The organism is Pseudomonas citri (assembly GCF_025336485.1).
GTDB lineage: Bacteria > Pseudomonadota > Gammaproteobacteria > Pseudomonadales > Pseudomonadaceae > Aquipseudomonas > Aquipseudomonas citri.
Window position 1 is genome coordinate 115,344 of sequence record NZ_JAODAB010000003.1, and the last position, 57,671, is coordinate 173,014.

Here is a 57,671-nt window from a genome sequence, read left to right on the forward strand (position 1 = left end):
GCCAAACTGCAAGGCGTCGAAGTAGAACGCCTGCAACTCGCCATCCAGGCCTTGGGGATGATCGTTGAGGTAATCGCCGATGGCCGTGGTGCACAGGGCCAATGCCTGAAGCAGTTTTTCCGGCGGTTTTTCATAGGCCTGATAGGCCGCGACCTGGGATTCATGCAGGGCCTTCCATTGACGATTGACCCGCCGCAAAGACTTCTTCAGCGGCTCGGGAGCGCTTTTTTGCAGCATCGCCAGGGACGCCTGATCGAGCGTCGCGCTGTACATCTGCCGGCCGCGCTCCACCAGATTGTGGGCTTCGTCCACCAGGGTCGCGACCCGCCAACCGTTGAACTGGGCCAGGCCAAAGAGCAAGGCACTGAAATCAAAGTAATAGTTGTAGTCCGCCACGACCACATCGGCCCACCGGGCCATTTCCTGGCTGAGGTAATACGAGCAGACCCCATGGGCCAGGGCAATGGCGCGCAACGCCGCTTGATCGAGCAGCGTCACTTGGCTCGCCGCCGCGCGGGCCTGGGGCAGACGATCATAGAAACCACGGGCCAACGGACAGGCGTCGCCATGGCAGGCTTTGTCCGGATGCTCACAGGCCTTGTCCCGGGCCACCATCTCCAGCACCCGCAACGGCATCGTCGGCGCGCTGTCGCTGATCACCCGGGCGGCATCCAGCGCCAACTGGCGCCCCGGGGTTTTCGCCGTGAGGAAGAACACCTTGTCCAACTGTTGGGGTGCCAGGGCCTTGAGCATCGGAAACAGCGTACCGACGGTCTTGCCGATGCCCGTCGGCGCCTGGGCCATCAGGCAGCGTCCGGTGCTGATGGCCTTGAACACTGACTCGGCCAGGTGCCGCTGTCCCGGGCGGAATCCGGCATGGGGAAATGCCAGCGCCCGGGCGCCGAGGTTACGCGCCTGGCGGTGGGACATTTCCTGTTCGGCCCAGGCCAGGAACAACGCACACTGTTCTTCGAAGAACAGCCGCAATTGCGCCGCTTCGAAGCCTTGCGTCAGGCAGGTTTCCTTTTCGCTGACAATGTCGAAATACACCAGCGTCACGTCGATGCGGGGCAACTGCAACTGCTGGCACATCAGCCAGCCGTAGATTTTTGCCTGGGCCCAATGCAACTGGCGGTGGTTGGCCGGTTGCTTGGAAAGGTCGCCCCGGTAGGTCTTCACCTCTTCCAGGCAGTTGCGGACCGGATCGTAGCCATCGGCCCGGCCTTTGACCTTCAACTGCTGGTAGCGGCCCTCCAGGCTCACTTCGGCCTGATACCCCTCACTGCGCCTCGACGCCACGGTGCGATGGCCGACGATGCCTTCCAGGGCCGAGGGAGACGGCGTGAAGCGCAGGTCGAGATCGCCCGTCTTGGCGGTGAACTCACACAGCGCCCGCACCGCAATGCTGTAGCCGGCAGCCTCGGTCATGCGCCCTGCTCCGCGCTCGTCTCGGCCCACTGCACGTAGCAGACGGCAACCGGCATCTGGTGTTCCTGGCAGAACTCCAGCCAGCGCAGTTGATTGTCTTGCAGGCGATCACCTGGCCCCTTCACCTCGATCATGCGGTAGGTCTTGTCTTGCGGCCAGAACTGGATCAGGTCCGGCATCCCGGCGCGATTGGCCTTGATATCCAGCAGCAGGCGCTCGAACCAGTGCCGCAGGTGCCGGGCTGGCAGGCATTCGAGGGCTTGCTCCAGCAGTTCCTCGGACAACGCGCCCCAAAACACGAACGGCGACTGCACGCCCCACTTTTCCCCGTAGCGGCGGGTGATGGTGGCCCGATAGCCGCCATCTTCCAGTTCCGCCAGGCATGCCGCGAACAGGTCAGCGCGCCGGGCATGGAAGTCCTCATGGAGCAGGTCCACCGGCCCGCGCTGGAACGGGTGGAAAAACGCCCCGGGCAAGGGCGCGAAAATCGCCGGCCAGCACAACAGGCCGAACAGTGAATTGACCAGGCTGTTCTCGACGTAATGCACGGGCGCCCGTTCGTCGTGCAGATGAGCCTGGACGTGGTACTCAACCGACAGGCTCGGATCGACGCGGCGCAAGTGCAGGTCCAACCGTTCCACGTCCCGGGCCATGGCGCGCCGCACGGCTGGTCCACCCAGCTTGCGCCGCAGCCGGGGCACGATCCGGAGCAACGCCTGGGTCTCGGCGGCACTTTGTGGCGATTGTGCCGCCATTTCACCCAATTCGAGGGCCAAGGCGTACTCACCCATGCGCTCCAGCACACGAATCATCCGCAGCCGTGCCCCCGGGTACGTGCAATCGCGATAGATACCCAGCGCCAGGGCGAAATCACCGATGCGCTCGCCGTGCTGGCCGATCTGGAACAGCAGTTTGCCCCGGCGCCGCTCCAGCCAGGGGTTGTCCAGGACCTGCCCGTTGACGTCGGCCACGACCTGCGCCGCCGGTTCCCCGGCTTCGAAACGCTGCTGGCAGGCATGCAGGAACAGGTAGGCATCGACGTCCTCGCGGCTGCGCAGGCCGCGGGACTGGTCGCTGAACTCAACGGATTCATAGGTAAAGATGCCCAGGTCTGCGAGGACGAACTCAGACCAGTCCTGGTAGAGGTTGCCGAAAAACATCAACCGCAAGCGGTCGCACAAATCCATGATCGTCAGGCTGTACAGGCGATCCTCTAGCTGCGGGCACCACACCTTGAACGGCTGTGGTTGGCTGAAGCTTTTCGCCAGGGCCTCGAGCCATTGGCTCTTCTTCGCCCGAGGCTGTTCGATCAAGTGGCCCAGGCACAGGAGGATTTCCTCCTTGAGCAGGACCTGGAACAGTTCCTCCACCCCCAAAGGCGCGTGCTCTTCGACCCACCCCAGGGCCAGCAACGGTTCGACGGCACGGGCAATCTCGCCGATTTCGCCATAGCGCAGCTTGCTATGGCGAAACCGCAAGCCCTTGCGCATGACCATCCGCACCAGCAAGCCCTGGGATGGCAGAGGCAGCGCGGCGAAATGCTCGACGAAGCGCTGCTCTTCGACGCTCAGCACGTCGGCATAACGCTGGGTCAACCAGGCGAGCACCTGCTGGAAATTGTTGAGATAGTAGAGAGGATCGTCGAGAGGATTGGCTGTCACAGAAGAAGCGCCAAGGATGTCGAAATACTGGTTATGCGTACAGATAACAGCTAGGACGGGGTCAGGCAACAGCAAAAGATGAACGGTCCCCTATATTTAAAGTGAAATCCTGCGGGCGGCGCTGAACTTTCCTACGGCAAGCGAGACCAATGGCGATTAACTAAGTGATGGCGCGGTCGAATCAGTTGGCCGGTGCCCTTTTGATTGAGAGGTTATGGTTATGAACATCAGGTTTCTCAGCCTGCCCCTGGTCGCTGCGACATTCCTGGCCCTGGCCGGGTGCGCCTCGCCGACCGTAGTGACCTTGCAGAACGGCACCCAGTATTTGACCAAGGACATCCCCAACACCCGCACCTCCGATGGCTTCTACGAATTCGAAGACATTTCCGGCAAGAAAGTCCGCGTTCGTGCCGACGATGTGGCGACCATTCGCAAGGAAGACTGAAGCAAGCAACGTAAGCCGCTCTGGGAGCCAAGTTCCCTCACCCCAGGGGTCTGTTCAAGGCTTGGATGTGGGGTGGCGGCAAGATTCATCGCGAGCAAGCTTTGCTCCCACAGCGGTTTGGGAGCTCACAGATCTGGTATTCACCTTGGATCCTGTGGGAGCAAAGCTTGCTCGCGATTGCGTCGGCCCAGACACTCTGAGCTAAGGTAGCTCCTTACGCCCACACACTTCCCTCAGGCAACCGCGAAACCAGCGATGCGCCGGGTCGGCGTCCATCCGTGGGTGCCACAGCATGGCGATCGTGAATTCAGGCACCGGAAACGGCAGTGCGAAGCTGTACATGCCCGCTCGCAAGCTGGCGGTGTAGCGTGCGGGAACGGTGGCGATCAGGTCGCTGGACCGGGCAAGCCCGAGTGCGGAGGAAAAGCCCGGCACGGTGGTGATGACCTCCCGGGACAGGTTCATCGACTCCATGGCCAAGTCAAACGGCCCCTGATCGAGACCGCGCATGGAAATGCCGATATGCCGGCCCGCCGCGTACCGGACCGCGCTCATCTCGCCCTCGCACAGCAAGTGCCCTGCGCGCACCACGCCGACGAAGCGGTCGACGAACAACGCCTGGGTCCGCAGCTCGGGGCTGGTGTCCTGGTCCACTACGGCTGTTTCCAGATCCACGGTGCCCTCCCGCAGTGCCGTGCTGTCCTTGTTGGTTTTCTCCACGAAACGCAGCCGCACGCCGGGCGCCTGCTCGTTGATCCGGGCAATCAGATCAATGGCGAAGTTTTCCACGAACCCCTCGCGGGTGCGCAAGGTGAAGGTTCGCTTCAGTCGCCCCAGGTCCGGCGCCTGCACAGGGCGCAGCACGGCCTGGACATCCTGCACCAGTTGGCTGACCTGCTCGCGCAACGCCATCGCCCGCGGCGTCGGTACCAATCCACGCCCTGCCCGCACCAGCAGCGGATCGCCGGTGGTTTCGCGTAAGCGCGCCAAGGCACGGCTCATGGCCGAGGGGCTGAGTCGCAGCCGTCGCGCGGCACCGGCCACGCTGCCTTCAGCCAGCAGTACATCAAGGGTGATGAGTAGGTTGAGATCGGGTGAGGACATGAGCATGGGCCTTATAGATGGCGTTACGTGCAGCTATAACCTGCAAATGCTGCGTCTTCCGCCATGTTAGCCCCAGGCGTAACGTTCTGACAGTTGCATTTTTCAGCGCTGCCAGAGCGCGAGGACGCCATGAAACCCACTCCTACACCACAAAACGCACCGACAACCCTGAACGCCCCCTGCGGGGCATTGGCCAGCCTGGCACTCTCGACCCTGCTGGCTTCGCTGGGCGCCAGCATCACCTCGGTGGGCCTGCCCGCGCTGGCCCAGGCGTTCGATGCTTCGTTCCAGCAGGTGCAATGGGTGGTGCTCGCTTATCTGCTGGCCATCACCACACTGATCGTCAGTGTCGGTCGGCTGGGCGACCTGTGGGGACGTCGCAAGCTGTTGCTGGCCGGCATCGCCCTATTCACGCTCGCCTCGGCCTTATGCGCAGGGGCACCCACGCTGGGATGGCTGGCGGCGGGCCGCGCCGTGCAAGGCGTCGGGGCGGCCGTGATGATGACGCTGACCCTGGCGCTGGTGGGCGAGACGGTCGCGAAAGAAAAAACCGGTAACGCCATGGGCCTGCTGGGCACATTATCGGCGGTCGGCACTGCCTTGGGCCCGTCCCTGGGGGGCGCGTTGGTCACCGGGTTCGGTTGGCCTGCGTTGTTCTTGATCAACATTCCGCTCGGGCTGCTGACTTTACTGCTGGCCTGGCGCGCGCTGCCCAAGGGCCCCGCGCCGACGGTGGTCCAAGGCTCGCGCTTCGACATCACCGGCACGTTGCTGCTGGCCGGCACGCTGGCCGCTTATGCCCTGGCCATGACCCTGGGACACGGAGCATTCGGCTGGCCGCAAATCGCCTTGCTGCTGGGCGCGATCCTGGGAGCCGGGTTGTTCGTCCTCGCTCAGGGTCGGGTGGCGTCGCCGTTGATTGCGCTGGCGGTGTTCAATAATCGGTCGCTGGTGTCGGGCCTGATCACCAGCGCGATGGTGGCAACAGTGATGATGGCGACGTTACTGGTCGGTCCATTCTATTTGTCCATTACCCTCGGACTGCCCGCAGCACTCGTCGGCCTGACGCTGGCGACGGGCCCAGGCGTCGCGGCGCTGGCCGCAATGCCCGCCGGACGCCTGGCGGATCGGTTCGGCCAGGAGCGGATGCGCGTCGTCGGGCTGGCGATCATGGTTGCTGGCAGCCTGATGCTGTCGCTGCTGTCGCCGGCACTGGGCTTGGGCGGTTACATCACGGCGATCGTGACCACCACTCTGGGCTACGTGCTCTTCCAGACGGCCAATAACACCGCGGTCATGATCAACGTCGTGCCCCATCAGCGAGGCGTCATTGCCGGGCTGCTCAATCTGTCGCGCAATCTTGGCCTCTTTACCGGCGCCGCCCTGCTGGGTGCGGTGTTCGCTGCCGCCGTGGCGACGAAAGACATCTCCCGTGCCACGCCCGAGGCCGTTGCCAATGGCCTGCAAGTGACCTTCATCGTGGCCCTGGCGCTGCTGTTTCTCGCCCTGTTGGTGGCCTTCACATGCCGTGAACCGGCGTCACGGGTCGACCCGCAGGACACTGCCCTCGAAAGATGATGGCCCTTAACCAGCAGTGCCTAAGTCGTGATGCAGATCAAAAAAAGTGAACCAATCGCCAAACGGCCTGAAAAAAGCCATATGACTTTCATTTTCAGGTGCTATTTTTAGTTCTCACTGGTAGAGCCATGAAGGCTCTTCCTTCCTGATATGAGCAAATGGAAGCGCTTGATGATGAAGGCGGGCAACAGATGAATAGAGGATCTTTCAGCAAGGTTACGTTTCCCAACGCCTGCCAGTTGATGCGCTGGCATTTTCATCCCATGGGGTTTGAGGCGAGCATGGACGCGCCGGGCAGCATGGTCGCCCGACTGTTCGACCGTGCCAGCGGTGAAACCATGATCGCGATCGCCGGCATCCCCTGCGCGACCGTGATGAACGCCCCTGACGTTGAGCGAATCATCGAAGCAGTGGAAGCCGAGCTGGAAGCTTTTGTACCGCCGGTGGGTTTGCGACGATTTGCTTCCTGATGAAAAAGCCCACATCCGTGGGCTTTTTTGTGCGCGCTGGCTTTTACCCGCCCACAGTCTTGCCATGGCGGGACTGGCGGTGGTCGGCAAAGAACACCTGGCCCGTGCCGATACGGTCCGAGGCCTTGGGCCCATTGGCAGATTGGGCGTCCTGGCCGTCGACATACCAATAGCAATGTTGCACGGCGCGGGTGATGCCCACGTAGGCCAGGCGCAGGATCTCGTCCTTTTGGGCCGTATCGTAGGGATCCATGTCACGTTCCTGCCCCAACCCGGCCATTCGATAGACCTGGTTCTTGTAGGGTGACCGGGTCAGGTGCTGACAATCGCCCAGCAAGAACACCGCATCGGCCTGGAGTCCCTTGGCACTGTGATAGGTCATCTGTCGCAGGCGCCGCGCCTCGTACGGCAAGCTAGAATCTACATTAACTTTTGACTGAATAAGCTTTTCTATCAATAATTTATCAGAGCTTCTTCGATACAACATCAAGACTGAATCGCCCTGGCGATAATGCTCCTCCAACCGTCGCGCTAACCCTTCGTCGTCCCGATCCAGCACGTGGACCGGGCTGGGTTGGCGAGGCGCGCCCGCGGCCTTGGCTTTTTTCCCTGGAATAGCCGCAGCCGTACGGACCACGTGTTCAGCCGCGTCGATGATGTACTGGTGGCTGCGGTAGTTGTCCGTGAGCATCACCCGAGTCGTCGATGGCGATGGGAATTGTTGGTTGAACCCCATGAAAAAGCTAGGCGAACTGCCACGCCAGCCATAGATCGATTGCCAATCGTCTCCCACGCAGAGCAAGGACGAGCGCTGCGCGCCACGCCCCACATGCAACGCCGGCCCGCGCCGACGCACTTCCTGCAGGCTCGCGCGCAACCAGGAAACGATCTGCGGCGAAACGTCCTGGAATTCGTCGATCATCAAGTGCGACATGGGTCTGAGGAGCGCATCGCCCAGCAATTTGAAGTTTTCCGGCGAATGCTCGCTGAACAGCGCGAACATGCGGTTGTAGGTCATGATCGGTGGCGACTGATCGAGCAGATGGTCTTCGAATGCCCGCCAATAACGGCTAAGGGCTTCGAAGAAATACCGATCGGGGTCACTTTGGGCGAAGGACATCTGCCCGACGGCCTGCGGCACATCCAGGCCAAGGTTCTCGATAAAGCCGGCGGCCAGCACAAAGCAGTCGAGCAAAGGCGCCGACGCCAGTTCACCTTGAACCTTGTAGTCGAACCCGGGCCCGGCACTGGCGTCTCCGGCCAGGGAGGCCAAGACGCGCTTCGACGACTCATAACTATCCAGCCATATCAATGGCTTACGGCAGAAAGCTTGAAACAACGTGCGCTTTACCGCCCATTCCGCACGGATGCTCAGTTTGGCGCCGGAGCGACTGAGCCGGCCATCTTCCTCGGGATCGAAGCCCAGCATGACCCAGGCGTCCAACGCCGCAATATAACCATGGCAATGGAACGTCGAACCGTTGATTTCGAACCGCTGGCGCCTTGGCTCGATGCCTTTGATTGGCCAGGCGCCAGCGCGACGCCAGAGGCCTTCGATGCTGTCGCACAACTCCTCGTCGCGCTGGGCAGCCAGTTCGGTCACAGCCACGCGCTTTTGCACATCCGGATGATCGCGCTCCAGTTCCTTGAGTTGCAGTGCGTGGCGGGATAATAGCTGGATCAGCTCACAAAACCGCTCATCGCGCTGGTAAAGCACGCGATAGCAGGCATTGAGTTGCTGGCGCTGGGCATCGTTGATCCGCAAATCGAAAGGGCTGCTGTCGAGCTCCGCATCGCCAGGCCCTGTGCGATGGCTCAGGGTTTCAAATGCCTGGAGCCGCTCCAGGCCGGGCAGGCTGCGCACCATCGGCAAGAGGCGCGAATGAAAGGTTCGCACCAGGTCACGCGCTTGCTGGAGGCTGAGGGTGTGCCCCCACAGAGCAAACACCTCGATCAGCTTGAGGATGAAGTCTTTGCGTGACTCCCGGGTAAATGTCACCACGGTCATCGAGTCCAGCTCGAACCCCAGGTAATGAACCAGCAACACGATACGCAGCACCAGCGTGGTGGATTTGCCCGCTCCCGCACCGGCGACCACCGAGGTAGAAGGCGTGTCGCTGAGGATCATCTTCCATTGCGCAGCACTGGGCTGTGCAGACGGCGGCAGCAGGCGCGCGACATCAGTCTTCACACGCTTCTTCAACTCCGCCGTCAACGGCAGGCGCCAGTCATCGAACAACAAGTCGTCGACTTGGGGGGCCGGATGTTCGGTACTGCGCGAGTCACGAATCAACAGGACCTGACGCCCCTCTTCCAGCCCTTCGGCCTTGCCTTCCTTATAGCCGTAGTCGAAGCCTGCGGTATGCCCGCTGCGAAAACCATCGGCCTGACCGTGCAGCCAGGACGCCCGGTGCTGGGCGCGCAGGCGCGTCAGGCCATGGCCGAAGAATCGGGCAGCCAGGCGCTTGAGCAGCGACATATGGGCCAGGGGTAAAAGCTCGGGGGGTAGATCGGGAGTGGGTGACGACACGCTGGGACTCCGGGGCTTTGAATCATCCCGGCTATGGTGTCTAAATTTGCCTTCGGGTTCCACCCAAAAGCTTTTAAGTCATGGATTTAGGCGATGAAGTGAATGTGTTGTCGCAGAAATGCAACCTGGCCGCCAGCCATGGCGAGGGACCGGTCCCTCGCCATGGCGACAGTCATTTGCCGCTGATGGCCGCGTCCACCAGTGCCTGGGCCTCACCCACCAGTTGCTTGAGGTGGTCATCGCCGATGAAGCTCTCGGCGTAGATCTTGTAGATGTCCTCGGTGCCCGATGGACGCGCCGCGAACCAGCCGTTCTCGGTCATGACCTTCAAGCCGCCAATGGCCTGGTCGTTTCCAGGCGCATGGCTGAGGATGCCCTGGATCTTTTCCCCAGCCAGTTCGGTGGACGCAACCTGATCCGGCGACAATTTGCTCAACAGCGCCTTCTGCTGCGGGCTGGCCTTGGCATCGACGCGTACCGAGAACGGCTCGCCCAGTTCGTCGGTCAGGGCGCGGTAAGCCTGGCTTGGATCGCGACCGCTGCGAGCGGTCATTTCAGCCGCCAGCAATGCCGGGATCAGGCCATCCTTGTCGGTGCTCCAGACGCTGCCGTCCTTGCGCAGGAACGAAGCACCCGCACTCTCTTCGCCGCCAAAGCCCAGGGAGCCGTCGAACAGGCCGTCGGCAAACCACTTGAAGCCCACCGGTACCTCGTAGAGGCGACGGCCGAGGCGACGGGTCACTCGATCGATCAGGCCGCTACTGACCACGGTCTTGCCCACGGCAGCATCGGCGCGCCATTGCGGACGGTTCTGGAACAGGTAATCGATGGACACCGCCAGATAGTTGTTCGGCGCCAGCAAGCCGCCGGACGGCGTCACGATGCCATGACGATCATGGTCCGGGTCGCAGGCGAAGGCCACGTCGAAACGCTCCTTCAAGCCGATCAGCCCTTGCATGGCGTGGCTGGACGACGGGTCCATGCGGATCTGCCCGTCCCAGTCGACGGTCATGAAGCGAAAGGTCGAATCCACCTCGGTGTTGACCACGTCCAGGTCCAGGCGGTAATGCTCGGCAATGGCGGGCCAGTAGCGCACGCCCGCACCGCCCAACGGGTCGACGCCCAGGCGCAGGCCGGCATTGCGGATAGCGTCGAAGTCGATGACGTTGATCAGGTCCGCCACGTAGGTGTTGACGTAGTCATGGCGGTGGGTGGTGTCCGCCTTCAATGCCTGTTCGTAGCTGATGCGCTTGACGCCCGCCAACTGGTTGGCCAGCAGCTCGTTGGCCTTGGCTTCGATCCACTTGGTGATATGGGTGTCGGCCGGGCCACCGTTGGTGGGGTTGTATTTGTAGCCACCGCTTTGCGGCGGGTTGTGGGACGGGGTGATGACGATGCCGTCCGCCAGGCCGCTGGTACGACCCCGGTTGTAGCAGAGGATGGCATGGGAAACCGCTGGCGTCGGCGTGTATTCATCGCCTTCGGCGATCATCACGGTCACGCCATTGGCGGCGAAGACCTCCAGCGCGCTGGCACCGGCCGGCGTCGACAATGCATGGGTATCAATCCCCACGAACAGCGGTCCGGTAATGCCCTGGGCTTCGCGGTACAGGCAGATCGCCTGACTGATGGCCAGCACGTGCCACTCGTTGAACCCCAGGTCGAAGGAACTGCCCCGGTGGCCCGAGGTGCCGAATGCGACACGTTGAGTCGCCACCGAAGCATCGGGCCGGCCGGTGTAATAGGCCGTCACCAGTCGCGGGATATCGATCAACAACGCTGCCGGTGCCGGCTTGCCCGCAAATGGACTGACTGTCATGCAAAACCTCTGGATGGAGTGGCTCGGGAAATGGGATGCAGTTTACTGACAGTTCGACCGTGACGCGATGGGTTCGATCCATGAGCCCCATCACGACGGTTCGAGCCGCAAGGCATCACCCAGCGTGCAGAGTGCCGCCTCCAGGTCGTCGGCGCTCGCCGAGGCATGGGTTAGACGCAAGTGCTGCATGTACAACCCCTGGAGGCTGAACAATTCCCCCGGCGCGACGGCAATGCGCTGGGCCAGCAGGCGATGGAAGACCCGGCGCAGGTCGACCCGGCGCGATGAGCGCATCCAGATCGTCGCGCCGCCCTGGGGCTCGACCCATCGGAGGCTGTCTCCCAGCCGCTCCTGCAGCAATTGGGTGGTCGACACCGCGCTTTCCCGCAGCAAACGCCGCAACACCAGCAAGTGCTGGTCGATCCGCCCGTTGCCGTAAAGGCGAGCAATGGCTTTCTGGCGAATTGGCGAGAGACGGAACGCACGCAGCAGGAAATGTCGCTGCAGATGCAAGGTCAACTGGCGCGACAGGACGTAACCGTACGGCGCTTCAGGGCCGATGGTCTTGTCCAGCGAGGAATAGACGATCAACCGATCCGGATCGAGCAGGTCCCTGAACGGCGTAACCCCTGTCGCGAAGGCCAAGTCCGTGTAGCTGTCGTTCTCCAATACCCGGGTGCCGTATCGATCCAACAGTTGCGCGACGGCACGGCGGTTGTCTTCGGGGACGACAGTCCCCCTTGGCATGTTCAGCACCGAGGACAGCAGTACCAGGCGGACCGCTTCGCTCTGCAGCAGTCGTTCCAGTTGCCCGGTGTCGATCCCGCCATCCGCCAGCAGTGGCAACTCGATGACCCGGACATCGGCCACCTGCAACAGGCGCAAGACCGACCAGTCGCAGGGCGATTCGATCAGTACCACCGCGTCCTTGAGCCCCAGCACGGCGATCAGGATCTCCAGCACGCCGCGCAGGTCGGCCCCGACATAGACGTCATCGGCGTTCCAGCAGCGGGCCGGCGAACAGGTGTAACGCGCCGCCAGGGCCGCGCGCAGTTCCAGCTCCCCCCAGGGTTGCAAGGGCGTCTGCGCAGGGCGCGGATACTGGCGCAGCAGCTCACGCTCCAGCAGCAACAGCGGGCTGTCCAAGGGCTGGATCGACGCCGGCTCATCGGCACTGAGCACCCGCATGCCAGGGCGCCGCGCACTGACATACAAGGTTTCGAGCAAATCGTCGCCGCCATCCAGGGGCGCAACGCTGGGCACCGGCAGCGCGTAGTAGCCGGACTTGGCAACCGAGTACACCCGCCCTTCCTTTTCCAGCAACGAGTAGGCGTACTGGATGGTGGAAATCGACACACTCAACCGTTCGGCCAGTTGCCGCAACGATGGCAGGCGCACCCGGGCATCGGCCCCCAGCTCGTTGATCAGGGTTGTCAGGTAACGATAGACCGCCTGATAGGCGAAGGGAGTCCCGCGACCGTCTTTCATGGCGCCAGGCCACGGTGCACAACGGTCAGGTATGGGCTAGGCAAATCCGTCAAGCCACGCTCCTCAATGCCTGGCCGAACGTTCACGCAGGCTATCGGCGCCCTGCCCGGTTTCCACGGCTGACTCATCCTCGGCGGGCTGCGGATCGGCTCCCGCCGCGACCTCCTGTTCCGGACGCGCAGCACTGGCCTGGTACATGTTGCTCAGCGTCTCGACGGCTAGGCCACTGACCTCGACCATCCATTGCGCCACCTGATCGGCGACGGCGGCGCCTTGCAGGGCCTTGTGCAGGTCGGGCATCGCCACCAGCATGCCGGGATGACAGCAACGCAGGAAATGCTCCAGGCGCGCGCCTTGCTCGACGAAGGGAGAGAACAACATGCAGACCAATTGCGTTTCGTTGAGGCCCAAGGTCTTCTGCGCCTCGATGGCCGCCCGGGCGCGGTGCTCGGGGATCGAGGACTGTGAGCCATACAAAGCCCGGGCCTGCTGGCAGGCATGTTCCGACAATTGCTTGCGATGGATGACCATGATGGCCCGCTGCACGTAGTCCCCATACCCTGCCTCATAACTGCGCCCTTGCAGGTACCAGGCTTGCAGGCCATGCAGGTGGGCCAGCAACAGCGGGTTGACGTACTCGTTCTCCGGTGCCGATGGAATCAGGTTTTCGGCCTGTATCCCCAGAAACTCGTTGAATAGTGGCCAGTTGGTGCCTTCCGAGCGGTCGACCATCAAGTCGTCGATGCCAATATGCCCCACCCGACGGCGGGCTTCGAAACTACCCTCGGGCTTCCACGTTCCCAGTTGCGAGCCATACATGTGCCGGTAGAGGTCAGCGCCCAGGTTATCAAGATGGGCGAAAAGCGTCTCGAAGCCACTCGGGGCATCGCTGGCCAGGCCGAGCTTGCGGGCCGCCCGTTGAAGGCCGGACATGAATTGTTTTTGCTGGCGCGGCTTATCGTTGCTGACCAGCGAATCCACCCCCGCCCCCCAACGGGCCATGTGTCGGTAGAACTCCGCCATCGTCAGGTAGCCATCATCGCCAACCTCCAGCAGGCTGTCCCCGCGACGAAGGTGACCCAGGAGCAGCATATCCATGCGATTGGCCTCGAGCCCCGCCGCCGACAACGGCTGGCGGTGATTGAACGGCACAATCTCGCGGTTATCCGACATCAGCAGTTCCACCCGCGGATCGTCGTAGACGAACAACGCGTTGTAGCAACGATGGATGTTTTCCAAGGTGGCCTGGGTCGTCTCGCTCAAGCGCGGCGTAGCAACACGCAAGGTGAACGTCACCGGGTGCCGGCCGGCGATGCTCAACTGCGCGGCCCGCAAGGCGGTCAGTACGTAGAAGCCATCGCGCCCGCCGTTCTGGACCGTCAGCACACGATAATCGCCAATCCGTTCGATGCCTCCGGCGGCGATAATCAGACGTTGGATCAAAAGCTGCAACGCGGTACGTTCCGCCCTGGAATAAAAACCGGACAGCCGTTGCAACACCTGTTGATATACGTGAGTCATTGCCTGCTCATGAATTGCACTCATAGCCATTTACCTGGAAATTCATATATCGGCGTCGCACCCGCGTCAATGCTGTGCGACGTATCGGTCTAGAGGGGAAGTTCTAGTACTGCAGAGAGTATTGGCAATACTTTCAAACTTTGCTCGCTGTAATTATTTGACACATCTGCCGGAGCATTGGCCTACCTTCCCGCCCTTCTGGCCCGAAAGCCGCGCAATCATTGGGCCTCGCTGATTCCATGGAGCGTCCTAGGAGAATTCTTACAGCGTCCCACAGACAATTAGCACGAGAGATAAAGAACCTGCCGAACTTCAGTTGTCGTCCTGCCCTACTGTTTTTCCCATACAGTCGATAGATAGGCACATACCAAGTAGCTTTCGATGCATCTTGAATTCGCCCTGAAGGACAGCGACCTTCGAAAAAGTTATACCGCGCCACGATTTCTTCCTTGAGATGGAAATCAGCGTTCAATTATCAGGACTTAAATATTGATTAGAAGATACAGATTGAAGGAAAAAACCAGTTCAGATGCGAACAGGCAAACACGCCGGATCTTGAGCGAACGCTACCGGTAGTGAGCCACGTACCGTGTCATCAGGGAGGAAAAACCGGGGAGACAACGAAGATGGCCAATCAGGCCGGAGGCGGCGCAAGAGCCGAAGAGGATGACTCTTGCGCAAGACAGAAGGTATCAGGCGGGATCGACGACCTGAAGGGCAACACGCTCACGGCATGGACATTCGTCCATGTACCGGTGTGCCTCGACGAACTCGGAGAACGGGAAGACCCGGGTCTTGAGTGGCAGCAGCACGCGGTCGGCGGTCAATTGATTGATGTCGCGCAATGCGCGTTGCAACGCCACCGTGTCCTGGAGGATACCCAGCTCCGGCTTGCCGGTGAAATTACCGATGCAGTGCACGAAGAACTGAATGTTCTTCTGGAACGCCGCGCACGCCGGGAATGGTGTCTGGTTGCCACCCTGAAGACCGTACAACACCAGGCTGCCACGCGGAGCCAGCACATCGCCAAGCAGCGACATCTGCGGGCCGCCAAGACCATCGAAGACCACGTCGACGCCACGGTTGTCGGTGAATTTGTTGATTTGCATGAGCAGGTCCTGCTCTTCGGTGACGATGACTTTCTCGGCGCCCAGGGACAACAGGTAGTCACGCTCGTCAGCCGTCTTGGTCGCCGCGATCACCCGCACACCCAAGGCCTTGCCCAATTGCACGAAGGATGGCCCTGCACAGTGGCTGGCGTCGGTGACCAAGGCGAATTGTCCCGGCTTGACCCGTGCCAGGTCGACGTAACCGAAATACGCGATCAGCAGCGGCGTGTAGTGCACGGCGGCTTCGATCGGGTTGAGCACGTCGGGATAGCGGGTCAACGCCGTGCGCGGCAGCACGATGACTTCGCCATACACCGGGTAATCGTTCGGGCTTTCGGCAGGAAAGCTTGCGACTTTGTCCCCTACGGCCAGGTCCTCGACACCGTCGCCGACGGCAGTGACCACGCCGGCCATTTCATGGCCCAGGCCCGACGGCAGGCGCGCCTGGGACGACGCCAGGTTCTGGCGCCACAGGGTATCGTACCAACTGATGCTGATCGCTTCAACACGGACCTGCACTTCTCCTGGCGCAGGAAGAGCCGTCGCATGCTCTTCGCATTTGAGCACCTCGGCACCGCCAAACTTGTGAAAACGGATCGTGCGGGACATCGCAAACCTCGTCAAAGTAACCTCTAATGCCCCGAACTCTATCCGGGCTTTGTACCCAAGACCATCAGTGGCTATTAATAGTCGACATGCCTGTCATTGATTCCGCAGTAAGAAATCGATCCCGTCCTGTAGGAACAATCTTAAGAAAACTCAATTAGCCGGTGCAGAGTACCAGCCTTTCCCCGTAAGATTCATGCCGGCCATTGTTCCCATATGGCCGCTCACGTCAAGTTTGCCGAATCTGCCAGGACCCCAGATGAATCGTAATGACCTGAGACGTGTCGACCTGAACCTGTTGATCGTGTTCGAAACCTTGATGCATGAGCGCAGTGTGACCCGCGCGGCCGAGAAGCTGTTTCTCGGCCAGCCTGCCATCAGCGCGGCATTGTCGCGCCTGCGCAGCCTGTTCGATGATCCGCTGTTCGTGCGCACCGGCCGCAGCATGGAGCCGTCGGCCCGGGCAGTGGAGATCTTTGCCCTGCTCTCACCCGCCCTGGACTCGATTTCCACGGCGGTCAGCCGCGCGGCCGAATTCGACCCGGCCACCAGCACCTCGGTGTTTCGCATCGGCCTGTCGGACGACGCCGAGTTCGCCCTACTGCCGATGCTGCTCAAACGCCTGCGCGCCGAAGCGCCCGGCATCGTACTGGTGGTGCGCCGGGTCAACTACATCCTGATGCCAAGCCTGCTGGCCTCGGGTGAAATCTCCATCGGCGTCAGCTACACCGACGACCTGCCAGCCAACGCCAAGCGCAAGGTCCTGCGCCGCAGCTCGCCGAAAGTGCTGCGGGCCGACACCGCGCCGGGACGACTGACCCTGGACGAATTCTGCGCCCGCCCCCATGCCCTGGTGTCCTTCGCGGGCGACTTGAGTGGTTTTATCGACGAAGAATTGGCCAAGCTCGACCGCAAGCGCCATGTGGTCCTGGCCGTGCCGCAGTTCAATGGCTTGAGCACGCTGCTGACGGGCACCGACATCATCGCCACCGTGCCCGACTACACCGCCGACGCCCTCACTGCCGCCGGCGGCGTCCGCGCCGAAGACCCGCCCATCCCGGTGCGTAGCTTTGAATTGCATATGGCCTGGCGCGGGTCGCAGGATAACGATCCGGGGGAGCGTTGGCTGCGTTCGCGGATTCAGATGTTCTTCGGGGATCCTGATAGCCTCTAACGCCGGCAATGTCGACGGCTTCTGCATCGTTCTTTGATGCCCGAAACTATGGCTTCGCCAAGCTAGGTGTGAAGCTCGATCCCGGACACTCCCCTATTCCTGTCGAGTTGGTGACCGACCAGAAAGCGCCCAACCCAAGGTCGGGCGCATCGGATTCAGCGAACCGGAGCGGCGTACTGAATGCCGCCGTGGTTCCACAACCCGTTCAGCCCACGCTTTATTTTCAGATCGCTGCCTTCACCCAGGTTACGGTCGAATACCTCACCGTAGTTGCCGACTTGAGCAACGATTTGCGTAACCCAGTCGTTGGGCAAATTCAGATCCTTGCCCAAGCTGCCCTCGCTGCCCAGTAACCGAGCGATGTCCGGGTTTGCCGTGCTTTTCTTCAGTTCGCCCACGTTCTTGGAGGTCACACCCAGCTCCTCTGCATTGAGCATGGCGTTGAGCGTCCAGCGGACCGCGGCAAACCATTCTTCATCGCCCCGACGTACTGCGGGTGTCAGAGGCTCTTTGGAAATGACTTCGGGAAGAACGGAGTAATCATTCGGCGTCGCAAGCTTCAGTCGTTGCCCATAAAGTTGGGACTGGTCGCTGGTCAGGACATCGCAGCGCCCGGACTCCAGAGCCTTGAAGCTTTCGTCCGAGGTATCGAAGGTGATGGGGGTGTACGTCATCTTGTTTGCACGGAAATAATCGGCAAGGTTCAGTTCGGTCACCGTGCCTGCCTGGATACAGAATGTGGCCCCGTTCAACTCCTTGGCACTTTTTACAGCCAGTTTGTTGTTTACCAGAAAGCCCTGGCCGTCGTAGTAGGCAACGCCCGTGAACAGGATCCCCATGGAGCCGTCACGCGAGGAAGTCCAGGTGGTACTGCGCGACAGCAAGTCGACTTCACCTGACTGCAAGGCAGTGAAACGCTCCTTGGCTGTCAGCTGCGAATATTTGACCTTCTTGGCATCGCCGAAGACCGCGGCAGCCACCGCCCTGCATACATCAACGTCGAAACCTACGAAGGTGCCCTTGGCGTCAACGTTGGAGAAGCCGGGAAGCCCATCGCTGACTCCGCACTGCACGAAACCCTTTTTCTTGATCGTTTCCAGTGTCACACCCGCATGGGCATTGAGTGATACCAATGAGGCCAGTGTGATTGCGAAGATGGCGCAGCCGGACTTAAACAGCTTGTGTTCTTGTCTCATTTGAATGCTCTCTCTTACGGCTTATTTGGCTAAATCCAGGCCGCACGATACCCACGCATCGAGTACGGATGGTTTTTTTGAACAACAAGTTGGAGGGCAGAAGAAGCAGGATCGGACGCCGTCACGGCTCCCGGTAAACGCAGTAAGCACTGGTTGAAAGTGGCATCGTTGGCCCTCTTCTTATTTTCAGAATGCCCCACTGTGAAGGAGCAGAAATCCCAAGACTTCAGAGTTCCGGTTACTCCCTGTCATGAGAGACGACAGGGCCGGACTCCCGATTCCTTTCCCGACTTAACGTAATCCCGGGGCTTATTCAGAAAAAGCGACTATTTTTTCAACATAGCATTAGCTTTGCTTACGAATTGAAGGGCAGAGGCAAGTCGACTAGGTTTTGTACGAAAAGTCTTGAGACGAAGGTCTGGTAAGGCGAAAACAGCCGAGGAACGCCCGGGGTCGCGCTCGACTGTACTGGAGTACATGAGCATTCCGAGGCTGTTTTCAACGCAGCATGAACGAGTATCAAGGCTTTTCGTACAAAGCCTAGCGAAAGTCGGCAGCCTGCTCATAGATGCGTTGAATGAACGCTTGTAAGGCGGGGCTCTTCTTTTCACCTTTGCGAAAGGCCACCGAAATCCGTCGGCGAATCTCAGGCACCAAGCGGCAAACACGGGCGTCTTTCAACTCGAAGCTGGCTCGCAACTCGGGGAAGATTGCGATTGCACAGCCATCACGGATCAAGGCGATGGCGACCTCAAAGCCTTTGCATCGCGCGACGATGTTGGGGGTGTAGCCTGCGTTCTGACAGGCTGAGGTGAGCAGGTTCGTGTAGGTGCCCGAAGCGGTATCGATGACCCACCGCTCCTCGCTCAGGTCCGCCAACCTGACCTCCTCCCGGTGAGCAATGTGATGATCTGGAGACATCATCACATTGAAGACGTCTTCAATCAGGGGAATGATCTCGATTCCTGGGTCCAACAAACTGTGGGGGACGTTCAGGTCATCAATGAGGGCGACATCGGTCTGCCAACTGCGCAGCGCATTGATTCCCTCTTCAGGTTCCATTTCGTCAAACTGCACAGATAGCCGAGGATACGTTTCCCGCAACGCGCGAATGGTTTTCGGGATGAGCGCCGCGGCCACGGAGGGGAACGCAGCGACACGAAGCTCGCCAGCGACGACCTCCTTAAGCTCGGCCATATCGGCCCTGGCGGATTCCAACTCTGAAAAAATACGGTTCGCCCGCTCGACCAGCATCCGACCTGCAATGGTCAGATTGACGCCCCGCCCTCTCCTTTCCACAAGATCGATTCCGACCTCTTCCTCCAGGAGCGCTATCTGCTGCGATACCGCAGAGGGCGATACGTGAAGCGCATCGGCAACGGCCGCCATGGTTTTACGAATAGACAGCTCTCTGAGCGCACGCAACCTGCCAATGTCCATGGGGCCTCCTGACTATTCGCAAGCAACCAAATAATTACTTTAGCTAATGTAATATTGAAATATTATTCGCTTTTTCTAAATTTGGACAAGGGCTAGGTTATGAAAAACAAAGACGGGAGCCCCCACCATGACCAAAGCCTACTTCAATGATCACCTGGAAAAACGCGATCCGTTGATCTTCAACGCCCTTGAGGGCGAGAAGAAACGCCAACAGGGACAGATCGAACTGATCGCTTCCGAAAACTCTGTCAGCCTCGCGAGCCTGGATGCCATCGGCTCGGTAATCACCAACAAAACAGTAGAAGGTTATCCAGGCAAACGCTTCCATGGCGGCGCGGATTTCGCCGACATCGTCGAGCAGGCGGCAATTGATCGCGCCAAGGAACTGTTTGGCTGTGAATTCGCCAATGTTCAGCCCCATTCGGGTACTCAAGCAAACCAGGCGGTGTTCTTTTCGCTGCTACAGCCCGGCGATGTCGTGCTAAGCCTGGACCTGGCCGCGGGCGGTCACCTGAGCCACGGCGCCAAACCCAACCAATCGGGCCGCTGGTTCACCATCGTGTCTTACGGTGTGGATCGTGAAACCGGTCGGATCGATTACGACAACGTCGAGACGCTGGCCCAGGAGCACAAGCCGAAACTGATCATCTCGGGTGGATCGTCCTACCCTCGCGAAATCGACTTTGCCCGGATGCGTAAAATCGCCGATGCAGTCGGCGCCACCTACCTGGTGGACATGGCTCACTTCGCCGGACTGGTGGCTGCGGGTGTTCACCCGACGCCACTGCCTCATGCCGATATCGTGACCTGCACCACCACCAAAACCCTGCGCGGCGCTCGCGGTGGCTTGATTCTCACCAACCGTGAGGACCTGTTCAAGAAGCTCCAGCCGGCGGTGTTCCCTGGTGTGCAAGGCAGCGCCCACCTCGCGACTATTGCCGGCAAGGCCGTGTGCCTTGGCGAAGCACTGACGGATGAATTCAAGGTTTACGGGGCCAATGTGAAGGCCAACGCCCAACTGCTCGCACAAGTGTTGCAAAAGCGCGGCGTTCGTATAGTCAGCGGCGGCACCGATACCCACGTCGTCCTGGTTGATGTGTCCTCCAAAGGGCTGACCGGCCAGCAAGCACAGGACGCGCTGTCCACCATCAATGTGACGTCGAACAAGAACCCGATTCCATTCGACAGCCCCAAGCCATCCGAGTGGAAGGGCCTGCGCCTTGGCTCCTCGGCAGGTACCACCCGTGGTTTTGGAGCAGCGGAATTCGACGTGATCGGCAACCTGATCGCAGACATCTTCGACGTTCAGAACGCTGGCGAAGCGACTCGCACACGCGTAATCGACCGCTGCAAAGCGGTTGTTGCCGATCTGTGCGCCAAGTTCCCCATTTACGCCTGATGAGCCGTCGGTAGCGCAAGGAGCTGCCGACGCTGCCTCATCTACTGACCAGGAACCAACAAGATGAGCGTTTTTCTTCCTGATGATCCAGCGCGCGACGATGTCCTGGCCGGCCGGCCGGCGTTGTGGCTGAACCCCGGGCTCACCGCCAATGGCGCTCACGTCGCCGATCTGCCGGTAAAGCCTGTGCAAGTGGGTGAAGCCGAAGAAAACTGGCTGGCTTTGGCACCCTTGCTCAAGACTTGCTTCCCCGAACTGGTGGCATCGAAGGGAAGAATCGAGTCCGAGCTGATCGAGGCGAACAACCTGCGAAAAGCGTTGGGCTATGAAGGCGCCGAGTTTGGTCGTCTCTTCGTCAAAGCCGATAACAACCTGCCCGTAGCCGGCTCGATCAAGGCCCGTGGTGGTGTGTATGAAGTGTTCATGCATGCCAGGAAAATGGCCGAAGAACACGGCATCTTCTCGGCAGGCGATGACGTCAACCTCCTGACTGGCAAGGCCGCGCGTGCACTGTTCTGCCAACACACGATCGCCGTCGGCAGTACCGGCAACCTCGGTCTCAGCGTGGGTATTGCCGCACGCGCATTAGGTTTTCGCGCGGTGGTGCACATGTCGTCGGACGCCAAGCAATGGAAAGTGGATCGCCTGACTCGCCTCGGCGTCGAGGTCGTGCGTCATCAAGCCGATTACACCACCGCTGTCGAGCATGCCCGGATAGATGCGGAGGCAGACCCCAGCATCTATTTTGTCGACGATGAACGCTCGCAGATGCTGTTTTTCGGCTACAGCGCGGCGGCGACTGAACTGGCCAGGCAACTGGCTGACGCTGGCGTTACTGTCGACAAAGACCATCCGTTGTTCGTGTACCTGCCCTGCGGCATCGGTGGGGCTCCTGGCGGTGTCGCCTACGGCCTGAAGGCCATTTTTGGTGACGCTGCCCACGCGTTTTTCGTTGAGCCCGTGCAGTCCCCCTGTGCCTTGGTCCACATGATGAGCGGCTCCAGCGAACTCGTTTCAGTCTACGACGTGGGGCTGACGAACCGAACGGAAGCCGATGGCATGGCTGTCGCCCGGATGTCGGCATTTGTCGCCGACGTCATGAAGCCACTGCTGTCCGGCATCTTCACCGTGGCCGATGACGATCTGTTCCGATGGCTCTGGCTGGCGCAGGTCAGCCAGTCCATTCGCCTGGAACCCTCGGCGACCGCTGGCTTTGCCGGGCCGCAGTTTCTGGTCAACAGCGCCCAGGGTCAGGCTTACGCGGATCGCAACGGGTTGAGCGACAAGCTCACCGGGGCCACCCACGTTGTGTGGACAACCGGCGGTGCATTCGTTCCAGAAGAGCAGTTCAAGCAGTTCATGGAGCGCGGCGCGTCTCTCGTGAAAAAGAACTGAGTCAAACCGTATCTGTATGCGGCTCCTCCGCAACAGTTCAGATGTGAGGTAAGCGCTTGATGAATACCTTATTCCAGGCCGAACGAATCGACGGTAAAGGCTTTGCCACCCGACTGGTGGAGCGTCTGGCGGATGACGTCAGCATGCTCAAAACCAAAACAGGCCTTACTCCAGGGCTGGCGGTCGTGCTGGTTGGGGAAGACCCTGCAAGCGGTGTTTACGTGGGGGCCAAACATCGCCAGACCCAAGCCGTCGGAATGGAGTCCTATGTCCACAGGCTACCTGCCCAGACCTCGCAGGAAGCGTTGATGACACTGCTGGGACAATTGAACGCCGATCCAGCGGTGAACGGCATCCTCGTGCAGTTGCCCCTGCCGGCACATCTGGATACCCACAGCGTCATCAATGCCATCGATCCGAACAAGGATGTGGATGGTTTCCATATCCTGAACGCGGGCCGTCTCGCGACCGGCCAGGACGCGCTTGTTCCTTGCACCCCACTGGGCTGCCTGATGATGCTCAAGGATCGCCTTGGCGATCTGTCAGGTCTGAATGCCGTCGTCGTGGGTAAGTCGAATATCGTCGGCAAACCCATGGCACAACTGCTGCTGGCAGAAAACTGCACCGTATCCATTGCGCACTCCAAGACTCGCAACGTCCCTGAACTGTGTCGCACCGCCGATATCCTGGTCGTGGCGGTAGGCCGACCGGAAATGGTCAAGGGCGACTGGATCAAGCCTGGAGCCGTGGTAATCGACGTCGGTATCAATCGCGTTCAACGCGAAGGCCAGCCCGGTATCGTCGGTGATGTGGCGTTCGCTGAAGCAGGCCACGCGGCGGCAATCACACCCGTGCCAGGTGGAGTGGGCCCCATGACCATCGCCTGTCTTCTGGCCAACACCCTTACCGCATTCCGACGCCAGCACAATCTCAACACCCCTACTGCCCGATAAAGGTGATCGCCATGACCACTACCAATACCAATTATGTGCTACGTGTTGCTTGTCCTTCGATTCGTGGTGTAACCGCTGACATCACCGCCTACCTCTCCGGTAGAGGCTGCAATATCCGCGACAGCGCTCAGTTCGACGATGAGAGCACTCGTCATTACTTCATGCGCATCACCTTCCGCTCTGAAGAAGGCTTGACCCTTGAGGACCTTCGCGAGGGGTTTCAGCCACTCGTTGAGAAGTATCGAATGGAGCACGAGTTTTTCGATGAACGAGCCAAGCGCAAAGTCATTCTGATGGTCTCGCGATTCGGCCACTGCCTGAACGATCTGTTGTATCGCTGGGGAGTCGGCGCCCTGCCCATTGATATCGTCGGTGTGATCTCCAACCACCTGGATTTCCAGAAGGTCGTGGAAAGTCACAATATCCCCTACCACTGCATCAAGGTCACCCCGGAAAACAAGGTGCAAGCTGAAGCCGAGCAGATGCGCATCGTCCGTGAGACCGGTGCGGAGCTGATCGTGCTTGCTCGCTACATGCAGATCCTCTCGGACGAAATGTGCAGGCAGATGTCAGGCAGGATCATCAATATCCACCATTCCTTTCTGCCCTCGTTCAAAGGTGGCAGCCCGTACAAGCAAGCTTTCGATCGGGGCGTGAAGCTCATCGGGGCGACCTCGCACTTCGTGACCGCCGACCTGGATGAGGGGCCGATCATTGAGCAGGACATCGTGCGGATTACCCATGCCCAGAGTGCCGAAGATTATGTGTCCCTGGGCCGGGACGTGGAAAGCCAGGTGTTGTCGCGTGCCATCCACGCCTATGTACATGGTCGCGTGTTCTTGAACGAGAGCAAAACCATCGTTTTCCCTGCTTCGCCCGACTCTTACAAAAGTGAAGCGGTCGGCTGACTGGCGAGCCTCAACATCCACTGAAAGAACCTGCGTTCTCTGAAAGTCGACGTCAGAGAACGCACCCTCTCCCTCAATGCCCGCAACATCTTTTAGGCCCTGCCCTAACTCAATCAAGTCACAAACAAACATAACAAGACACTTATAAAACATGAAGTGTGAGGCAATTATTCATGCAGGAAAGTACCTGGCTGCTTGGCGTTCTCTTCTCGTCCATTGTGTTGATCATTGTCCTCATCATGAAAGTGCGGGTTCACGCCTTCATTGCACTGATGATTGCTTGCTTCGTGGTCGGCGCTGGCGCGGGCATGCCCATCGCTAAAATCGTTACAACCCTTGAGTCCGGTATCGGTGGGACACTCGGCTTTTTGATCGCAATCATCGGCCTCGGCGGCGTTCTCGGAAAAATACTTGAAGAATCAGGCGGCGCAGAGCGCCTGGCAAAAACCCTGCTGGACAATCTGGGGTCCAGACGAGCCCATTGGGTCATGGCAATCGTCGGTGCGCTCGCCGGAATCCCTGTGTTTTTCGAAGTCGGCTTTGTGTTGCTCATTCCCCTCGTGTACGTGGTAGCACGGGAGACAAAGATCAACACCTTGTACCTGGGCATCCCCCTCGCTATCTCGCTGATGACCATCCACTGCATTCTGCCGCCACACCCCGCCGCCATGGCAATCACGGTGATGATGGGTGCGGACGTCGGCGCGGTGATTGTTTATGGTCTTCTCGTCGGCATCCCGACAATGATCATCGCGGGGCCGATCTGGGTCAGCCTCTTCTGTGCCAAAGACGCAGGCGACAAACAACAGGTGTTCCTGAAAGCCCAGGGAGGCAGTGTAGGAGCGGCCAGAACACTGCCAGGTTTCGCTATTACCTTACTGACCATCAGCCTTCCGCTGATCCTCATGGTGCTCAAAACCGCAACGGCAGGGCTCGCCGAGGGCGCCTGGGCCAGAGTCGCAGGCCAGTTCGTGGGTAACCCGCTGATTGCCCTGATGCTCTCCGTAGCGTTCGGTTACTGGTCACTGGGGCTTCGACAAAATCGCAGCATGACCGAACTGCTGGAGCTCACTCAACGCAGCTTCCCGCCCTTGGCGAACATCATTTTCGTCATCGGCGCCGGCGGCGCGTTCAATGCGGTTCTGATCGAAAGCGGCGTGGGCAAGGCTATTTCAGGATTGCTGGTCGGCTCGGATATCAACCTGATCATCCTGGCCTGGTTCATCGCGTGGGTCATGCACTTCTCAGTCGGCTCCGCCACCGTAGCGATGGTCAGCGCAGCCGGCATCATCCATCCCATGCTGGCTGCAGACCCCACGTTGAAACCGGAAATACTGGTCATCGCCATTGGTGCAGGCTCCATCGGCTGGGCTCACGTAACGGACTCAGCGTTCTGGGTGGTGAAAGAGTACCTGGGTGTCTCACTGTCCGAGGCGTTGAAAAAGTTCACCGGAGGAACGGTGGTTGCCTCGATCGTGGCATTGGTGGCGACGCTTGCGCTTAACCACATCATGTCCATCAGTAACGGCGGTTGATCGCGGTGCTGTTACCGCGACCTAAACCTTGAACTGACCTACCAGCTCCCGCTGATGATGCGCGAGCTGCGTCAGGCTTTGGCTTGCTGCTGTGGTTCGCTGCGCACCCTCGCTCCCCCCATAAGCGCCTTCACGATTTGCTCTCCCCCATGGAACAACTCCAGTGCAACGACCACTCACCCTGACCGAATCTTGATCACTGGAGATGTTCATGGGTATTCAGTCCGCCATGGCTTACCGATATGTGCAGCAATTCTCATGCTTGGCCGAACGCTGCGAAGACAACTGCTGTAAAGGCGACTGGCGAATCGCGGTCAGCGAACGTAGCCAGGACCTGTATAGCCGCAGCTATCCAGAACTCCTGAACCTGATCGCCAAGGACGATTCCGGTTATCAGATGAACAGAGCTGGCGGTCAGTGTGGGGCGCTTGAGGGTGGGCGTTGCCGGATACATGCTCAGCATGGCGAGCAGGTGCTCACCGATACTTGTGCCAACTACCCGCGTATGTATCGCCGGATAAACGACGCCCTGGTGAAGTCTGCGACCATGAGTTGCCCGGAAGTTGCCCGCTTGGGGCTGTTTGGCGACGCCCCCTTCCACATGGAGGAGAGCCGGCAGGACGACTTCCATCTTTACGGGGCCCGTAATCAGGCTGTTCCTGGTATGAACTTGTCCCAATGGCGATCCGTGGTCAGCCTGCTGTTACAAATGACGCTATCGACGCAATTGTCTGTCGACCAGGTACTGCTGCGCCTGAACTGGATCGCCGCCCGGCTGGCCACGATTCCCTATGCCGACTGGGCCGAGAAGCTACCCCTTCAGACGTCGGAATATGAATCGCCAATAGCGAGCAGCGAGCCGATTCTGGCTGACCCGTTGCTGATTGTATTGATGAGTGTCCTGAATGCGTCAGGCGTACCCCAAGCAATGCGTCAGCAGATACTCGGCGCCTCGGCGATCGAGCCGGGAGAAACGCCGGAGCTGGCTCAATGGCTGCTCAAGCCGGCCTATCGGGAGCTTTACCGTGAGGAGCTTCACACCGCGCTCGATCCAGTCCTGAAGCGTTTCATCGCCGCCGAAATGACACGCACGGGGTTCCCGTTCATTTCCAATACCCCTGCCGGCCTCGATTACGGTGTGAGCCTGACTGAGTGGGCGGCCACGTTGGCAATCCGAACCTTGACCTTACGCTACCTGCTGCTTGCCTACTGTGATGTGGACACACGGCAGGCGCCGGACGAGCAAAAAATCGTCGATCTGGTCTATCGATTTTGCCGGGCGGCCAGCCATAACGCTGTTACGGCAGCCGAAAGGACTTTGCGCAACGCAATTGGCGAGAGAGGTGCATCGTATCTGTGTGCCCTGCTCGCGCAAATGCACAACTGAATAGGCAGTGACAGACTAACCCGCAGGTTGGCTGCACCTGACCATGGTACCGGACTTGTGCTCACGCAAGATCGTGAGTCAGTCCATGGCCGGGTCGCCAATGCCCACCACAGGCAGCCAACCAGGCGAAAAAATCGGCGACCGGCATCGGCTTTGCGATCAAGTACCCCTGCACCTCATGGCAGCCGAAACGCTCCAGCACGTCGCAGGCATCCGGGTGCTCCACGCCTTCGGCAACGAGGCGTAAATTCATGATCAAGCCGAGTTGCACAATCGCCCTGACAATCTCCTGCTGTTCGGGACGGTGCAGTTGGGCGATGAAAGAACGATCGATTTTCAGTTCATCGACAGGCAACCTCGACAGGTAGGCCAATGATGAATGACCGGTGCCGAAATCATCGATCGACAGTGCGAAACCCAGCCGACGCAGTTGCGACAACGATGCCAGGGCCTGATCGGGATTATGCATGGCACTGGATTCGGTGATTTCCAGACAAATATGCTCGGCCCTGGCCCCGGTTTGCTGGAGCAAGGCCTCGACTTTTTTTGGAAAGGCAGGGGACTCCAGATCCTGCACGCTCAGGTTGACGCTGATCCGAACGGCCCGGGAATTGGCATAGGCTCGCGCCAACTGCATGCATTCGCGCAATAGCCAGAGACTGAGCGCGCAGATCTTGCCGTTATGTTCGATGATCGGTAGAAAGGCCCCCGGCGCAAGCAAACCCAAGCAAGGGTGTTGCCAGCGCACCAGCGCTTCGGCGGCATCAACCCTGCCACTGCCGAGCGCGGCCTTGGGTTGCAGGAAGACTCGCAACTCACCGGCAGCAATAGCCCCATCGAAATCATCCAGCAGAGCCATCATCTGCTGACGCCGACGCTCCTGCTCTGGATCGTAGAACACATGAGTGCGCGCCAGGTTGCGGGCCGAATCCAGGGCGGCCTCGGCATGACAGAGCAAATCCTGGACCTGTCGGCCATGACTTGGAAAACGGGCCAGCCCGAGGCGGGCATCGACCCTGACCCGATGATGTCCGCCGAGGCTGAAGGGAACATCGAGCGTCCTGACAAGGCGGGCAAGACAAGCCTCTTCATCACAACGCAGCAACAGCGCGAATCCGTCGGAGGGCAACCGTGCCAGGATCTCCCCTTCACCAAGCACGGCTGCCAGACGCTGCGCCACCCCTTGCAACAGCAGGTTGCCATCAGCATAGCCGTACAGCGAGTTGATGCGTTTGACGTCGCGGATATCGAAGATGGCGACGGAAAGTTCGGGCCCCCTTCGATATCCCTCTTCGAGCAACTGATCGACATCCATGACGAATCGCGTCCGGTTGGGCAAACCTGTCAATGGGTCTTCGAACGCCAGTTGGGATATTCGTAACTCCCGACTGGCAATGACATCGCTCATGCGCCCTATCGCATAAGACAAGGTGCCCAATTCATCCCGACCGGTAGGCAGGTTCAACCGGTAGTCGCCACTGGCAATCTGTCGAGCCGCCTGGCTCAGGTTGCGCAAGGGGGCAATAAAGGCGCGCGCCAGAGGCAGACCGACCAGCAAGCCGAGCAGGAACGTCGCCAGGCCGATGCCCAGGAACAACAACAGGCAGGCCAGTCGTTCCGCCTCGATCTCCTTGAGGGTGACGTCCGCCCCGAGGACCAGATCGACACCCTGTGGTCCGGCCAAAGGTGAAAACAGGGAACGGAAGCTGCCAAACTCGTCACGGTACTCGGCAAAAGCGTTGTGCCTGCTCTGAAACACCCGATCCAGTTCAGGCGGACCACTTTCATAAACGGCCAGGTGCTTGCCATAGAGACCGGCTTCAATTTTCGTCACGCTCGCCGAGTCCATTACGAAACGGGTATGGCCCTGGCGTCGGACCAGGACGTAGATCGAATCGACCCCGGCCTTTTGCGCATACTCATCCAGCAACAACAACATCGAACGGTAGCGCTGCTCATCGAACGGTCCGTCACTCAGCAGTTCGCGCAGATAATCGTCACCGATTACCATCGGCAACGCTTGCACGGTACTGGTCAGGCGAGTGTTGATCACTTTATCGTCGGCAGCGGTTTTCAAGCGATAACCACTGACGGTAAAGAGGATCGTCGCAAGCAGATGGATCGCAATGAAACTCAGCGAGACTTTGCTCAACAACGAGAGCGAGCATAGCCTGTCGATTACACCCAGGCCGCGTAACGACGCGGGCTCAGGCATTGCCCAACCTTGCTGTTCATAAATCTCGCTCATAGGTCGTCCCTGACTGTGTCAATCGGAATCATTCGAGGCTTCACACGGTGAATCGACTGACCAGGCCTTGCAGCTCACCCCCAAGCTGAGCCAGTTCAACACTGGACGCAGCAATTTCAGCGCTGGCTTCAGCAGACTGGTCGGCGGTTTCACGCACATTCAAGACGCTGCGGTTGATCTCCTCGGCTACGGCGGTCTGCTCCTCCGCTGCCGTGGCGATCAACATGCTCATCTGCTGGATGTTGGAAACCTGCTGTGTAATCGTCGCCAGGGCCTCCCCGGTATCACGTACGCCGGTGACCGTCGAACGCGTCTGTTGCACGCTGGTTTGCATCATCCGTGAACTTTCTTCAGCGATCCGCTGCAGGCCTTCGATCAGGTTTTCGATTTCTTCCGATGACTGTTGTGTACGTTGCGCCAGGCTGCGTACTTCGTCCGCGACCACAGCAAAGCCACGACCCGCCTCACCTGCGCGTGCCGCCTCGATGGCCGCGTTGAGGGCCAGCAGATTGGTTTGTCCGGCGACTGTCTTGATGACATCGAGCACGCCGCCGATACGCTCGCTTTCCTGATGAAGACGGGTCATGGACTCGGCGGACATGCCGACCTCGCGGGCGAGCGTCTCTATCTGTACCACCGCCTGCTGCGATACCTCCAAGGCATTGCTGGCCTCAAGGTCGGCTGTTTTTGCCGCTCCAGCTGCATTTTCAGAGTGGCGAGCCACCTCAAGCACGGTCGAGGTCATTTCATTCATTGCTGTTGCGACCAGATCGGTTTCGCTCTTCTGGCTGTCGATACCTGCCCGGGTCTGGGTGGTGATGGTCGCCAACTGGCTCGCAGAAGCGGCCAGCCGATGCGAACTGCCGCCAATTTGCGAGATGACATCACGCAGGCGCCGACTCATGTTGTTGATTGAACGCAACAGTTGTCCCAGTTCGTCGGCGCGGTCGCTATGCAGTTCTACGGTCAGGTCGCCATTGGCAATGCGTTCTGAAGCCTGCAACGTCTGTTGTAGGGGAATGACGATCTGACGACCGATACCCCAGGCAATCAGCCCGCCCAATGCCAATGAAAAGAGTGTGACCGCACCCAGGATGATGAGCACGAGATCCACGCTGCTCTTGGCCCGGTTTTCTTCGGCGGCATACAACTCATTGATTTCACCTTGCAAGGACGCCAGTGACTCATTCAGTTTCAAGGCCACTTGCGCATTCTCTGGTCCAGACTGTCTGCGATGTTGTGTGTCGATATAGGCACGCAGTTTTTCGTCCAGGCGCCTTACCGCCCCCAGATCCTCCTGGGGCCAGCCGCCGGCCCGGATATCATCCAACATACTGGAGAGCATCTGTTGCATGGTTTTCAGGTTCGCATCATGTCGGGCGAGCTGCTCTGAATCCGCCGTCAAGGCATAAACGAAATTGGCATCCCGGGAGAAGACCGTCTGATCGAACAGGCTGCCAAGGCGATTGATCCGTGTCAGGGACTGACCGTCGCCACGCAAGCCATAAAAACCCGTCAATGCAAGTAATACAGCCAGGGCCAATAACAATCCGAACCCCAGCGCCAGTTTTCGGGTGACGGTCAAATGCTCTAATGCGAAACCACGCGACATGGGCGACAACCTCGTCATACTGTTTTATTCCGGTCGTACTGATGCTTCACTGCCGGAAAAACCGACAAGTGGCCATTGCAAAGTATTTTTGAAAAAGACACTTCCAGCTCGACAAACGACCGTCGATTGAATGGGATAAAATGTGGAACCAAAGTGCCAGTACGAAGAATATCACCGCCTTGCAAAAGAAGGAATCGCTTATTAAAAATCCAAATATGGATATCTGAAATCCATATTTCAACATTCCTAATCCTGGTCATCCTCGGTAAAATCGCAGCCCCAAAGGAAACTTGATCAAGTAAGCGACCACTCAACGACAATCGCTGGCGCTGGAAAAATAAAACTGACAACTCCACTCTTTGCCAGCACCTGGCAAATACCAAGGTTAATCATGCTCAATGATATAGCTATCTTTGTACAAATTGTCCGCAGTGGTAATCTCTCAATAGCCAGCAAGAAGCTGGGAGTGCCAGCCAATACCCTGAGTCGTCGCCTGGCCAATCTAGAGCAACTCTTGGGAACTCCCCTTCTTTTTCGCTCGACCCGCGCGCTTCGCTGCACTCCCGCGGGCGAGCAGCTGTATAACCAGAGTTTCAAGAGTGTCGACACACTTCTCACATCGATAGAATCCCTCAGGCATATGGAAGGACAGCCCTCTGGGAAAGCACGTGTCCAGGTGTCGAGCAGTTTTTTCGAGCATTCTGAATATGACTTCCTGCAAAATTTTTTCAATAAATATCCCGACATAGAGCTGGAGCTGATCGTTGCCGATGTAGAGCCGAACCTCACGGAGGATGGTATCGACTTGCTGTTACGCGTCGGCAAGCCTAAAAAAAGCAGTTATGTCATGCGAAAACTATGCGATGTCACCTTGGGCTTGTATGCAAGCGAAGAGTATCTGATTGAGCATGGCACCCCCCAGTCCATAGACGATCTTATTGGTCATGAACATATTCAATTCCTGGGGCAAACACTCAACAACACCTTGACGCTCAAGAGGTTTGATGAATTTTTCAGCGTACCTATCCGAGGAAGATTCTCGTCAAATTCAATGCTCGGCTTGATCAATGCCGCCACCCAAGGACTTGGTATTGCATTGTTAAATAACGTGATGATTCAGTTTAAAAGAAGAGAGTTGATTCATGTTCTTCCGGAATACTTTCTCCCCACCGATGGGTATTATGCAGTTTTTCCGAATCAAAAATCCCTGTCGCCGGCAGCGCGTACTTTTCTCGATTATGTGATTGATAAAACGGCCAACTGCAGCCCATAGGATGGGGCCCGGCGAGTGACTTTGCGGAACATCCGAATGTGGGGCGCGAAGCGATGATGAGGCAAGGCATCATCGCGCCGCACCTTCATGACCGCTCATTCAAAACCACGTCTCCATCTGAATCCCGTACTGCCACACCCCGCCAGCATTGAAGTCGGACTTACCGAAAGCATCCGTGGTGCTGTACCGGTCCAGGTCAGAGGACCAATCCATGACGCTGGCGAACACCCGCAGTTCGGGGCGTGTGAGCAGGTCCCCCAGGTCGGGCTTGAAAGTCGGGGCGACGGTGAACTTCCAGAAACTGCCGTTGACCGCGTTGCGTTGCAGGTAGCCTTTGGGGTCCAGGTCCATGGTTTGCCAGCTCATCTCGTAGGCCATCTCGAAATTGCTGTTGATTTCATTGGCCAGCCGGACGTTCAGCGTCATCCAGCGGTAGTCATCGCCCTGGACATAGCGGTCCTTGCTCTGCTCGGCCAGCAGGCTGGGGCCGATGCGCCAGCCAGGGGCGATGGGCGTCTCGCCGTAGAGTGCCAGGCGTAGCGCGCGGGCGTCGTCGATCAGTTCGCCATCGGCGCCGACGTTCTTGACCTCCGCCCCCAGGCCTTGTCCATAGAGCAACGCCGTCTTGAAGAAGCCTTCCCTGCCGAAGAAGTTCTTCTGGTGGTTGGCCACCATGGTGTGCAAGCCGGAATCGGCGGGGCTCAGGCCGGCCTCATTGCTTCGCGTGCCGATGTCGTTTTTCTTCGAACCAATGGCGTTGAACATCCACTGCCACTGCCCGTTATCGAAAAACTGGTTGGAGGTCAGGACGTAGCTTTCCACATCGGCATTGACGCCGCCCTCGCTGAACTCGCCGTAGTTGCGCCCGATCAACGAATAATTCGAGCGCCAGTCCTTGGTCATCTGCACGTCGTAGATACCGCCCCCGGTACCGGCCAGGTAGATGACGTCCGAGTCCAGCCAGTGGATGTCGAAGTTGTCGCGATCAAAGCGTTTACCCGCCCACAAAGTGGCGTTTTCGAACATTGGGTTACCCTTGAATGCGGCCAGGTGATCCAGTTCGGTAAACACTTGGCGCACGTTCAGGTTACTTTCGCTGGCCGTCCAGTCGTTGGAGCTTTCCACGCCATCGGCGATGGACACGGTAAATTTCGAGTGGGTGCCGTTCTGGGCGTACATCTCCTTGGACAGGTCGATCCGCATGTAGGTGTCGTCCTCGTTGCCGAGTCGCCCGACGGCGCCACCAACCGAGCCGGCCGGCGTGGCATAAGGGCCGCCACGACCACCGCCCAGCCCGTCGTTGACCAGCAATCCGGAGCGGGCATACCCCTTGAAACTGAAACCGTCGGTAAGGTGCGCGCCGCTGTTCTGTTTTTCCATGCTTTGCTGACGGGCTTCGAGCTTTGCCAATCGTGAATCCAGCGTGGGCGCGGCAACGCTCGCGACGGGCGTCGGTGCGGGTTGAGTGGACGCGGCGAGCTTGAGTTGTTGCAGCTCCCTGGCCAATGCCTGGGTCTGTTGTTCCGCGGCGGCGGCGCGTTTTTCCGCGGCACTGGTGCGAGCCTCGAACGCGGCCATGCGTTCTTCCAGCGTCGCCGCCTGAGAAGTGGCCGCCGAGGTGCCGAGCACGCCCGCCAGAAGCCAGCCTGATGCTTTCTGCATGTGGATTTCCCTGTTTTGTTGTTATTTTTCGTTCCCGCGCCCTGTTTCCGCACCGAGATTCCGAATTGTCAGAACCTGCGAAAAAAAGGATGCCTCATGGCAAATACGCTGCTACATTTGGCGATGTTAACGTTAACTTTTCTAAAAACAAAAATAAAGAGGGCCTTATGAAACCGCTCAAATCGTTCCTTCCAGGCGCATTGCTCGCCCTTTGCGTCGGGCTTCCGAGCCTTTCCAGTGCTGCCAACCTGACCATCTCCTGCGGTGCCGTGGGCGCCGAACTGCAATTGTGTAAGGAGGCTGTTGACGCGTGGTCGAAACAGTCCGGCCACAGCGTTGAAGTGGTCTCCACGCCTAACTCGGCGACCGAACGGTTGTCCTTCTACCAACAGATCCTCAGCGCGCAGTCCAGCGACATCGACATCATCCAGATCGACATGGTGTGGCCTGGCATGCTCGCCAAGCACCTGATGGATCTGCGCGAGGTGCTGCCCGCCAACGCCACTCAAGGCTTCTTCCAGGCCCAGGTGGACAACGCCACGGTGAACGGACGGCTGGTGACGATGCCGTGGTTCACCGATTCGGGCCTGCTTTATTACCGCAAGGACCTGCTCGAGAAGTACAACAGGCCAGTCCCCCAGACCTGGGAGGAAATGACCGCGACCGCCAGGAATATCCAGCAGGCCGAGCGCGGCGCCGGTAACGCCAACACGTGGGGTTATGTGTTCCAGGGGCGCGCTTACGAGGGCCTGACGTGCAACGCCCTGGAGTGGATCAGCAGCCAGCCGCAAGGTGGCCTGGTCAATGCCCAAGGCGACATCGTGGTCAACACCGCAGCCTCGAAGGCAGCGTTGACCTTGGCGAAAAGCTGGGTGGGCGACATCTCTCCACGCGGCGTACTCAACTACACCGAAGAAGAAGGACGTGGGGTTTTCCAGTCGGGTAATGCGCTGTTCATGCGTAACTGGCCGTATGTCTGGGCCCTGGTGCAGAGCCCGGACAGCGCCGTAAAAGACAAGGTCGGCGTCGCGCCCCTGCCCCGTGGCGGCGAGTCCGGCACCCATGCCTCCACCCTCGGTGGCTGGGGCCTGGCCGTTTCGCGCTACAGCGCCCATCCCAAACTGGCGGCCGAGCTGGTGAGCTACCTGAGCAGCGCCCAACAGCAGAAGCACCGGGCCTTGGTCGGCGCTTATAACCCGGTGATCGAATCGCTCTACCAAGACCCTGACCTGCTCAAAGCCATGCCGTACTACAGCCAACTGCACAGCATCCTCAATGACGGCGTCATGCGCCCTGCCGCGATCACCGCCGAGCGTTACCCACGGGTTTCCAATGCGTTTTTCGACCAGGTGCATGGCGTGCTCGCGGGCGAGTTGCCTGTCGACCAGGCCCTGGCCGAACTGGAAAGTGAACTGACGCGCATCAAGCGCCGGAACTGGTAAGCCACAAGGAAGAAAATCACCATGTCTGTCTCCACCGCACTTGCCCCTGATGATGAGTGGGTCCCACGAGATACGCCGGTACAGCGCCGACGTGTGCGTGCCGCCTGGTTGTTCCTCGCGCCGATGTTGCTGTGCCTGGCGCTGGTCGCGGCCTGGCCGCTGCTGCGCACCTTCTGGTTCAGCCTGACCGACGCCAGCCTGGCCGACACCGGCGACGCGAGCTTCGTAGGCTTGAGCAACTACCTGTTCTACAACGGCACCGGCTGGTCGGGCATCCTGGTCGATCCACAATGGTGGAACGCAGTGCGCAACACCTTGCACTTCACTGCGGTGTCCGTGGGGTTGGAGATCGTACTGGGGCTGCTGGTGGCGTTACTGTTGAACGTCAAGTTCAACGGACGGGCTCTGGTACGGGCATTGATCCTGATTCCCTGGGCCATTCCGACCATTGTCTCGGCGAAGATCTGGTCATGGATGCTCAACGACCAGTTCGGCATCCTCAACCATCTGATGCTCAGCCTCGGCCTGATCGACGCCCCCCTGGCCTGGACGGCAGATGCGAACCTGTCGATGTGGGCGGTGATCATTGTCGACGTCTGGAAAACCGTCCCGTTTGTCACCCTATTGATGCTGGCCGCCCTGCAGATGTTGCCCGGCGACTGCTACGAAGCCGCCCGGGTCGATGGCATTCACCCCCTGAAGGTGTTCTGGCGGGTCACGCTGCCACTGTTGATGCCGGCGCTGCTGGTGGCGGCGATCTTCCGCATCCTCGATTCGTTGCGGGTGTTCGACGTTATCTATGTGCTGACATCCAATTCGTCGAGCACCATGAGCATGTCGGTCTATGCCCGCCAGCACCTGGTGGAATTCCAGGACGTCGGCTACGGCAGCGCCGCCTCGACCTTGTTGTTCCTGGTGGTTGCCGCGATCGCCATGGCGTATCTGTACCTCGGACGCCGTCAGCTGGAGGTGCGCTCATGAGCTCGCGCCTGCTGAAGAAAGCCCTGCTGCGTCTCGGTTTCTGGAGCCTGATCGGGGTGCTGCTGATCTATGCAGTCTTCCCTTTCTACTACGCCATCGTAACGTCGTTCAAACCTTCCAGCGCCCTGTTCCAGGTGAGCTACTGGATCGACACTCCCGACTTCTCCAACTATGCCGCGGTGCTCAACCAGGCCTCGTTCCTGCGGGCGATCGGTAACTCGCTGGCGGTCGCGTTGTGCGTGGTCGCACTGGCACTGTTCCTCAGCCTGACCGCCGCCTATGCCTTGGGTCGGGTGAAGTTCCGCGGGCGCGGCACGGTGCTGATGCTGGTACTGGGTGTGTCGATGTTTCCCCAGGTCGCGGTGTTGTCGGGCCTGTTCGAGGTAATCCGTTCCCTGGGGCTGTACAACACCTCCTGGGCGTTGATCCTCAGCTACACGATTTTCACCCTGCCCTTCACCGTCTGGGTACTGACCACGTTCATGGGGCAACTGCCTCACGAGCTGGAAGAAGCGGCCATCATGGACGGCGCCTCGCCTTGGATCACCCTGGTGCGCGTGTTGCTGCCGCTGCTCTGGCCGGCCCTGGTCACCACCGGTCTGCTGGCGTTCATCGCCGCGTGGAACGAATTCCTGTTTGCCCTGACCTTCACCCTCACCGACACCCAGCGCACGGTCCCGGTCGCCATCGCCCTGATTTCCGGCGGCAGTTCCCATGAGCTGCCTTGGGGTTTGCTGATGGCGGCATCGGTACTGGTCACCGTCCCCTTGGTGATCCTGGTGCTGATTTTCCAGCGCCGAATCGTTTCCGGCCTTACCACCGGCGCGCTCAAGGGCTGAGCCCCCACAAAAACAAGGAACAGCATCGTGATCAAGTTAAAGCTGGACAACGTGAACAAACAATTGGGCGGCCTGCGCATTCTGCGGGACGTCAACCTGGAGATCGTCGCGGGTGAATTCGTGGTGTTCGTCGGCCCGTCGGGCTGCGGCAAATCGACCCTGTTGCGACTGATCGCCGGGCTGGATTCAATCTGCGGCGGCGACCTGCTCATCGACGGGCGACGGGTCAATGACCTGGAGCCGCGCGAGCGGGGCGTCGGCATGGTGTTTCAATCCTACGCGCTGTACCCGCACATGAGCGTCTACGACAACATCAGCTTTGGCCTCAAGCTGGCCAAGACCGAAAAGACCAGCCTGCGCGAGCGCGTGCTGAAAACCGCACAGATCCTGCAGCTGGACAAACTGCTGCAACGCAAGCCCAAGGAACTCTCGGGAGGCCAGCGTCAGCGAGTGGCGATGGGTCGGGCCATGGCACGGGAACCGGACATTCTGTTGTTTGATGAACCCCTGTCCAATCTCGACGCCTCCCTGCGGGTGCAGATGCGTAACGAAATCGCCCGGCTGCATGCGCGCCTGGCGTCGACCATGATCTACGTCACCCACGACCAGGTCGAGGCGATGACCTTGGCCGACAAGATTGTCGTGCTCAACGGTGGTCGCATCGAACAGGTCGGCTCGCCGCGTGAACTCTATGAGCGCCCGGCCAGTCGTTTTGTCGCCGGTTTCCTGGGCTCGCCCAGGATGAATTTCCTGGCGGCGTTCCTGCACGCGCCAGGCGAAACCAGCCTGGTCGAAAGCCTCGTGCTGGGCAAGACGCCCCTGCCCTTCGACAGTTCGGCCCTGTCCGCGAATGCGCAACTGAGCCTGGGCATCCGCCCGGAACATATCGCGCTGAAAGCGGTGCATGGCACCGCTGGCATTGTCGTGACCGGCGTCGAATACCTGGGCAGCGAAACCTATGTGCACCTCGACACCGGTCAGGACGAGCCACTGATCTGTCGCTGCGATGTCAACGCCGGCTGGCGGGTGGGTGATCGGGTCGAGTTGGAGCTGGACCTTGCCAACCTGCACCTCTTCGACGCCGACGGTGTGGCATTGAAGCGACTGCCACCGATCAACCTGACCTTGCCGGACGGCATCAAGCAACAAGCGGTACGAGCGGACGCCCTATGACCTCATCTTCGAAGGCCACCCGCACTCCAGCACCGTCGCCCCTCGAGCGGGCACAGCAAGCCCTGGCGGACGGCCAGTCTCGGGTAATCGATGACTATCGTCCCCACTACCACCTGGCCCCGCCGGTCGGCTGGATGAACGACCCTAACGGGGTGGTGTATTTCCGTGGCGAGTACCACGTGTTCTATCAATACCATCCCTTCGACGCGAAATGGGGCCCGATGCACTGGGGCCACGCCAAGAGTACCGACCTGGTCCATTGGCAGCACCTGCCCATCGCGCTGGCGCCGGGCGATGACTTCGACCGCGACGGCTGTTTTTCCGGTAGCGCGGTGGTGTGTGGCGATACCCTGGCGCTGATCTACACCGGGCACACGTGGCTGGGGGACGTGGGGGACGAGCGCCAGATCCGCCAGGTCCAATGCCTGGCTACCAGTGTCGACGGCATTCACTTCGTCAAGCAGGGTGCCGTGATCGACGCCGCGCCGCAGGACGGGATCATGCATTTTCGTGATCCCAAGGTCTGGCAACAGGACGGTTTCTGGTACCTGATCACTGGCGCGCGCCTGGGTGATACACCGCTGCTGCCGCTGTACCGGTCCGTCGATCTGCGCGCCTGGGAATTTCTCGACTACGTGTCCAGCGGCCAGCAGGGCGACGGCTACATGTGGGAATGTCCGGATCTGTTTCAACTCGATGGGCGCGACGTGCTGTTGTACTCGCCCCAGGGCATGCAACCGGCGGGTTACGAACGGCTCAATAAGTACCAGACCGGCTACCGTATTGGCCTGCTCGACAGTCAGTGGCACTTCAGCGGCGGGCCGTTCATCGAGCTGGATAACGGCCACGACTTCTATGCCGCGCAAACGCTGGTGGCCGCCGATGGACGACGCCTGGTATGGGCTTGGCTCGACATGTGGGAAAGCCCGATGCCGAGCCAGTCCCATCACTGGTGCGGCATGCTCGGCCTGCCGCGTGAACTGCGATTGCACGCCGACCGGCTGAGGATATTTCCGGCACGGGAGCTGGTCGCCCTGCGCCAGGCGCCACTGCCGAGCGCACCGGCGTGGAGTGGACCGGGCAGCCGCTGGGTCCCGCAGATAAATGGCGACCGGCTCGAAATCCACGTGCACCTGGATCTGCGCGATTGCACCGACGGCCACCTGGGCATCGCCTTGCGTTGCAGCGCTGATGAGCAGGAACGTACCCTGCTCTACTACGATGCCTCGTTGCAGCGCCTGGTGCTCGACCGCAGCCGTTCGGGTGCGCAAGTGACCGGCCAGCGCAGCGTGTCGATAGAGCCGGCACAAAAGGACTTGCGCCTGCGGGTGTTCCTGGATCGGTCCTCCATCGAGGTGTTCGAAGAGGACGGGTGTTTCAGCCTCAGCAGCCGCCTCTATCCACGGAGCGACAGCCTGGGGGTGAAACTGCTGGCAAATGGGACTGGCGGATGCGCGTCCATTACCCAAGCATGGCCCCTGGCCTCGGGGTGGCTGTGAACGTCGTCATTCGGGTCGCGAAAAACCCGGGCCCTGTGTCATGATCCTGCGTCAACCCGACTGGCCTCACCTCGCATGACTTCAGTGAAAGACGTTGCACAACTGGCCGGCGTGTCCCTGATGACGGTTTCCCGAGCGCTCAACAGTCCGGAAAAGTTGAGCCCCGAAACCCTTCAGCGAGTGCGTCGTGCCATTGACGAACTGCAATTCGTACCGAGCCTGTCGGCGCGACGGATGCGCGGTGACAATCTCCAGTCGCGGACCATCGGCGTCTTTGCCCTGGACACCGCGACCACCCCTTTCGCCGTCGAGCTGCTGCTGTCCATCGAACAGACCGCACAACAAGCGGGCTGGAACGTCTTCATCCTCAACCTGCTGAGCAACCCGCCTACCGACCAGGACATCGACCTGATGCTCTCGCATCGCCCCGACGGGCTGATCTTCAGTGCCATGGGGTTACGTCAGGTGAGCATTCCGGAGCGCCTGAAGAGCAAACCGCTGGTCCTCGCCAACTGCCTGGCCGATGACAGCCATCTGGTCAGCTATGTGCCCGATGATGAGTCAGGGCAGTATCGCGCCGTCCATCACGCCTTGAGCCAGGGTTACCGGCGCCCGCTGTGCATCAACCTGCCCCGCGAAAGCCTTGCCTGGAGCTTGCGGCAAAAAGGCCTGCAGCGTGCCTGCCAGGCATTTGGACTGGCGCCCGAAGCACTGCTGCAATATGACCTTTCCGATCACGATGCCTACGGTGAAACCGCCGCCATCCTCGACCGTCACCTCATCGAGGGACGCCCGCAGTTCGACATTCTGGTGTGTGGTAACGACCGCATTGCCTTTTGCGCCTACCAGTTGCTGTTGGCCCGCGGCCTGAAAATTCCCGGAGATGTCGCCGTGCTCGGCTATGACAACATGATCGGCATCGCTGAACTGTTCATCCCACCGCTGACCACGGTGCAACTGCCCTACTACGAGATCGGTCGCAAGGCCGCCCGGCACCTGATCGAGACCCTGGAGGTCGCCGGCGCCCAACCCGTGGATTGCCCACTGGTGGTCAGGGCTTCGCTATAAGCCAGGCAGCGCCTGTTGGCAGGCGCTGCCCCTCGTTATCAGGCCACCAGGTCGCTGGCGCTGAAAGTATTGACACCCACCAACTGGATTTCGAAATCCGCACCCAGGTCGCTATTCACGTTGCCGTAGAGCACATGGTCGGCGAAACGCAATTGCCCTGCGCCCGTGAAATCAGTGGAATCGACGAAGCTGAACTTGTTGAACAGCGGCGTCAACACATCGGCATCCAGTTTCGTCAGATCGATTTTATCGCCCTGGAGGCGGTTGAAATCGAGAATGGTGTCGCGGGCGCCGCCGGTGCCCAGCTCGTTCAAGGCACTGAAGACGAAGCGGTCGGCACCGGCGCCACCGGTCAAGGTATCGGTGCCGATACCCCCGACCAGCACGTCATTGCCGGCACCACCGTCGAGTTGATCATTGCCAGCGCCACCGCTCAATACGTTGCTACCGGCATTGCCGATCAACACGTTGTCCAGGCCGTTGCCGTTGCCATTGATGAGCGCCGTGCCGGTCAGCGTGAGGTTTTCCAGGTTGGCGCCCAGGGTCCAGCTCACCGAAGACCGCACGGTGTCGATTTCGCTGGCCAGGACGCTGGTCTCGCTGACGACGTCCTTGAGGTTGTCGACGATGTAGGTGTCGTTGCCGGTGCCACCGATCAGCGTGTCGGCACCGAGACCGCCGTCCAGGGTGTCCGCCCCATCCAGGCCGTTGAGTACGTTGGCAGCGCTGTTGCCGATCAGGCTGTTGTCCGAGGCGTTGCCCGTCAGGTTGATCGCGGCGATGCCCAGCAGTTGCCCGTCCTCGACGTTGGCGGACAAGGTGTGGCTGACCGTCGTGCGCACCAGGTCGCGGCCTTCATCGGCGAGTTCGGTGACGCTGTCGCCCAGGTTGTCGAGCACATAGATGTCGTTGCCGGCACCGCCGATCAGCGTGTCGATGCCGAGGCCACCGTTGAGCAGGTTATTGCCGGCGTTGCCGGTCAGCACGTTGTTCAAGGCGTTGCCGGTGCCGCTGAGGTGATCGCTCCCGGTCAGCGTGAGGTTTTCCAGGTTCAGGCCCAGGGCCCAGCTCACCGAGGCGCGCACGGTGTCGATTTCACCGGCCAGGGTGCTGGTTTCGCTGACGACATCCTTGAGGTTGTCGACCACGTAGGTGTCGTTACCAGTGCCGCCGATCAGCGTGTCGATACCCAGGCCGCCGTCCAGCACGTTGGCGCCGGCATTGCCGGTGATGCGGTTATTCAGGGCGTTGCCGGTGCCGTTGATGTCGCCGCTGCCGCCGAGGCTCAGGACTTCGAGGTTGCTGCCCAGGGTGTAGCTGATGGACGAAATGACGCTGTCGATTTCCGTGAGCGAAGTGCCACGCTCGATGACCGTATCGCCGACGTTGTTGACCACATAGGTGTCATTGCCGGTGCCACCGTCCAGGGTGTCCGCACCGCCCAGGCCGTTGAGCACGTTGGCGGCGCTGTTGCCGATCAACACGTTGTCCAGGGCATTACCGCTGCCATTGATGAGCGCCGTGCCGGTCAGCGTGAGGTTTTCCAGGTTGGCGCCCAGGGTCCAGCTCACCGAAGACCGCACGGTGTCGATTTCACTGACCAGGGTGCTGGTCTCGCTGACGACGTCCTTGAGGTTGTCGACGATATAAGTGTCATTGCCAGTGCCGCCGATCAGCGTGTCGGCACCGAGACCGCCGTCCAGGGTGTCCGCGCCATCCAGGCCGGTGAGCACGTTGGCGGCGCTGTTGCCGATCAGGCTGTTGTCCGAGGCGTTGCCCGTCAGGTTGATCGCGGCGATGCCCAGCAGTTGCCCGTCCTCGACGTTGGCGGACAAGGTGTGGCTGACCGTCGTGCGCACCAGGTCGCGGCCTTCATCGGCGAGTTCGGTGACGCTGTCGCCCAGGTTGTCGAGCACATAGATGTCGTTGCCGGCACCGCCGATCAGCGTGTCGATGCCGAGGCCACCGTTGAGCAGGTTGTTGCCGGCATTGCCGGTCAGCACGTTGTTCAAGGCGTTGCCGGTGCCGCTGAGGTGATCGCTACCGGTCAGCGTGAGGTTTTCCAGGTTCAGGCCCAGGGCCCAGCTCACCGAGGCGCGCACCGTGTCGGTTTCGCTGGCCAGGGTGCTGGTTTCGCTGACGACATCCTTGAGGTTGTCGACCACGTAGGTGTCGTTACCAGTGCCGCCGATCAGCGTGTCGATACCCAGGCCACCGTCCAACACGTTGGCGCCGGCATTGCCGGTGATGCGGTTATTCAGGGCGTTGCCGGTGCCGTTGATGCTGCCGCTGCCGCCGAGGCTCAGGACTTCGAGGTTGCTGCCCAGGGTGTAGCTGATGGACGAAATGACACTGTCGATTTCCGTGAGCGAAGTGCCGCGCTCGATGACCGTGTCGCCGACGTTGTCGACCACATAGGTGTCATTGCCGGCGCCACCGTCCAGGGTGTCCGCGCCGCCCAGGCCGTTGAGCACGTTGGCGGCGCTGTTGCCGATCAACAGGTTGTCCAGGGCATTACCGGTGCCATTGATAAGCGCCGTGCCGGTCAGCGTGAGGTTCTCCAGGTTGGCGCCCAGGGTCCAGCTCACCGAAGACCGCACGGTGTCGATTTCGCTGACCAGGGTGCTGCTTTCGGTGACGACGTCCTTGAGGTTGTCGACGATGTAGGTGTCATTGCCGGTACCGCCGATCAGCGTGTCGGCACCGAGACCGCCATCCAGGGTGTCCGCGCCGTCCAGGCCGTTGAGCACGTTGGCGGCACTGTTGCCGATCAGGCTGTTGTCCGAGGCGTTGCCCGTCAGGTTGATCGCGGCGATGCCCTGCAGTTGCCCGTCCTCGACGTTGGCGGACAAGGTGTGGCTGACCGTCGTGCGCACCAGGTCGCGGCCTTCATCGGCGAGTTCGGTGACGCTGTCGCCCAGGTTGTCGAGCACATAGATGTCGTTGCCGGCACCGCCGATCAGCGTGTCGATGCCGAGGCCGCCGTTGAGCAGGTTGTTGCCGGCGTTGCCGGTCAGCACGTTGTTCAGGGCGTTGCCGGTGCCGTTGAGGTGCGCCGCGCCGGTCAGCGTGAGGTTTTCCAGGTTGGCGCCCAGGGTCCAGCTCAAAGAGGCGCGAACGGTGTCGATTTCGCCGACCAGGGTGCTGGTCTCGGTAATGACGTCCTTGAGGTTGTCGACCACATAAGTGTCGTTACCCGCCCCGCCGATCAGCGTATCGATACCCAGGCCACCGTCCAGCACGTTGGCGCCGACATTGCCGGTGATGCGGTTGTTCAGGGCATTGCCGGTACCGTTGATGGCGCCATTGCCGCCGAGGCTCAGGACTTCGAGGTTGCTGCCCAGGGTGTAGCTGATGGACGAAATGACACTGTCGATTTCCGTGAGCGAAGTGCCGCGCTCGATGACCGTGTCGCCGACGTTGTCGACCACATAGGTGTCATTGCCGGCGCCACCGTCCAGGGTGTCCGCGCCGCCCAGGCCATTGAGCACGTTCGCGGCGCTGTTGCCGATCAGGCTGTTGTCCGAGGCGTTGCCCGTCAGGTTGATCGCGGCGACGCCGAGCAGTTGCCCGTCCTCGACGTTGGCGGACAAGGTATGACTGACTGTGGTGCGCACCAGGTCGCGGCCTTCATCGGCGAGTTCGGTGACGCTGTCGCCCAGGTTGTCGATCAGGTAGGTGTCGTTGCCGGCACCGCCGATCAGCCGGTCCTGACCGAGGCCACCGTTGAGCAGGTTGTTGCCGGCATTGCCAGTCAGCACGTTGTTCAAGGCGTTGCCGGTGCCGCTGAGGTTTTCGCTACCGGTCAGCGTGAGGTTTTCCAGATTGGGGCCCAAAGTCCAGCTCAACGAGGCACGCACGGTGTCGATTTCGCTGGCCAGAGTACTGGTTTCGCTGATGATGTCCGTCAGACGGTCGACCACGTAGGTGTCGTTGCCAGCCCCGCCGATCATCGTGTCGTTGCCAGCGCCCCCATCCAAGACGTTGCCCAGCGCATTACCAATCAGGGTGTCGTTGTTGACCGAGCCCACGGCGTTTTCGATTTTGGCACCGTAGGCAATCGCCAAACCTTCATTGAAGGCGGTTCCGGTCTTGTAATTCATGAAGGTCTGGCCGATTTTGCTGAACTGGCCTTCATTGAGGTTGATACGAACCGCATTCGCCTGATTGCTCGCGTCGATAGTGTCTGTGCCGCCTGCGTCCCAAATCGTCTCGAAAACCGATTGGCCCATATCCCAGCGATAGGTGTTGTTACCCGTCTGCCACTGGGTGTTTGCGCCATAGAGACTCTGGATGGCTGCGATGTCCAGCAGCATGGGCGTGGTGGGCTGATAGGAATAGGCGTTGTTGTAGCTCATGATCGTGTAGCGCACGTCATCGAACTGGGCAGCGAGCACCGTAGTGTTTGTCAGGCCAGCGGAGAACGGATGCTTGAGACCCAACGCGTGACCGATCTCATGCATGAAGACCAGGTAGTCGTAGGAACCCTCGTCAGGTGTCGGGTCGTTGGTGACGGGCCCCAGCCAGACGTCGCCGGCACTGGCCGTCCTGGCGGGGTAATAACCCCAGGCTGCGGTGTCGTCATCCATCCATAGATAGCCGCCAAATCGCAGGTCACCCACATTGGTGGAAGACTCCTCCACCTGCGTGAACTTCAGGTTGGCGACCGAACTCCATGCGCTGAGCGCGCTCGTAATGCCGTCCTGCTGCGCAGACGTCAGGGCGTAGTCGCGCAGGTATTCTCTTTCACTGCTGTAGTAAGTGGAGAATTGGGAATTGGCATTGATGAAGCTGTACGTCAGAGACGTACCCGTGAGCGCGTCTCCCGTCCAATAAGTCCCATAAAGCAAGCTGTTGACCTGAGCGTTGGCGGTCAGCTTTGCGTATGAAATGGATGAGTAACCTGTTGGACTGGGCATGCAAGCTTCCTATGGGCAATCTGCGGCCTATCCTGGGTGCGGCCGCTGCAAGAGATTCATTTTTCGTAAGAAACGGCGCAAGTGATATCATTTTGACGTCAATTTTTCAATCCTTGTCCCGACCTATGGCACTACCAACCATTCATTGGCCTGGCGGATATCCCCATCCCCTAATCTTCCGCTCCAGCGATGCAGAACGAGCAAGCTGGTCACGAACTTGTACTGGGACTGGTAGAAATCCCGTCGGGCGCGAAATTCTTCCTTGATGCTGTCCAGCACATCCACGGCATTCTTGACGCCGTACTCGAAGGCTTTCTCCGTGGCGACGCGGGATTTTTCGGCGGACTCCAGCGCCCGCCGCGTAGCCTTGATCCGGCTGAGTTCGGTCACCATGCCCAGATAAGCCGTGCGGGTTTGCTTGATGACCTGGCGGCGCATGGCCTCCAGCTCCTGCTCGGCGGCGTCCTTGTCGCTTTCGGCACTCGACACCCGTGCGCTCGTGGAGCCGCCGCTGTAGAGCGGCATTTGCAGGTCGAGGGACGCGACGAGGTTGTCCGAACGAGGCGCCAGTGCGCCTTCATAACCGATATCACTGCGTTGCGCCGTCAAGTTCAGGCCCAAGCGCGGCAGATGACCGGCCTTGGCCTCCCCCATCGCCGAATCGGCGGCACGCACGCTGTGTTCGCGGGCATGCAGTGCCGGGTTGCTGTCGAGCGCGGTCTGCACCCAATAATCCTGGGCCTGGGCCGGCAGGCTGAAGGTTGGATTGTCGCCGATGCGCTTGAACGGCTCCTGGACATCGCGGCCCACCAGCTCGGAAATCGCCTCGCGACTGACCTTGACCTGATTGTCGGCCTCGATCTCATCGGCCTTGAGCGCATCCACTCGCGCCTCCAGGTCAAGTACGTCGGTCACCATCGCCATCTGGCGTGCGTACAGGGCATTGACCCGCTTGAGGTTGTGCTCGGTCGCATCCCGCTCGCTGCGCACCAGGGACAGCTCATCTTCAGCGGCCAGGACAGCGAAGTAGCGCTCGGACAGATCGATACCGGCCTGCACCCGGGTGTCATCGGATTCGTATTGGCTCTGCCGGGCAAGCTCGATGTACTTCTGGTAGCTGCGCCAGACCTGCGGGTCATAGATCACTTGATTGAGCATCACCGCCACGCGCTTGCCGTTGTACTGGATACGGCTCAAGTCATCGTCGCGTCGGCTGCGGTTGACACTGCCACTGGCGTTGAGCTGCGGCAGCAATTGGCCGAAGGCGGCCCGCTCGTTGCCTTCGCCACTGCGGGTCAAGGCCTGCGCCCGTAGGACCCGCGGGTCGGCGGCCTGCGCCTCTTGATGCAATTGCCACAAATCCATGTAGGGAACCGCTGCACCAGTCTCGGCCAGGGCGCACACGGGCAGGACAGCCAGGCAGGCCGCGATCAGCACCTTCATGTCAGTCCTCGATCAACGAACGGGCAAATGCGTTGCTGGCCGGCTGCATCAAATACTGCAACAGCGTCCGCGACCCGGTGTTGATCAACACCTCGACCGGCATCCCCGGCACCAGGGTGAGTTCACCTAATGCCTGGCGCCCCTTGTCAGTCACGGCCACGCGCGCCAGGTAATAGGCGCTGCCAGTGTCCTTGTTGGTCAGGCGATCGGCGGATATTTGCACCAGTTGCCCTTCGATGACGGGTGTGGTGCTGCTCTTGAACGCACTGAAGCGGATCCCCGCCGACTTGCCCAGCGCGATGCGATCGATGTCCAGCGGTGACACCTGAGCCTCGACGACCAGTTCCTCATTGGCCGGGACGATATCCAGCAACGCCGAGCCAGGGCTGACCACGGCGCCCAGGGTATGCACGTTCATGCCCATGACCCTGCCCGACTCGGGTGCGAGGATGTCGGTACGCTGGTCACGGTCCTGCAACGTGGCCAGTCGCTCGCGCACTTCGTACACCTTGGTCCGCGCATCACCCAACAGACCGGCGACTTCGCTGGCAAACGTCTTTTTCAACTGCATGATCTTCAGCTGCGCCTCATCGACATGGACCCGCGCCTGGGCAATTGAGGATTGGGTTTCGGCGATTTCGGTTTGCAGGCGAGAGAGGCTGCGCTCCTGCTCGCGCAGACGTTGCTTGTCCACGAATCCTTCGGCCAGCAACGCACGCAGATCGACGATCTCCTCTTCATAAGAGGCCGCCAACACCTGCTTGCTGGCGATGATGGCCTTGAATCCACGAATCTGTTCGTCGAACTGTCCAATCGTCTTTTCTTGCAGACCGATTTCACCCAGTAACGTGGTGCGCCGCGCCTGGAAAATCCGCGCTTCACTGTCGCGAGCCTCTCGCACCCGCGGATCCGCCGGATCGAGCGACGGTACGGCCAGTGGCTCCGGCAGCCCATCGCGCTCCGCTTCCAGGCGCGCCTGCAATTGGAGCGCGGCGATCAGTTGACTGCGCATGGTTTCCATTTCCGAACGCGCCTGGGTGTTGTCGAGCACCATCAGAATGTCGCCCGCCTTGACCAGGTCGCCGTCGCGCACGCGCAACTCACGTACGATGCCGCCTTCCAGATGTTGCACGGTCTTGCGGTAGCTTTTGACCGTGACCACGCCCGGCGCGAGTGCCGCGCTGTCGAGTGGTGCCAGGCTGGCCCAACCGCCGAACAGGCCAAAGGTCACCAGCAGCATGAAGTAACCGATACGCCTTGCCGGTGCATCATCGACGGGCAATACAGGCGTATCGGCGGATGTGTACTCAGTGTTTTGCATTGAATGGGTTATCCGCTTCTTACGGTTGAATCACTGCCGCCGCCTGAGCGGCCGGTGTCGCACTCTGTAGCCGTGCCAGGACCTTGTCCCGTGGCCCGAACAGGCTCAGCTCGCCTTGATTGAGCACCAGCAGCTTATCCACCTGCGCCAACACGGCGGGTCGATGGGTAATGACAAATACCGTGGCCCGGCTTTCCTTGAGCTTGCGCAGGGCCTGGGCGAGCATTTTTTCCCCGGCGTCGTCCAGGTTGGAGTTCGGCTCATCGAGTACCACCAGGCGCGGTTCTCCATATACGGCCCGGGCCAATCCGATGCGCTGGCGTTGGCCGCCGGACAATCCACCGCCATTGGCGCCGATCACCGTGTCGTAGCCCTCGGGCAGTTGCAACACCAACTCGTGGACACCGGCCATGCGCGCGGCGGCAACCACCGCAGGCGCATTCGCCGCGCCAAAGCGCGCGATGTTCTGGCTGATGGTGCCCTCGAACAGTTCGATGTCCTGCGGCAAGTAACCGATGTACGGGCCCAGCTCGTCCCGCCGCCATTGGCTGATGTCCGCACCGTCCAGGCGCACGGTACCGCTCAGGCTGGGCCAGATCCCCAACAGCGCCCTGGCCAGGGTTGATTTGCCGGCGCCGCTGGGGCCGATGACGCCGACGATTTCACCCGCCGACACCTGGAAGTCCAGCCCACGAATAATCGGCTTGCGCCCCTTGGGCGATCCCACCGAAAGATGCTCGACGCGGATCGCTCCTTCGGGTGCCGGCAACGACATGCGCTCAGGCTCTGCGGCGACCTCGATCAACAACTCGCGCAGCCGGGCATATTGCGCACGGGCGCCGAGGAAGCCATTCCAGACGCCGATCATCTGATCGATGGGGGCCAGTGCACGGCCCAGCAAAATGGACCCGGCAATCATCAACCCGGGCGAAATTTCGTGATTGATCGTCAGGTAGGCCCCCAGGCCCAACACCAACGATTGAACGACCTGACGGGAAGTCCTCGACACGGCTGCGACGGTCCCGGCGCGATCGCTGGCCAGGCTTTGCAGCATCAGGATCTTGTGGATTCGCCCACTCCAGTGCCGACGCAGGCTGCCAAGCATGCCCATCGACTCGATCACTTCGGCATTGCGCAGGCTTTTATGGGTAAATGCGGTGGCCGCCATCTGTTCGCGATTGGCAGCCTGCAATGGCGCACGCGTCAGCTTTTCATTGACCAGCGCCAAGGCCCCCAGCACCAGCGCACTCAAGACACCCATCCAGCCGTACCACGGATGGAACATGAACATGACGGCCAGGTAGATCGGAATCCACGGCACATCGAAGAACGCAAAGAGGCCGTTGCCCGTCAGAAACTGCCGCAAGCCGCCCAGGTCACTCAAGGGCTGCGCCGTGGCGTTCATGCCGCTGGTGTTGAGGGCCTGCTTGAAGCTGGCGTCGAACAGGCGCACCCCCAGCAAGGTGTCCAGACGCGTACTGACGCGCACCATCACCCGCGAGCGTACCCACTCCAGGCCGCCCATCGTGGTCATCAACAGCAGCATGATCAGCGTGAGCATCAATAACGTCGACAGGCTGGCGCTGCCTACCGCACGGTCATAGACCTGCAGCATGTAGAACGAGGGAACCAGCATCAGCAGGTTGACGAAGAAACTGAAAAAGCCAACGGACAGAAAACTGCCTTTGCATAGGGCTAGGGCGTCTTCAAGCTCGGTCCTGGGGTGGTCTGACATGGTTCAATATCGCTTGCGCAAGGAACTACCCGCGCTATATCGGCAGGCCTCCCCGGTTCTGAAGGTCGATAAGCCGCCAATGGCTGCGGTCAACAGATGCCCATCCCATTGTCGACCGGATGATCTATACCTTCACCCATGCGCAATCGTTGCTGAAGCCACGTTTGGCAGGCCTGCCTCGGACAGGCGTCGCACCGCAAAAGACGTTGGCCGGTGAAAAACACCGCTGCACAGCGCCGCGCGCACGTAGAATGGCCAACTTTTTCATGCCTGAAAGTAGCGATCATGAACCCGATTACACGCGTTTTTAATGTTCCCACCCAGGCACTCTTCTGCAAACTTTGCCTCTGCCTGTCGCTGCTGGTGGCCCACAACGCCCGGGCTGAGTCGCCAGTGATCGAGCTGCACATCCTCGACGCCCCGCCACTGACATTCGTCAACGATCCCAGGGGGCATGGAATCGTCGGCGATGTCGCCATGGCCGCCATGAACCGGGCCGGGTACACCGCGACGATCCGTGTGCTGCCTTGGGCCAGGGCGCAGAAACACGTCAGCGAAGAACACGACCACCTGATAACACCCTTGTCGCGCATTCCCGGGCGCGAGGAGCGTTTTACCTGGATTGCCTCGATCATGCCCATGGAACGAGCGTTTTTCAGTCTGGATCGGAAAGTCGACAGCTTTGCCCAGGCCAAGGAGACGTACCACAAGATTGGGGTCGGCCTGGGTAGCGCGCAAGAGGAAATCCTGCGCACCGAGGGTTTCAGTGATGAGCAGATCTACACGTTGGCCATCGGCGATAACCCCGCCCAGATGCTCTTGATGGGGCGAATCGATGCGTGGTTCAACGGCGTCCCGGAGAGTCAGTACATCTGGCCGAAAGTGTCCAAGCGCAAGCTGTTGATGAGCCCGGTGGGAAGCAACGCCGACCTGTACCTGGCCTGCTCCAGGCAATGTTCCGGAAAAATGGTCGAGGACTTGCGCAACGCTGTCGAGGCGCTACGCCGGGAAGGCGCGATCAAGCGGATTCATGATGTCTATCTACCGGAGTAGACACCCTGGCGACCCTGATGGAATTGATAGCCGCCTAACGAAAGCCCCGTTCTAGACGCTTCGTCGATGGCTTATATCATTCCGAATGATAGTTACCTTTGCTTCATTCGATTCGTTCCTCCGCATCGCGCCACGCATCATCCGCCCATTCTCATTACATTGGCGGATGCTATCCATGGAATATTCACTTTCAACCCTGCGTTTTCCCCTCGCCCTGATCGCGGTGCTGGTGATGAGCGCCTGTGGCAAGACTCCCGACTCGGCAGCTTCCATGCCGGCCGCCAAAGTCAGTGTGGCCAAGGTACTGGAGCAGCCAGTCAACGAATGGGATGAATTCACCGGTCGCCTGGAAGCCCCCGAAACCGTCGAGATCCGTCCGCGCGTTTCGGGGCAGATTGACGAAGTAGCCTTCACCGAAGGCGCGCTGGTCAAGAAAGGCGACCTGTTGTTCCAGATCGACCCTCGCCCATTCCAGGCGGAAGTGCGTCGTCTCGAAGCCCAACTGGCCCAGGCCCGCGCCACCGCCACCCGCAGCGAGAACGAAGCCCAGCGCGGTGAACGCCTGCGCTTGAGCAATGCGATTTCCGCCGAATTGGCCGACTCGCGCACCACGGCGGCCCAGGAAGCCCGTGCCGCTGTCGCGGCCATCCAGGCGCAACTGGACCTGGCCAGGCTGAACCTGAGCTTCACCCGGGTCACCTCGCCCATCAGCGGTCGTGTCAGCCGCGCGCAGATCACCGCCGGCAACCTGGTGACCGCCGATGTCACGTCGCTGACCAGCGTCGTCTCCACCGACAAGGTCTACGCCTACTTCGACGCCGACGAACGCGTATTCCTCAAGTACACCCAACTCGCCCGCCAGGGCCAGCGCGGCCAGGCCACGCCGGTCTACATGGGCTTGTCCAACGAGGACGGCAATCCGCACCTGGGCCAGATGAACTTCATCGACAACCAGGTCAACCCGCAGACCGGCACCATCCGCGGCCGCGCGGTGTTCGACAACAAGGACGGCGCCTATACCCCCGGCCTGTACGCCCGCCTGAAACTGGTGGGCAGCGGTACGTACTCCGCGGTGCTGATCAACGACGAAGCCGTGGGCACCGACCTGGGCAAGAAATTCGTCCTGGTGATGGACGCCGAGAACAAGCCCGCGTATCGCGCCGTCGAGCTGGGGCCGAAGATCGAAGGCCTGCGTATCGTGCGCAACGGCCTGAGCAAGGACGACACCATCATCGTCAAGGGGCTGCAACGGGCTCGTCCAGGCGCACCGGTTACGCCTGAAACCATACCGATGGCCAGCGACGCGACCCTCGCCGCCCTGGCAGAACAACGCAAAGCACTCGAAGCCAGCAACCTGCCTCAAGTCGCGCCCTCCAAGGCCATCTCCGGTGCGGCCGGCAAACTGGCCGTTGCGACCCCACGCGGTTAAGGGACTGAATCCAAGATGAAATTTTCCCAGTTCTTCATTTCACGGCCGATCTTCGCAGCGGTGCTTTCGCTGCTGATCCTGATCGCCGGCGCCATCTCGCTGTTTCAGCTACCGATCAGCGAATACCCGGAAGTCGTGCCACCGACCGTGGTCGTGCGCGCCAACTTCCCGGGCGCCAACCCCAAGGTCATCGGCGAAACCGTGGCCGCGCCCCTGGAGCAGGCCATCACCGGTGTCGAGAACATGCTGTACATGTCCTCGCAATCCACCGCCGACGGCAAGATCACCCTGACCATCACCTTCGCCCTGGGCACCGACCTGGATAACGCCCAGGTGCAGGTGCAGAACCGTGTCACCCGGACGGAGCCCAAGCTGCCCGAGGAAGTGACCCGGATCGGCATCACGGTGGACAAGGCTTCGCCCGACCTGACCATGGTTGTGCACTTGACCTCGCCGGACAAACGCTACGACATGCTCTATCTGTCCAACTACGCCCTGCTCAACATCAAGGATGAGCTGGCGCGTCTGGGCGGTGTGGGAGACGTGCAACTGTTCGGCATGGGCGACTACTCCCTGCGGGTCTGGCTGGACCCGAACAAGACCGCTTCGCGCAACCTGACCGCCACCGACGTGGTCACCGCGATCCGTGAGCAGAACCGCCAGGTCGCCGCCGGTGCCCTGGGCGCGCCGCCGGCCCCCAATGCCCAGGCTTTCCAGCTGTCGATCAACACCCAGGGTCGCCTGGTGGACGAGGAAGAGTTCGAGAACATCATCATTCGCGCCGGCCAGAACGGCGAGATCACCCGCCTGAAAGACATTGCGCGGGTCGAGCTGGGCTCCAGCCAATACGCCCTCCGCTCGCTGCTGGACAACCAGCCGGCGGTGGCGATCCCGATCTTCCAGCGTCCAGGCTCCAACGCCATCCAGATCTCCAATGATGTCCACGCCAAAATGGACGAATTGAAGAAAAACTTCCCGGCCGGGATGGACTACAGCATCGTCTATGACCCGACGATCTTCGTACGCGGCTCCATTGAGGCGGTGGTCCACACCCTGTTCGAAGCACTGATCCTCGTGGTGCTGGTGGTGATCCTGTTCCTGCAGACCTGGCGCGCCTCGATCATTCCGCTGGTTGCGGTACCTGTCTCGCTGATCGGTACGTTCGCCGTGATGCACCTGTTCGGTTTCTCGCTCAACGCCCTCTCGTTGTTCGGCCTGGTACTGGCCATCGGTATCGTGGTGGACGACGCCATTGTGGTGGTGGAGAACGTCGAGCGTAACATCGGCCTCGGGCTCACCCCCGTGGAAGCCACCAAGCGCGCCATGAGCGAAGTAACCGGCCCGATCATCGCCACCGCACTGGTGCTGTGCGCGGTCTTCGTGCCGGCGGCGTTCATCAGTGGCTTGACCGGGCAGTTCTATAAGCAGTTCGCGTTGACCATTGCCATTTCCACCGTGATCTCGGCATTCAACTCCCTGACCCTGTCGCCGGCCCTGGCCGCGGTATTGCTCAAGAGCCACGACGCGCCCAAGGACCGTTTCTCCAAGGTCCTGGACAAACTCCTCGGTGGCTGGCTGTTCCGTCCGTTCAACCGCTTCTTCGACCGTGCCAGCCACAACTATGTGGGGGCGGTAGGCCGCGTGATCCGCAGCAGCGGCATCGCCCTGTTCGTCTATGCCGGCCTGATGGTGTTGACGTTCTTCGGCTTCTCCAACACCCCGACCGGTTTCGTACCCGGCCAGGACAAACAGTACCTGGTGGCCTTCGCCCAACTGCCGGATGCCGCGAGCCTGGACCGCACCGAAGACGTGATCAAGCGCATGTCCGACCTGGCACTCAAGCAACCGGGCGTTCAGAGCGCGGTGGCGTTCCCGGGCCTGTCGATCAACGGTTTCACCAACAGCCCGAACGCCGGCATCGTGTTCGTGACCCTCAAGCCCTTCGACGAGCGCAAGGACCCGAGCCAGTCGGCCGGTGCCATCGCCGGCGCGTTGAACGGCCAGTTCGCGGGCATCCAGGAAGCCTACATGGCGATTTTCCCACCGCCGCCGGTACAGGGCCTGGGGACGATCGGTGGTTTCCGCCTGCAAATCGAAGACCGCGGCAACCTGGGCTACGACGAGTTGTACAAAGAAACCATGAACGTCATCGCCAAGAGCCGCAGCGTGCCGGAACTAGCCGGCCTGTTCACCAGCTACACCGTGAACGTGCCCCAGGTCGATGCCGCCATCGACCGCGAGAAAGCCAAGACCCACGGCGTGGCCGTCAGCGACATCTTCGACACCCTGCAGATCTACCTGGGTTCGCTGTATGCCAACGACTTCAACCGTTTCAGCCGTACTTACCAGGTCAACGTCCAGGCCGAACAGCAGTTCCGTCTCGAGGCGGACCAGATCGGCCAGCTCAAGGTGCGCAATAACCGTGGCGAGATGATCCCGCTGGCGACCTTCATCAAGGTCAGCGACACCTCCGGGCCTGATCGTGTGATGCACTACAACGGCTTCATCACCGCTGAGATCAACGGTGCCGCCGCACCCGGCTACAGCTCCGGCCAGGCCGAGAAAGCCATCGAGAAACTGCTCAAGGAAGAATTGCCCAACGGCATGACCTACGAGTGGACCGACCTGACGTACCAGCAGATCCTCTCGGGTAACACCGCCTTGTTCGTGTTCCCACTCTGCGTACTGCTGGCGTTCCTGGTGCTCGCGGCGCAATACGAAAGCTGGAGCCTGCCACTGGCGGTGATCCTGATCGTACCGATGACCCTGTTGTCGGCCATCACCGGGGTGATTCTCTCCGGCAGCGACAACAACATCTTCACCCAGATCGGCTTGATCGTACTGGTGGGGCTTGCCTGCAAGAACGCGATTCTGATCGTCGAGTTCGCCAAGGATAAACAGCTGGAAGGCCTGAGCCCGCTGGCGGCGGTGCTGGAAGCGTGCCGACTGCGTCTGCGGCCGATCCTGATGACCTCCGTGGCCTTCATCATGGGCGTAGTGCCCCTGGTGTTCTCCAGCGGCGCCGGTGCGGAAATGCGCCATGCCATGGGTGTCGCGGTGTTCTCCGGGATGCTCGGCGTGACCTTCTTCGGCCTGCTGCTGACCCCGGTGTTCTACGTACTGATCCGTAACTTCGTCGAGCGCAGCGAGGCCCGCAAAGCGGCCCGGGCCTTGAAACTGGAGGCGCAACAATGAGTTTGAAAGCGTTCGTGCCGAGCTTGCTGGTGCTGGCCTTGAGTGCTTGCGCCGTGGGCCCGGACTACAAGGCACCGCAAACGGAGGCGGCGAACATCACCACCGCCACCGACGGCGCCGCCGGCCAGAAGAACTTCGACCGGGCCCGCTTCGAAGGCGTCTGGTGGCAGCAGTTCGACGACCCGACCCTCAACGCACTGGTCACCCGTTCCCTGGACGGCAACCGTGAATTGCGCGTCGCCTTCGCCCGCTTGCGGGCGGCCCGGGCGATTCGCGATGACGCCAGCAATGACGTCATGCCGACCATCACCAGTCGCGCCAGCAGCAACCTGGGCAAAAGCCAGATTCCCGGGCAGACCACCGACCGGGTCAACACCGAGCGCTACGACCTGGGCCTGGACATGGCCTGGGAGGTGGACCTGTTCGGCCGCATCCGGCGCAACCTGGAAGCCACCGACGCCGATCAGCAGGCGGCCGAAGCCGACCTCTACCAATTGCAGGTGACGATGATCGCCGAACTGGTGGATGCCTACGGTCAACTGCGCGGCGCCCAACTGCGGGAAAAGATCGCCCTGGCGAACCTTCAGAACCAGCAGGACTCGCGCAAGATCACCGAAAGCCTGCGCGATGCCGGTGTTGGCGATCAGCTCGACGTGGTGCGCGCCGATGCCCGCCTGGCGGCGGTGGAAGCCAGCGTCCCGCAATTGCAGGCCGAGCAGGTGCGCCAGCGCAACCGCATCGCCACCTTGCTGGGCGAGCGCCCGGACAAACTGAGCGTGGACCTGAGTCCCAAGCAGTTGCCAGCGATTGCCAAGGCGCTGCCGATCGGCGATCCGGGTGAACTGCTGCAACGTCGCCCGGACATTCTCAGTGCCGAACGCCAGTTGGCCGCCGCCACGGCACGCATCGGCGTGGCCAAGGCCGACCTGTTCCCGCGCGTCAGCCTCAGCGGTTTCCTTGGTTTCACCGCCGGACGGGGTTCGCAGATCGGCTCCTCGGCGGCCAACGCCTGGGCGCTGGGCCCGAGCATCACCTGGGCCGCCTTCGACCTGGGCAGCGTACGGGCCCGCCTGCGCGGCGCGAATGCCGAGGCGGACGGTGCCCTGGCGACCTATGAACAGCAAGTGTTGCTGGCCCTGGAAGAATCGGAAAATGCCTTCAGCGACTACGGCAAGCGCCAGCAGCGCCTGATCTCGCTGATCCGCCAGAGCGAATCGAGCCGCGCCGCCGCTGACCTGGCCGAGATTCGCTACCGCGAAGGCACCGTGGACTTCCTGGTGCTGCTCGACGCCCAGCGTGAACGCCTGGCCGCCGAAGACGCCCAGGCCCAGGCCGAAGTGGACCTGTACCGTGGCATCGTCGCGATCTACAAGGCCCTCGGCGGTGGCTGGCAGCCGGAAACCGTCGCCAGCAACTGACCCACCCTTCCCAACCGCGTTCCTTTGGTTGGCGCAACCAACCAATTGTTTGCCCCGCGCCCCATTGGACGCGGGGCTTTTTTGTCTGCGGTGCAGTCAGAACACTACTTTCTCCTGTGGCGAGGGATTAGGCTTAAGCGTTTTGGGGTCAAGGTACGATCGTTCCCGCAGGAGCGGCGTGAAATGTTCACAAGGTTTGACTCAGGCGCCCGCCT

The 57,671-nt window shown here is 60.5% G+C and carries 39 protein-coding genes (1 of these 39 only partly in view); 21 read left to right on the forward strand and 18 right to left on the reverse strand.

Annotation, left to right across the window (positions count from 1 at the left end; all coding sequences use genetic code 11):
- Together N4Q37_RS04620 and N4Q37_RS04625 are read right to left on the reverse strand one after the other, a co-directional pair.
- Positions 1–1,428 carry the 5' portion of an ATP-dependent DNA helicase gene (locus N4Q37_RS04620; RefSeq protein ID WP_260955722.1) on the reverse strand. The gene continues 861 nt to the left of window position 1, outside the view, so 1,428 of the gene's 2,289 nt are visible here — the first part of the coding sequence; the start codon lies at positions 1,426–1,428; its stop codon lies beyond the left edge, outside the window.
- Positions 1,425–3,089, reverse strand: a complete 1,665-nt coding sequence (locus tag N4Q37_RS04625) for a VRR-NUC domain-containing protein (RefSeq protein ID WP_260955723.1) — start codon at positions 3,087–3,089, stop codon at positions 1,425–1,427. Before N4Q37_RS04625 ends, N4Q37_RS04620 begins: the two co-directional genes overlap by 4 nt.
- Positions 3,090–3,309: 220 nt before the next feature.
- On the opposite strand from N4Q37_RS04625, the gene N4Q37_RS04630 reads away from it, so the two are divergent.
- Positions 3,310–3,534, forward strand: coding sequence for a YgdI/YgdR family lipoprotein (locus N4Q37_RS04630; protein WP_260955724.1), 225 nt, complete (start codon positions 3,310–3,312; stop codon positions 3,532–3,534).
- Between the two features lie 201 nt (positions 3,535–3,735).
- On the opposite strand, the gene N4Q37_RS04635 is transcribed toward N4Q37_RS04630, so the two are convergent.
- The gene (locus tag N4Q37_RS04635) at positions 3,736–4,638 is read right to left on the reverse strand and encodes a LysR family transcriptional regulator (protein WP_260955725.1); all 903 of its coding nucleotides are present in this window, start codon (positions 4,636–4,638) and stop codon (positions 3,736–3,738) included.
- A 129-nt stretch (positions 4,639–4,767) separates the two neighbouring features.
- Here N4Q37_RS04635 and N4Q37_RS04640 point away from each other — a divergent pair, with 129 nt between their 5' ends.
- A complete protein-coding gene (locus tag N4Q37_RS04640) occupies positions 4,768–6,216 on the forward strand; it encodes an MFS transporter (RefSeq protein WP_260955726.1) in 1,449 nt (482 codons plus the stop codon).
- Positions 6,217–6,407: 191 nt separating this feature from the next.
- On the forward strand, positions 6,408–6,686 hold the full coding sequence (locus tag N4Q37_RS04645; protein ID WP_047226440.1) for a DUF1652 domain-containing protein: 279 nt from the start codon (positions 6,408–6,410) through the stop codon (positions 6,684–6,686).
- Positions 6,687–6,729: 43 nt separating this feature from the next.
- Here N4Q37_RS04645 and N4Q37_RS04650 read toward each other — a convergent pair whose 3' ends face one another.
- The 5 genes from N4Q37_RS04650 to N4Q37_RS04670 form a co-directional block, all read right to left on the reverse strand.
- Complete coding sequence (locus N4Q37_RS04650; RefSeq protein ID WP_260955727.1) at positions 6,730–9,216, reverse strand: UvrD-helicase domain-containing protein; 2,487 nt, start codon at positions 9,214–9,216, stop codon at positions 6,730–6,732.
- A gap of 172 nt (positions 9,217–9,388) precedes the next feature.
- Entirely contained in the window at positions 9,389–11,035 is a 1,647-nt protein-coding gene (gene pgm, locus N4Q37_RS04655) for a phosphoglucomutase (alpha-D-glucose-1,6-bisphosphate-dependent) (protein ID WP_260955728.1), read from the reverse strand.
- 90 nt (positions 11,036–11,125) lie between these two features.
- On the reverse strand, positions 11,126–12,523 hold the full coding sequence (locus tag N4Q37_RS04660; RefSeq protein ID WP_260955729.1) for an aminotransferase-like domain-containing protein: 1,398 nt from the start codon (positions 12,521–12,523) through the stop codon (positions 11,126–11,128).
- A gap of 63 nt (positions 12,524–12,586) precedes the next feature.
- The gene (locus N4Q37_RS04665; protein ID WP_390897891.1) at positions 12,587–14,068 is read right to left on the reverse strand and encodes a hypothetical protein; all 1,482 of its coding nucleotides are present in this window, start codon (positions 14,066–14,068) and stop codon (positions 12,587–12,589) included.
- A gap of 668 nt (positions 14,069–14,736) precedes the next feature.
- Positions 14,737–15,762: a zinc-dependent alcohol dehydrogenase family protein gene (locus N4Q37_RS04670; protein WP_260955731.1), complete on the reverse strand. Its 1,026-nt coding sequence runs from the start codon at positions 15,760–15,762 to the stop codon at positions 14,737–14,739.
- Positions 15,763–16,018: 256 nt separating this feature from the next.
- Between N4Q37_RS04670 and N4Q37_RS04675 the strand changes: the two genes are divergently transcribed.
- Entirely contained in the window at positions 16,019–16,933 is a 915-nt protein-coding gene (locus N4Q37_RS04675; RefSeq protein WP_260955732.1) for a LysR family transcriptional regulator, read from the forward strand.
- 155 nt (positions 16,934–17,088) lie between these two features.
- Here the strand turns inward: N4Q37_RS04675 and N4Q37_RS04680 are convergent, their stop codons facing one another.
- Together N4Q37_RS04680 and N4Q37_RS04685 are read right to left on the reverse strand one after the other, a co-directional pair.
- Complete coding sequence (locus N4Q37_RS04680; protein ID WP_260955733.1) at positions 17,089–18,129, reverse strand: amino acid ABC transporter substrate-binding protein; 1,041 nt, start codon at positions 18,127–18,129, stop codon at positions 17,089–17,091.
- Positions 18,130–18,669: 540 nt separating this feature from the next.
- Positions 18,670–19,569, reverse strand: coding sequence for a LysR family transcriptional regulator (locus tag N4Q37_RS04685; RefSeq protein WP_260955734.1), 900 nt, complete (start codon positions 19,567–19,569; stop codon positions 18,670–18,672).
- 127 nt (positions 19,570–19,696) lie between these two features.
- On the opposite strand from N4Q37_RS04685, the gene glyA reads away from it, so the two are divergent.
- The 6 genes from glyA to fliB all read left to right on the forward strand — a co-directional run bounded on the left by glyA (position 19,697) and on the right by fliB (position 27,146).
- On the forward strand, positions 19,697–20,968 hold the full coding sequence (glyA, locus tag N4Q37_RS04690; RefSeq protein WP_260955735.1) for a serine hydroxymethyltransferase: 1,272 nt from the start codon (positions 19,697–19,699) through the stop codon (positions 20,966–20,968).
- Between the two features lie 63 nt (positions 20,969–21,031).
- Positions 21,032–22,363 (forward strand): D-serine ammonia-lyase, encoded by a 1,332-nt coding sequence (locus tag N4Q37_RS04695; RefSeq protein WP_260955736.1) that lies wholly within the window; start codon positions 21,032–21,034, stop codon positions 22,361–22,363.
- Between the two features lie 59 nt (positions 22,364–22,422).
- The gene (folD, locus tag N4Q37_RS04700) at positions 22,423–23,316 is read left to right on the forward strand and encodes a bifunctional methylenetetrahydrofolate dehydrogenase/methenyltetrahydrofolate cyclohydrolase FolD (protein ID WP_260955737.1); all 894 of its coding nucleotides are present in this window, start codon (positions 22,423–22,425) and stop codon (positions 23,314–23,316) included.
- Between the two features lie 11 nt (positions 23,317–23,327).
- Positions 23,328–24,224, forward strand: coding sequence for a formyltetrahydrofolate deformylase (gene purU, locus N4Q37_RS04705; protein WP_260955738.1), 897 nt, complete (start codon positions 23,328–23,330; stop codon positions 24,222–24,224).
- A gap of 173 nt (positions 24,225–24,397) precedes the next feature.
- Positions 24,398–25,759, forward strand: coding sequence for a GntP family permease (locus N4Q37_RS04710; protein ID WP_260955739.1), 1,362 nt, complete (start codon positions 24,398–24,400; stop codon positions 25,757–25,759).
- Positions 25,760–25,970: 211 nt separating this feature from the next.
- Positions 25,971–27,146: a flagellin lysine-N-methylase gene (fliB, locus tag N4Q37_RS04715; protein WP_260955740.1), complete on the forward strand. Its 1,176-nt coding sequence runs from the start codon at positions 25,971–25,973 to the stop codon at positions 27,144–27,146.
- A 61-nt stretch (positions 27,147–27,207) separates the two neighbouring features.
- Here the strand turns inward: fliB and N4Q37_RS04720 are convergent, their stop codons facing one another.
- From N4Q37_RS04720 to N4Q37_RS04730, 3 genes are read right to left on the reverse strand one after another with little or no spacing between them, the layout of a single operon-like run.
- Complete coding sequence (locus N4Q37_RS04720) at positions 27,208–29,394, reverse strand: putative bifunctional diguanylate cyclase/phosphodiesterase (RefSeq protein ID WP_260955741.1); 2,187 nt, start codon at positions 29,392–29,394, stop codon at positions 27,208–27,210.
- 40 nt (positions 29,395–29,434) lie between these two features.
- Complete coding sequence (locus N4Q37_RS04725; protein WP_260955742.1) at positions 29,435–31,006, reverse strand: methyl-accepting chemotaxis protein; 1,572 nt, start codon at positions 31,004–31,006, stop codon at positions 29,435–29,437.
- Positions 31,007–31,020: 14 nt separating this feature from the next.
- Positions 31,021–31,356, reverse strand: coding sequence for a hypothetical protein (locus N4Q37_RS04730; protein WP_260955743.1), 336 nt, complete (start codon positions 31,354–31,356; stop codon positions 31,021–31,023).
- A 41-nt stretch (positions 31,357–31,397) separates the two neighbouring features.
- Between N4Q37_RS04730 and N4Q37_RS04735 the strand changes: the two genes are divergently transcribed.
- Complete coding sequence (locus tag N4Q37_RS04735; RefSeq protein WP_260955744.1) at positions 31,398–32,279, forward strand: LysR substrate-binding domain-containing protein; 882 nt, start codon at positions 31,398–31,400, stop codon at positions 32,277–32,279.
- A 99-nt stretch (positions 32,280–32,378) separates the two neighbouring features.
- Here the strand turns inward: N4Q37_RS04735 and N4Q37_RS04740 are convergent, their stop codons facing one another.
- Complete coding sequence (locus tag N4Q37_RS04740; RefSeq protein WP_260955745.1) at positions 32,379–33,941, reverse strand: carbohydrate porin; 1,563 nt, start codon at positions 33,939–33,941, stop codon at positions 32,379–32,381.
- 167 nt (positions 33,942–34,108) lie between these two features.
- Between N4Q37_RS04740 and N4Q37_RS04745 the strand changes: the two genes are divergently transcribed.
- The 6 genes from N4Q37_RS04745 to N4Q37_RS04770 all read left to right on the forward strand — a co-directional run bounded on the left by N4Q37_RS04745 (position 34,109) and on the right by N4Q37_RS04770 (position 40,943).
- Positions 34,109–35,383 carry an ABC transporter substrate-binding protein gene (locus tag N4Q37_RS04745; RefSeq protein ID WP_260955746.1) on the forward strand — a complete coding sequence of 425 codons (1,275 nt, stop codon included), beginning with the start codon at positions 34,109–34,111 and terminating at the stop codon, positions 35,381–35,383.
- Between the two features lie 21 nt (positions 35,384–35,404).
- Positions 35,405–36,364, forward strand: a complete 960-nt coding sequence (locus tag N4Q37_RS04750) for a carbohydrate ABC transporter permease (RefSeq protein WP_260955747.1) — start codon at positions 35,405–35,407, stop codon at positions 36,362–36,364.
- Positions 36,361–37,203: a carbohydrate ABC transporter permease gene (locus N4Q37_RS04755; protein WP_260955748.1), complete on the forward strand. Its 843-nt coding sequence runs from the start codon at positions 36,361–36,363 to the stop codon at positions 37,201–37,203. Before N4Q37_RS04750 ends, N4Q37_RS04755 begins: the two co-directional genes overlap by 4 nt.
- Positions 37,204–37,230: 27 nt before the next feature.
- Positions 37,231–38,376, forward strand: coding sequence for an ABC transporter ATP-binding protein (locus N4Q37_RS04760; protein WP_260955749.1), 1,146 nt, complete (start codon positions 37,231–37,233; stop codon positions 38,374–38,376).
- On the forward strand, positions 38,373–39,875 hold the full coding sequence (locus tag N4Q37_RS04765) for a glycoside hydrolase family 32 protein (RefSeq protein ID WP_260955750.1): 1,503 nt from the start codon (positions 38,373–38,375) through the stop codon (positions 39,873–39,875). Before N4Q37_RS04760 ends, N4Q37_RS04765 begins: the two co-directional genes overlap by 4 nt.
- A gap of 75 nt (positions 39,876–39,950) precedes the next feature.
- Positions 39,951–40,943 (forward strand): LacI family DNA-binding transcriptional regulator, encoded by a 993-nt coding sequence (locus N4Q37_RS04770; RefSeq protein ID WP_260955751.1) that lies wholly within the window; start codon positions 39,951–39,953, stop codon positions 40,941–40,943.
- Between the two features lie 38 nt (positions 40,944–40,981).
- On the opposite strand, the gene N4Q37_RS27675 is transcribed toward N4Q37_RS04770, so the two are convergent.
- From N4Q37_RS27675 to N4Q37_RS04805, 4 genes are all read right to left on the reverse strand, one after another.
- Positions 40,982–45,862, reverse strand: coding sequence for a M10 family metallopeptidase (locus tag N4Q37_RS27675; protein WP_313958311.1), 4,881 nt, complete (start codon positions 45,860–45,862; stop codon positions 40,982–40,984).
- Between the two features lie 123 nt (positions 45,863–45,985).
- Complete coding sequence (locus N4Q37_RS04795) at positions 45,986–47,305, reverse strand: TolC family outer membrane protein (protein WP_260955752.1); 1,320 nt, start codon at positions 47,303–47,305, stop codon at positions 45,986–45,988.
- A 1-nt stretch (position 47,306) separates the two neighbouring features.
- Positions 47,307–48,626, reverse strand: a complete 1,320-nt coding sequence (locus N4Q37_RS04800; protein ID WP_260955753.1) for an HlyD family type I secretion periplasmic adaptor subunit — start codon at positions 48,624–48,626, stop codon at positions 47,307–47,309.
- 19 nt (positions 48,627–48,645) lie between these two features.
- Positions 48,646–50,361 carry a type I secretion system permease/ATPase gene (locus tag N4Q37_RS04805; RefSeq protein WP_260955754.1) on the reverse strand — a complete coding sequence of 572 codons (1,716 nt, stop codon included), beginning with the start codon at positions 50,359–50,361 and terminating at the stop codon, positions 48,646–48,648.
- A gap of 285 nt (positions 50,362–50,646) precedes the next feature.
- Between N4Q37_RS04805 and N4Q37_RS04810 the strand changes: the two genes are divergently transcribed.
- From N4Q37_RS04810 to N4Q37_RS04825, 4 genes are all read left to right on the forward strand, one after another.
- Positions 50,647–51,414, forward strand: coding sequence for a substrate-binding periplasmic protein (locus N4Q37_RS04810; protein ID WP_260955755.1), 768 nt, complete (start codon positions 50,647–50,649; stop codon positions 51,412–51,414).
- Between the two features lie 175 nt (positions 51,415–51,589).
- Positions 51,590–52,843 (forward strand): multidrug efflux RND transporter periplasmic adaptor subunit MexE, encoded by a 1,254-nt coding sequence (gene mexE / locus N4Q37_RS04815; RefSeq protein ID WP_260955756.1) that lies wholly within the window; start codon positions 51,590–51,592, stop codon positions 52,841–52,843.
- Between the two features lie 15 nt (positions 52,844–52,858).
- Positions 52,859–56,038, forward strand: a complete 3,180-nt coding sequence (locus N4Q37_RS04820) for an efflux RND transporter permease subunit (protein WP_260955757.1) — start codon at positions 52,859–52,861, stop codon at positions 56,036–56,038.
- Positions 56,035–57,456, forward strand: coding sequence for an efflux transporter outer membrane subunit (locus N4Q37_RS04825; RefSeq protein WP_260955758.1), 1,422 nt, complete (start codon positions 56,035–56,037; stop codon positions 57,454–57,456). The genes N4Q37_RS04820 and N4Q37_RS04825 overlap by 4 nt, the downstream gene beginning before the upstream one ends.
- Positions 57,457–57,671: the final 215 nt, after the last annotated feature.

What these genes read in the sequence shown, in the direction of transcription:
- N4Q37_RS04710 (WP_260955739.1), top strand. Translation starts at nt 24,398, where the DNA reads ATGCAGGAAAGTACCTGGCTGCTTGGCGTTCTCTTCTCGTCCATTGTG.
- N4Q37_RS04745 (WP_260955746.1), top strand. Translation starts at nt 34,109, where the DNA reads ATGAAACCGCTCAAATCGTTCCTTCCAGGCGCATTGCTCGCCCTTTGC.
- N4Q37_RS04800 (WP_260955753.1), bottom strand. Translation starts at nt 48,626, where the DNA reads ATGCAAAACACTGAGTACACATCCGCCGATACGCCTGTATTGCCCGTC.
- N4Q37_RS04680 (WP_260955733.1), bottom strand. Translation starts at nt 18,129, where the DNA reads ATGAGACAAGAACACAAGCTGTTTAAGTCCGGCTGCGCCATCTTCGCA.
- folD (WP_260955737.1), top strand. Translation starts at nt 22,423, where the DNA reads ATGAATACCTTATTCCAGGCCGAACGAATCGACGGTAAAGGCTTTGCC.
- N4Q37_RS04805 (WP_260955754.1), bottom strand. Translation starts at nt 50,361, where the DNA reads ATGTCAGACCACCCCAGGACCGAGCTTGAAGACGCCCTAGCCCTATGC.
- N4Q37_RS04820 (WP_260955757.1), top strand. Translation starts at nt 52,859, where the DNA reads ATGAAATTTTCCCAGTTCTTCATTTCACGGCCGATCTTCGCAGCGGTG.
- N4Q37_RS04765 (WP_260955750.1), top strand. Translation starts at nt 38,373, where the DNA reads ATGACCTCATCTTCGAAGGCCACCCGCACTCCAGCACCGTCGCCCCTC.
- N4Q37_RS04720 (WP_260955741.1), bottom strand. Translation starts at nt 29,394, where the DNA reads ATGAGCGAGATTTATGAACAGCAAGGTTGGGCAATGCCTGAGCCCGCG.
- N4Q37_RS04665 (WP_390897891.1), bottom strand. Translation starts at nt 14,068, where the DNA reads ATGAGTGCAATTCATGAGCAGGCAATGACTCACGTATATCAACAGGTG.
- N4Q37_RS04755 (WP_260955748.1), top strand. Translation starts at nt 36,361, where the DNA reads ATGAGCTCGCGCCTGCTGAAGAAAGCCCTGCTGCGTCTCGGTTTCTGG.
- N4Q37_RS04750 (WP_260955747.1), top strand. Translation starts at nt 35,405, where the DNA reads ATGTCTGTCTCCACCGCACTTGCCCCTGATGATGAGTGGGTCCCACGA.
- N4Q37_RS04810 (WP_260955755.1), top strand. Translation starts at nt 50,647, where the DNA reads ATGAACCCGATTACACGCGTTTTTAATGTTCCCACCCAGGCACTCTTC.
- N4Q37_RS04725 (WP_260955742.1), bottom strand. Translation starts at nt 31,006, where the DNA reads ATGTCGCGTGGTTTCGCATTAGAGCATTTGACCGTCACCCGAAAACTG.
- pgm (WP_260955728.1), bottom strand. Translation starts at nt 11,035, where the DNA reads ATGACAGTCAGTCCATTTGCGGGCAAGCCGGCACCGGCAGCGTTGTTG.
- N4Q37_RS04630 (WP_260955724.1), top strand. Translation starts at nt 3,310, where the DNA reads ATGAACATCAGGTTTCTCAGCCTGCCCCTGGTCGCTGCGACATTCCTG.
- N4Q37_RS04770 (WP_260955751.1), top strand. Translation starts at nt 39,951, where the DNA reads ATGACTTCAGTGAAAGACGTTGCACAACTGGCCGGCGTGTCCCTGATG.
- N4Q37_RS04645 (WP_047226440.1), top strand. Translation starts at nt 6,408, where the DNA reads ATGAATAGAGGATCTTTCAGCAAGGTTACGTTTCCCAACGCCTGCCAG.
- N4Q37_RS04670 (WP_260955731.1), bottom strand. Translation starts at nt 15,762, where the DNA reads ATGTCCCGCACGATCCGTTTTCACAAGTTTGGCGGTGCCGAGGTGCTC.
- N4Q37_RS04660 (WP_260955729.1), bottom strand. Translation starts at nt 12,523, where the DNA reads ATGAAAGACGGTCGCGGGACTCCCTTCGCCTATCAGGCGGTCTATCGT.
- N4Q37_RS04685 (WP_260955734.1), bottom strand. Translation starts at nt 19,569, where the DNA reads ATGGACATTGGCAGGTTGCGTGCGCTCAGAGAGCTGTCTATTCGTAAA.
- N4Q37_RS04640 (WP_260955726.1), top strand. Translation starts at nt 4,768, where the DNA reads ATGAAACCCACTCCTACACCACAAAACGCACCGACAACCCTGAACGCC.
- N4Q37_RS04675 (WP_260955732.1), top strand. Translation starts at nt 16,019, where the DNA reads ATGAATCGTAATGACCTGAGACGTGTCGACCTGAACCTGTTGATCGTG.
- purU (WP_260955738.1), top strand. Translation starts at nt 23,328, where the DNA reads ATGACCACTACCAATACCAATTATGTGCTACGTGTTGCTTGTCCTTCG.
- N4Q37_RS04735 (WP_260955744.1), top strand. Translation starts at nt 31,398, where the DNA reads ATGCTCAATGATATAGCTATCTTTGTACAAATTGTCCGCAGTGGTAAT.
- glyA (WP_260955735.1), top strand. Translation starts at nt 19,697, where the DNA reads ATGACCAAAGCCTACTTCAATGATCACCTGGAAAAACGCGATCCGTTG.
- N4Q37_RS04695 (WP_260955736.1), top strand. Translation starts at nt 21,032, where the DNA reads ATGAGCGTTTTTCTTCCTGATGATCCAGCGCGCGACGATGTCCTGGCC.
- mexE (WP_260955756.1), top strand. Translation starts at nt 51,590, where the DNA reads ATGGAATATTCACTTTCAACCCTGCGTTTTCCCCTCGCCCTGATCGCG.
- N4Q37_RS04635 (WP_260955725.1), bottom strand. Translation starts at nt 4,638, where the DNA reads ATGTCCTCACCCGATCTCAACCTACTCATCACCCTTGATGTACTGCTG.
- fliB (WP_260955740.1), top strand. Translation starts at nt 25,971, where the DNA reads ATGGGTATTCAGTCCGCCATGGCTTACCGATATGTGCAGCAATTCTCA.
- N4Q37_RS04740 (WP_260955745.1), bottom strand. Translation starts at nt 33,941, where the DNA reads ATGCAGAAAGCATCAGGCTGGCTTCTGGCGGGCGTGCTCGGCACCTCG.
- N4Q37_RS04825 (WP_260955758.1), top strand. Translation starts at nt 56,035, where the DNA reads ATGAGTTTGAAAGCGTTCGTGCCGAGCTTGCTGGTGCTGGCCTTGAGT.
- N4Q37_RS27675 (WP_313958311.1), bottom strand. Translation starts at nt 45,862, where the DNA reads ATGCCCAGTCCAACAGGTTACTCATCCATTTCATACGCAAAGCTGACC.
- N4Q37_RS04795 (WP_260955752.1), bottom strand. Translation starts at nt 47,305, where the DNA reads ATGAAGGTGCTGATCGCGGCCTGCCTGGCTGTCCTGCCCGTGTGCGCC.